Below are 50,990 nucleotides of genomic sequence, written 5' to 3'. Positions count from 1 at the left end.
AGCGCGCTGCGGCCCGCCTCGGCGGGGACGTCCAGCACGTCGTGGGCGATGCCGGTGGCGGTGATGAAGTTGGCCTGCGGATACGCGCGCGCCCAGCCGGCGACCTTCTCCCGGTCGGTGCTGGCGACGGTCTGCCAGCCGAAGGAGACGGGGTGCCGGCCGGGCGTGGGACAGCCGATGCGCTCACAGGAACAGCCGTAGCCGGAGGGGTGGGCGGCCGGGGCCAGTGGGAAACCGGCGTCGGCGACCGCCAGCAGCAGGTCCTCGCGGCTGCGCGCCGCCGATCCCGTGTCCGTATCGCCGCCGTCCGAACCGCTCCTCGGCCGGCGAAGCCACTGGGAGAACCTGCTCTTGCGTTCCATCTATCCCCTCACTTCGAGCGGTGGTCTGGGATCAATGCTGCCACCATCCTCCTCCTCGGGTGACCGGAGTACCGATCCGGGGTGGCCGAAGAACGGGCAAATGCCAGCATTACGTCCGTTATCCACCCCCATTCGTTCTTCTTCCTTTACCTTCCACTCCCCCCGCGATACCCCCGCCGCTCACCCGGGTGTGCCGGACTCCCGCGCGCGGCGTGCGAGGCCGCCGTGTCAGGCGCGGGGCCGCAGCCCGGCGAGGGCCAGGTCGACCAGCGTGTCCACGTACGCGTACGTCAGCTCGCCGGTCCGCATCAGCCAGCGCTGTGTGAAGGGGCCCAGCACCATTTCGGTCGCCACCCGCACGTCCACGTCCGCCCCGATCTCGCCCCTCTCCTGGGCGGCCCGCATCCGCTTCACGTAGACCTGGATTCCGGGCTCCAGCAGCCGTTCGACGAACCGCGCCGACAGCTCCGCGTCGTTCGCGCCGGCCACCGCGAGCGCGCGATAGGGGGCCTGCCACTTCTCGTCGGCGAACTCGTCGACGGAGGCCCGCAGGACGAACTTGAGGTCGGCGGCGAGATCGCCGGTGTCCGGCATCCCGGCCTCGTACCCCTCGACGTCCTGGGTGAAGGCGTCCAGCAGGACGGCGGCCTTCGAGGGCCACCAGCGGTAGATCGTCTGCTTGCCGACGCCGGCGCGGGCGGCGATGCCCTCGATCGTCAGCTTGTTGTAGCCGACCTCGCCGACCAGGGCGAGGGCCGCGTCGTAGATGGCGCGGCGGGAGCGTTCGCTGCGGCGCGTGGAGTCGGGCGGTGTCTTGTTGGCCATGGCTCAACCCTACCGACGGATGAGGCGAGACGTATCGTCTTGACAAGACGCAACGTCTCGTCGCAGACTTGCTCTCGAACGAGACGCTACGTCTCGCCAATCAGTGGACGCACCGGACGAAGGAGACGACCCCATGAGCAAGGGAAACGCGGGCAGCATGCTCGGCGTCGGCGGCACCCGCAGCAAGCTCTCCCGTGGCGCGCTGCGCGGCGGCCGGGGCGGCGGCGGTGCGGTCGGCGGCACCGACCCGATGGCCCAGCGGCGCGCCCTGCTGCGCAAACTCCAGGAGCAGCGCGGCGACGGGCAAACCCGTCAGGGGTGAAAACCACCCGAACGGATCACTGCGGAACGACTCCTCCCGGTGGACGATTTGAGCGCGTACGCGTCTCGTACGCATCCCGCGTCCCGTCCACCGTGAGGAGCCTTCCTTGCGTACACCCCGGCGCAGCGCCCGACCCCGGCGCTACCTGATGTGCCCGCCGACCCACTTCAAGGTCAGCTATTCCATCAACCCCTGGATGGACCCGGACAAACCCGTCGATCTGCCGCTGGCACTCGCCCAGTGGGAGGTGCTGCGCGACCGCTACCGCGCGCTCGGCCACACCGTGGAGGAGCTGCGGCCCCGCCCCGACCTGCCGGACATGGTCTTCGCGGCCAACGGCGCCACCGTCGTGGACGGCCGGGTGCTCGGCGCGCGGTTCGCCTTCGAGGAGCGGCGCGGCGAGGCCGCCGTACACGCCGCGTGGTTCCGGGACCACGGCTTCGCGGAGGTCCGCGAGCCGCAGAACGTCAACGAGGCGGAGGGCGACTTCGCGGTCACCGCCTCCTGGCTGCTGGCCGGGCGCGGCTTCCGCAGCAGCCCGCTCTCGCACGCCGAGGCCCAGGAGTACTTCGGCCGCCCGGTGATCGGCCTGGACCTGGTCGACCCGCGCTACTACCACCTGGACACGGCGCTGTGCGTGCTGGACGACACGACGGACTCGGAGGTCATGTACTACCCGGGCGCCTTCTCGGCGGGCAGCCGGGCGGTGCTGGCCCGGCTGTTCCCGGACGCACTGATCGCCTCGCGCGCCGACGCGGAGGCGTTCGGGCTGAACGCGGTCAGCGACGGCCGGCACGTCCTGCTCCCGCAGGCCGCGGTGGGGCTGTTCGAGCCATTGCGGGAGCGCGGGTACGAGCCGGTCGGCATGGACCTGACCGAGCTGCTCAAGGGCGGCGGCAGCGTCAAGTGCTGCACACAGGAGCTGCGGTCCGCGCCCGCGTAGGAGTCAGACTCGGCCTCAGCCGGCCGGCTCCCAGGCGTCGCCCCACTCGGCGTCGCGGGCGGCCTTGTAGCGCTCGCCGTGGCGCTTGGTGACCGTGTCGCGCCGCAGGCCCTGCTCCGTGCAGAGGTCCAGCAGGACCTGGCCCTTGCGGAGCTGGGGTCTGCGGACGATGCGGGCCGTGGGAGCACCGGCCGGGGACCCGTCGGCCAGCTCCGGCCGCACCGCCGCGACATAGCTGAACTTCTCGTCCTCGTACGGCAGCGAACCGCCCTTGACCTGCCGGTGCAGCGAGGAGCGGGCCACCCGTGCGGACATGTGGCACCAGTCCTCGCCCGGCACGATCGGGCACGCGCCGCTGTGCGGGCACGGCGCGACGATCCGCAGCCCCGCCTCCGTGAGCTGTTCGCGCGCCTCGCGGATGCGCAGATAGCCGTCCGGGGTGCCGGGTTCGATCAGTACGGCGGCCTGTGCGCCGGCCGCCGCGGCGACGACGGCCCGGCGGTCCTCCGGGCGCAGCTCGCCGAGTACGTAGGAGACGGTGACCAGGTCCGTGCCCTCGGGGACGGCCATGCCCGCGCCGATGACGCGGCGCTGCCAGTCGGTCTCCGGCAGCACGCCGGCGGCCAGCTCGCGGCCCAGGTCCAGGGCCGGTTCGGCCCAGTCGTAGACGGTCGTGCGGTGACCGGACCAGGTGGCCGCGACCGCCCAGCTCGCGGCGCCGGTGCCGCCGCCGATGTCCACATGGGTGGCGGGCGACCACTGCGGCAGCCGCGCCGCGAAGGCGTCCAGGGCGTGGCATACGGCCTCGAAGGTCGCGGGCATCCGGTAGGCGGCGTACGCGGCGACGTCGGCGCGGTCCCGGAGCACCGGGGCGTCGGTCGGGGTCCGGCCGCGGTAGTTGGCGATCAGCCGGTCGACGGCCCGCGCGGCCTGCGTGGGCGGCAGGCCGTCGAGCAGGCCGGCCAGTGCGGCGCGCAGTTCGTCGTGCATTCCGGCAATTTTACGGGGCGGGTGTGACAGCCGTGCCGTAGCGTCCGGCCGGTCCCTTATGCGCAGGCTCCCGGCATGCGTCCGCCCGCCCGTACCGCCCGCGCCAGCCGGGTCGCGGCCGCCGCCCGCGGCGCGCTGCCCGCCTCGCGCCGCCGCGGGTGCACCGTGTTGGCCAGCAGCACCAGGAACGTGTCGGTCGCCCGGTCCAGCACCAGGCTCGTCCCGGTGAACCCGGTGTGCCCGGCCGCGCCGCGCCCCGCCAGCTCGCCCATGAACCACGGCTGGTCCACGCCGAAGCCGAGCCCCGGCGGGTCCAGCAGCAGCGCCACCGACTCCGCGCCGAGGATGCGGGCCGTGCCGTACGCGCCCCCGTTCAGCAGCGTCCGGCACAGCACGGCCAGGTCCTGCGCCGTGGAGAACAGCCCCGCGTGCCCGGCGACGCCGCCCAGCGCCCACGCGTTCTCGTCGTGCACCGCGCCGCGCACCATGCCGCGGTCCGCCTTGGCCCACGGCCGCCGCTGGTCCTCGGTCGCGGCGACACCCGCCGGGGCCAGCGGCCCGTACGACGTGCTGGTCATGCCCAGCGGGCCGGTGATGCCCTCGGCCACCAGGGCGTCCAGCGGCTGCCCGGTGAGCCGTTCCAGGATCAGCTGGAGGGCGATGAGGTTGAGGTCGGAGTAGCGGTACGGGCCGCCGGGCGGCGCGGCGGGCGCGGCGGCCTCCTCCCACAGCAGGGCCAGCTGGGCCGCGCGCCCGCGCCGCTCGTAGAAGGGCAGTTCCGGGCGCAGGCCCGAGGTGTGGGTGAGCAGGCTCCGTACGGTGATCCCGGCGGCGAAGCCCGGCAGCCACCGGCGCGCCTCCGCGTCCAGGTCCAGGCGGCCCCGCTCGGCCTGCTGCACGGCCACGATCGCGGTGTACAGCTTGGTCAGCGAGGCCAGGTCGAAGACGGTGCCGACGCGCATCGGCTCCCAGCGGTCGCGGGGCAGCTCCACGCCCCGGTCGCGCTCCGGGTCGTAGCCGGCGTAGCGCAGCGCCCAGCCCGCCGCCTCCTCGGCGGCGACCACCGGGCCGCGCCCGGCGAGCACCACCGCGCCCGCGCACCAGGGCGCGGGCCCCTCGGTCGCCTCCCGTACCCCCTGCACGAGGCGGTGCATCCACGCGGGGTTGAGCCCGGCGCGGGCGGGGGTGCCGGGGCGCAGTCCGGTCGCGTTCAGAGCTTGGTCCTCTCGCCGGTCCCGGTGGCGGTCTCCTCCCTACGCTGCCACGGGCGGCACATTCCCAGGAAGCTCAGCAGCGCCAGTACGCCGCAGGAGAGCTGCACGACGGCCATCGGTACGGCGGTGTGCTCGCCCGCGATGCCGACGAGCGGCGAGGCGACGGAGCCCAGGAGGAAGGTGGAGGTGCCCAGCAGCGCGGAGGCGGAGCCCGCCGCGTGGCCGGAGCGCAGCAGCGCCTTGGTGTTGGCCGACGGCATGACCAGGCCCATCGCGGACATCAGGACGAACAGCCCGGCGGCCATCGGCCACAGCCCGACCTCGCCGAAGACGCCGCCGGCCATCAGCAGCAGCGCCGTGGCGGCGGCCGTGATCAGCCCCAGGCCGATGCCCAGCACCACGTCCAGGCTGACCCGGCCGACCAGCACCTTGCCGTTGATCTGGCCGACCAGGACCAGGCCGACGGAGTTGACGCCGAACAGCAGGCTGAAGGTCTGCGGGGAGGCGCCGTAGATCTCCTGGATCACGAACGGGGAGGCGGAGATGTACGCGAACAGCGCGGCGAAGGCGAACGCGCCGACGATCAGGTAGCCGGAGAAGGACCGGTCGGCGAGGAGGGAGCGCATGGTGTGCAGGGCCTCGCCGAGGCCGCCGGAGTGCCGCTTCGCGGGCGGCAGCGTCTCGTGCAGACGGCGCCAGACCAGCAGCGTGAGCAGCACGCCGACCACGGTCAGGACGACGAAGACGCCGCGCCAGTCGGTGATCCGCAGGATCTGCCCGCCGATCAGCGGCGCCACGACGGGCGCGACGCCGGAGATCAGCATCAGGGTGGAGAAGAAGCGGGCCATCGCCACGCCGTCGTACAGGTCGCGGACCACGGCCCGCGCGATGACGATGCCGGCGGCGCCCGCCAGGCCCTGGAGGAGGCGGAAGGCGATGAGCAGTTCGGCGTTGGTGGCCAGGGCGCACAGCGCGGTGGCGACGATGTAGACGATCATGCCGATGAGCAGCGGGCGGCGGCGCCCCCACTTGTCGCTCATCGGCCCGACCACCATCTGCCCCAGGGCCATGCCCGCGAGGCAGGTGGTCAGGGTGAGCTGGACGGTGGCGGCCGGGCTGTGCAGCGCCTCGGTGACCTCCGGCAGGGCCGGGAGGTACATGTCCATGGAGAGCGGCGGCACCGCGGTCAGGCCGCCGAGGATCAGGGTGACGAGCAGGCTGGTGCGGCGGGACGCGGCGGGCGGCGCCGCCACGTCCCGCTCGGCTATCGGAACGCTGTCCTGGGTGTCCGTCGTTCCGGTACCGGGGTCCGTCATGAGTGTCTCCATGGATGATTGATGGCTTGACCATGGTGTCATGCACGGAACGTCTTCCGGCGCCCTTTCGGCCAGGACCTTGGACGGGGGGCCACGGTCCTACGACCGGACGCGGGCCCCCTGCCGTACGGGAATCAGGCCGGCTTCAGCCCCGGGTCGCCGGCCTCGGACACGAACGACCCCGCCGTGACCACCGGCGCCCCCGGCTTCGTCACCGCCGACACCGTCCGGAAGTCGGCCCGCGCCTTCTCCCGGTCCAGCGTGACGGTCACATAGCCGCGGCGGCCGTTGTAGAACTTCATGTGCGGGTTGGCGGCCATATAGGTGCCCCAGTTGGCGGGCTTGTCCGCGCCGTCCTCGCCGCTCGCGATCGAGGTGGTCACGAACTCCACGCCCACGGTGCGCGACTTCTCGTTCTTGAAGTCCCGCTTCACATCGAACGCGTAGTGCACGTGCACGTCGCCGGTCAGCACGACCAGGTTGTCCACGCCCGCCGCCTCCGCGCCCTTCAGCACCCGCTCGCGGGAGGCCGGGTAGCCGTCCCAGGAGTCCATGCTGAGCTTGTAGCCGGGGCCGGTGGCGTTGCGGCGCTCGGAGAAGGTGACCTGCTGCGACAGCACGTTCCACAGCGCGGAGGACGACCGCCAGCCGTCGATCAGCCAGCGCTCCTGCTTTGCGCCGGTCAGGGTGCGCCTGGGGTCGGTGGACTCGGGGCCCGGGGTGCGCCAGCCGTCGCCGTACGCCTGGTCGGAGCGGTACTGGCGGGTGTCCAGCACGTCGAACTGGGCCAGCTGCCCGAAGTGGACGCGCCGGTAGAGCTGGGCGTCCGGGCCGTGCGGCTGCTGCGGGCGGCGCAGCGGCTGGTTCTCCCAGTACGCGCGGTAGGCGGCGGCCCGGCGCAGCAGGAACTCGCCCTTGGGGTCGTTGTTCTCGCTGATGTCGTCGGCGTAGTTGTTCTCGACCTCGTGGTCGTCCCAGGTGACGATGAACGGGTGCGCGGCGTGCGCGGCCTGGAGGTCGGGGTCGGACTTGTAGAGCGCGTACCGCAGCCGGTAGTCCTCCAACGTCACCGTCTCGCGGTTGAAGCGCGCGGGCAGCTTGCGGTCGGTGTACTTGCGGGCGCCGCCCACGGCGTCCACCGGGTACTCGTACAGGTAGTCGCCGAGGTGGAAGACCACATCCAGGTCCTCCTTGGCCAGGTGCCGGTGGGCCGTGTAGTAGCCGTCGTGGTACGCCTGGCAGGAGACGACGCCCAGCCGCAGCTCGTTGTTCTTCGCGCCGCGCGCGGGGGCGGTGCGGGTGCGGCCGACGGGGCTGATCCAGTTGCCGGCCCGGAAGCGGTAGTAGTAGACGCGGTCCGGCGCCAGTCCGGTGGCCTCGATGTGGACCGCGTGGTTGAACTCCGGGTGTGCGTCGGCCTTCCCGCGCCCGGCCAGGCGCGTGAAGCGCTCGTCGTACGCGACCTCCCAGCGCACCTGGACGCGCGCCTTGGGCATGCCGCTGCCGGGCTCGTACGGCTTCGGGGCGAGCCGGGTCCACAGCACGACGGAACCGGGCAGCGGGTCGCCGGAGGCCACACCGAGCGTGAAGGGGTTCTCGGTGATCTTGCGGGCGTCGGCCTCGGCCGCGGCGTACGCGACGCCGGTGCCCGGCAGATTGGCCGCGAAGGCCAGCGCGGCGGCGGCCCCGGTGCCGGTGAGGAAGCGGCGCCGGGCGAGCTGTGCGGCGGCGTCCCGCATCTCCTGGCCGTGCGGTGCGCCCTGGGGCCCCTGTGCGGGCCGCGCGTCCTGCTCGTACTGACCTTGACGGGCCATCTGCCCCTCCCTGGACCGGTGTTGTCACCAGCGATTGGAGGGGCGGAGGACGGCGTACCGCTGTCGCACGCTCGACGCACACATGACAAACCGGTGATCTCTGCGCCCGGTTCGGACGCCGCCGGACAAAGCGCTGCGGAACCGTACGAGCCCGGCCGTCCGCCGCCCGCCCGGCCGCTCCGTAGGATTCGGGGCATGGCTGAACTGATGGGACGCGACGGCACGTGGTCCTTCGACGGCGAGCAGGTGCGGATCGTGCCGGGCCGGGAGCGCGGCGTGCACCGGCTGCGGCAGGACCTCGGCGAGATCTGCGTACCGCTCACGGCCCTGGCGGGCGTCGCGTACGAACCGGGGCGCAAGGGCGGCCGGTTGCGCCTGCGACTGCGGGACGGCGCCGACCCGCTGCTGTACGTCACGGGCGGCGGCCTGCCGGACGACGCCAGCCCGTACCAGGTCGCCGTGGACCCGGACCGCACCGGCGTCGCGGAGTACTTCGCCGACGAGGTGCGCCAGGCCCTGCTGCTCGACCAGGTGGACACCGGGCCCGCCGACCGCTACCTGCTGCCGGGGCCCGCCGTGCCGCTGTCCGCCGCGGGCGTGGACGGGACGGCGACCTTCGACGGGGAAACGGTGCGCGTCGAATGGCGCTGGAACACCAGCGAGAGCAAGAAGCAGGCGGGCGCCCGCACCTACTCCCTCGCCGATCTGGAGAGCGTGGAGTGGCGGCCCGCCGTCGGCCTGGAATCCGGCTATCTGCGCTTCCGCCCCAAGGGAGAGGCACCGAAGGCCAAGCCGGAGCACGACCCGAACGCCATCGAACTGTGGGGCTTCAAGAAGGAGAGCGGGCAGACGGCGCTGCTCGCGGCGGCGGTGGCGGTGCGGCTGCCGCATCCGTCGGGTGGGAGCGCGGCGCCGGATGTGACTCCTGTTCTGGAAAAGGCGGCCGGTACGGGCGGCGGCAGCGGCAGGGAGGACGCCGATGTCCTCCTGCGGCGCCTGCGGGAACTGGGCGAACTCCACAAGGACGGCATCCTGACCGCCGAGGAGTTCGCGACGGCCAAGGCGGCGGTGCTCAGAGGGTTTCAGGGGATGGGCTGAGCCGTACGGCCGCAGGGGCAGGGTGAGCCGTACGCACCACGCCCTACCCTGCCGCCATGACGACACCCGACACCCCAGGCGCCGCCCCCGCCCCGACCGCCCTGATCACCGGCGCCGGTTCCGGCATCGGCCGCGCCGTCGCGCTGGCCCTCGCCGGGGCCGGCTGGTCCGTGGCGCTCGCCGGACGGCGCGCCGAAGCCCTCCAGGAGACGGCCCGCCAGGCGGCGCCCGGCGCGGCCACCCTGTGCGTACCGGCCGACGTGACCCGCCCCGACCAGGTGGACGCCCTGTTCGCCGCCGTACGCGACCGCTTCGGGCGGCTGGACCTGCTCTTCAACAACGCCGGTACGTTCGGCCCGCCGGTGCCGCTCGACGAACTGTCGTACGCGGACTGGACCACGGTCGTCGACACCAACCTCACCGGCGCGTTCCTCTGCGCCCAGGCCGCCTTCCGCACCATGAAGGAGCAGCGCCCGCGCGGTGGCCGCATCATCAACAACGGTTCGGTGTCCGCGCACGCGCCGCGCCCGCACTCCATCGCGTACACCGCCACGAAGCACGCGATGACCGGCCTGACCAAGTCGCTGTCCCTGGACGGGCGCCCGTACGACATCGCCTGCGGGCAACTCGACATCGGCAACGCGGCCACCGAGATGACGGGCCGGATGCAGACCGGCATCCTCCAGGCCAACGGCACCACGGCGGTCGAACCGGTGATGGACGTGGCGGACGTGGCCCGTACCGTGCTGCACATGGCGCAGCTGCCGCCGGCGGCGAACGTGCAGTTCGCGACGGTGATGGCGACGGCCATGCCGTACATCGGCCGCGGCTGAGGGACACCGGACAACCTGCCGGCCACCGGCCGCCTTCCGGACTTCCCCGCGACGCGCTCCTGACAGACGGCGCGTCCGGTGGGACTCTTCCTGACGCACGTCCATCCGCACCGCTCATCTGCCGGGCCGCGGAACCCGCGGCCTGTAGTCGACGGCCGCGCGGTTCGCCACGCGGCCCCGCAGAAGGAGTCACGCGTGAGACGAATCGTCAGCACCTCCCCCGGCGCCCGTCGGCGCGGCGCGTCCCGTGCCGTCGCCGGTGCCCTGACCGCCGCCGGCGCCCTGCTCGTCTCGGCTCTGCAGACCGGCCCGGCCGGGGCGGTCGGTACGTCCGGCGCGGCCGCCGCGACCGGCTCGCGGCCGGTGTCCTCCCCGTCCGCCGCCGCCGACTTCTGGACGGCCGAGCGGATGCGCGAGGCCACCCCGCTCGACCTGCTGTCCGCCGGGACCAAGGCGTCGGCGCGGCGCTCCGGCAAGGCGGCGGACACCGCGTCCCCGTCCGTACGACGCGGCCCCGAGCGCACCGTACGCCCCACCCTCCCCGGCACCGGCGCGGCCGCGCACGCGCCCAAGTCCTTCCCGCAGGCGGGCGGCCCGTGGACCGGCGGCGGCGCCGTGACGAACACCGCGGGGCGTGTGTTCTTCACCTACCAGGGCCGTACCGCCTCCTGCTCCGGCAACGCCGTCACCAGCGCGAACAAGAGCACGGTGATCACCGCCGGGCACTGTGTGAAGCTGAACGGCGCCTGGCACACCGACTGGGTCTTCGTGCCCGGCTACCACGACGGCCAGGCCCCGTACGGCAAATGGGCCGCGTCCAAGACCCTCTCCACACCGCAGTGGACGGCGAGCGAGGACATCAACTACGACGTGGGCGCCGCGGTCGTCGCCCCGGTCGGCGGACAGCGGCTGACCGACGCCGTCGGCGGCCAGGGACTGGCCTTCAACACCGGCTACAACAAGCCGATGTACGCCTTCGGCTATCCGGCCGCCGCGCCGTACGACGGCAGCAAGCTGATCTACTGCAGCGGCAACACCATCAAGGACCCGCTGTTCTCCAAGGACCACGGCATGTCCTGCAACATGACCGGCGGCTCCAGCGGCGGTCCCTGGTTCACCCAGTTCGACGAGGCCACCGGCGCGGGCCTGCAGTCCTCGGTGAACAGCTTCGGCTACACCTTCCTGCCCAACACGATGTTCGGGCCGTACTTCGGTGACGACGCCGAAAACCTCTACAACGAGGCGCAGTCGAGCTGATCCGCCCACGCCCTCCCGGGCCGCGGCGCGCACACGCCGTCCGGAGGACCGGGCCGTCGCCCCGCCCTCCGGACGGCAGGCACCGCACACGGGGGTTGTTCCCCGGGAACTCTCGTTTCCGGGGACGGCTCGACCATTGACGCACACATTATGCAGAGCGCGATATACCCCGGGCTTTCTTCTCACCCTTTTCATGCTCTTCTCATGGGAAACTCATCAGCGCCGCCCCACCGATCAGCATGGTGCGAACGGGCCTCGCTCCCACCGATCTTGAATTACCTGTCCGGTTCCTTTCCTTGCGGAATGGAAGACGCCCACTCCGTCCTTTCCGGTGCTAGCGTCCAGGGAGCAGAAGTGCACTCGGTGCACACCGGGTGCTTGCGTCCTTCTGATTCCTTGTCCGACCATCCGTCGCCGAGGGGACTTCCATGACAGTGGCTGACAACGGCACGAGCCGCGCCCCCGCGCCGGCTCCCGAAGAAGTCGGCGCCATGTACGACCGGTACGGCGATCTGCTCGCCATGGTGCTCGGCGGCAGCGCCCTGCACGTCGGCATGTTCGTACCGCACGGCGAGCGCACCCCCGTCACCTCCCTCCTCCAGCTGTCCGACCTCGCCCAGGACCGGCAGACCGAATTCCTCGCCGACGTGCTGACCGGCGGCGGCCTCCCGCACGACGCCCGCCTGCTCGACATCGGCTGCGGCACCGGCGGCCCGGCGATCCGGCTGGCGCAGCGCACCGGCGGCCGGGTCACCGGCATCACCGTCAGCAAGACCCAGCTCGCCCGCTGCGAGGAGCGGCTGAGCACCTCGGGACTGGCCGGGCGGGTGGACTTCGCGTACGGCGACGCGATGCGGCTCGGCTTCGCGGACGACTCCTTCGACGCGGCCTGGTCGATCGACTGCTTCCCGCACCTGTCGGACCGGCCCGCCGGCCTGCGCGAGGCCCGGCGCGTCCTGCGCCCCGGCGGCCACCTGCTGCTGACCGAATTCGCCCGGCGCGGCACGCCCGGCAAAGAGGAGGTGGACGCCTTCACCCGGCTGTGGGCCTCCCCGCCGCCCACCACCTTCGCGACGCTGCTCGGCGAGATCGAGGAATCCGGGCTGCGGGTCGTGCGCGTACAGAACATGACGTCGAACGTCGCACTGTGCGGCGAACTGATGGCCGTCCTTTACAAAGAACAGCGGGACGCCATACAGCAGCGTTTCGGAAAAGAGGCCACCGACCACACCGATCCACTGATGGAGCCGTTCCGCACGTTCTGCCAGAAGCACATGGACTATTACCTGCTGCTGCTCGGCAACCCCGAGAACTGACCCGTTCCCGGCGTTCCCTCTTTCGCTCGTCTCCCCCGCACCGATCCGAGAGCTGACTTCCCCCTATGGCCGCCAAACCGCCCTTCAGCCTGCCCATTTTCTCCGCCTCTCGCGTCTCCCCCGCCTCCCCCGCCCCGCCCGGCGCCGGAACGCTCCCGTTCCCCACCCGGCACGCGCCGTTACGTGCCGCCGGGGGCCGACGACCGCGCCGCCGTCACGAGTTCTGGCGCTCGCCCGAGGACCAACCGCCCTGGGCGCGGCCCGCGTTGCTCGGCGTGGCCGCGCTGGCCGGACTGCTGTACGCGTGGAACATCACCAGCAGCGGCCTGGCCCCGTACTACTCGGTCGCCGCCCGCAGCATGACCGAGAGCTGGAAAGCCTTCCTGTTCACGGCGTACGACCCGACGGCGACGATCACCCTCGACAAAATCGGCGGCTTCCTGTGGCCGCAGGCCCTCTCGGCCCGCGTCCTCGGCTTCCACGACTGGGCGCTGACGCTGCCGCAGTGCATCGAGGGCGTCGTATCGGTCCTGGTCATGTACCGCGTCGTACGGCGCTGGCAGGGCGCGGCGGCCGGTCTCCTGGCGGCCGGACTGCTGACCCTCACCCCCGTGACCGCCTCCATGTTCGGCCACGCGATCCCCGACGCAGCCCTGTTCATGTGCCTGCTGCTGGCCGTCGACCGGTACCAGGTCGCGGTCGGCGGCGCGCGGTTGCGCTCGCTGGTGTGGGCGGGCGTATGGGTCGGGCTGGCCTTCCAGGCGAAGATGATGCAGGGCTGGCTCATCGTCCCCGCCCTCGCCATCGGCTACTTCGTCACCGCCCCCGTCACACTGCGCACCCGCATCGGCCATCTGCTGACCTCGGGGGTGGTGCTGTTCGCGGTGTCCTTCTCGTGGGTGCTGCTGATGACGTTCACGCCGAAGGACGTACGCCCGTACGCGGACGGCTCGACGAACAACAGCGCCTGGTCGATGGTCTTCGAGTACAACGGCTTCAGCCGGCCGGCGGAGAGCGGGCCCGGGGGTCCGGGCGGGCCTGCTACTCGTACAGGCCCGGTCCCCAGCACCCCCCACGGCCCCGCCACCAAGAGCACCGCACCCCCATCCACCCCCCACGCCCGCAAAATGGTCAGCCTCGGCAGCGAGAAGAACACCTGGTACAAGCTGCTCACCTCCCGCTTCACCCCTCAGATCGGCTGGCTCTACCCCCTCGCCGTGCTCGGCCTCGTCCACGGCCTGGTGCTGCGCGGCAGGCGCCCCCGTACGGACCGGCTGCGCGGCGGCTATCTGATGTGGGGCACCTGGTTGCTGACCACGGCGGTCGTGCTGAGCGTGGTGGACATCCCGCACACCGCGTACGTGGCCGGGCTGGCCCCCGCCCTGGCGGCCCTCGCCGCTGCGGGAGCGGTGACCCTGTGGCGCGTCCACCGCACCGCCGGCAACCGCCCCGCGCGCCTGCTCCTGCCCCTGACCCTCCTGGCCGAAGCCGCCTGGACGTCCTTGATCGCCTCCGCTCACCCGGATTTCGCCCCCTGGCTGATCCCGCTCATCGCCGTGGCAACGCTCGTCGCCGTTCCGGGCCTCCTGTCGTACGGCCGCGCCACCGGCCGCCGCCTGCGACCGCTCGCCGTGACCAGCCTGACCGCCGCCTGCCTCGCGATGTTCGCCGCCCCTGCGGCCTGGTCACTGTCCGTACTGGACCAGCGGTACGGGGGCTCGTCGTTCGAGGCGCACGCGGGGCCCGGCGGCCAGAGCGCCGGCGGCGGTGCGCCGGGCAGCGCGGTGTACGGCGGGGCGGGCGGCGCCTCGTACGACATGTCGCAGGCACCGCTGACCGCCGGACAGAAGCGCCTGCTCGACTACGTCCGGCGGCACAACGGCGACGCCACGTACACCCTCTCCGCCGACGGCGGCTGGGCGCGCTCCCGGGCGATCACCCACACCGGGCTGCCGATCCTGCCGCTCGGCGGCTTCGCCGGGATGGCCACATCGGTCACGCTCGCCGAGTACCGGCACCTCGTCGCCTCGGGCCAACTGCGCTTCGCTCTGCTCAACCCCTCCGTGGCCACCGGCGGGGCCCCCGCCTCCGAGACCGCGAAGATCAACGCCTGGGTCCGCTCGGCCTGCGTCAAGATCGACCCGAAGGCGTACGCGGCATCCCCCGCCGACCCGTCCCTCCCCGAACCCCTCTACCGCTGCTCCCCCACCGCCGGAACCACCCCCTGACGCCCCTCTCCGCCCCTCATCCATCCCTCCTCCCGTGCCCTCCCCTCCCTCCCCCTCGTTCTCCGTGATGTGTCTCACGAGGCGTGTGGTGATCCGTGAGACGGGTATCCGGCCCCGGGACCACGGAGCAGGACGCCGGGATGAAATGGTAGAAATGGGGAGCAAAGCCCCCTGCGGAGAGGAGACGCCATGTCGTCGAAGCGACGCCGTAAGAAGAAGGCACGCCGTAAGAACGGTGCCAACCACGGCAGCCGTCCGCAGTCCTGAGCGGCCCCGCCCGCCGGACCTGCGAGCGCACGGGAAGGCCCCCGGGACACCGTCCCGGGGGCCTTCGCCCGTCTACGCCACGGACCCGTTACGCGGCCTCCACCACGCCCGAGGACGCCACCTCGATCTTCGCGGAGGTGGCACCGGAACGGGAGCCCAGCCCCTCGATCCGCTTGACCAGCTCGGTCCCCTCGACAACCTCGCCGAAGACGACGTGCGCGCCGTCCAGCCACGGGGTCTCGACCGTCGTGATGAAGAACTGCGAGCCGTTGGTGTTGCGGCCGGCGTTCGCCATCGACAGCAGGAACGGGCGGTCGTGCTTCAGCTCGAAGTTCTCGTCCGGGAAGCGGTCACCGTAGATGCTCTTGCCACCGGTGCCGTTACGGCGGGTGAAGTCACCACCCTGGAGCATGAACTCCGGGATGACCCGGTGGAACGGCGACCCCGCGTAACCGAAGCCGTGCTCGCCGGTGGCCAGCTCACGGAAGTTGCGAGCGGTCTTGGGCACGACGTCGTCGTACAGCTTGAAAACGATGCGCCCCGCGGAGGCGCCGTCGATCGTGATATCGAAAAATACGTTGGAACTCATGGAAGCCATCCTTCCACTTCCCGGCCCCGTCCTGTGCAGCCGGTCAACGTTCCTGATCGACGCCGCCCCTCTCCCCCCGCCCGGCCGGGCCCACGAGACGCCCTCGCCGCACCCATGGCGATCTCCCGCCCACCCGGCAGACAATGCGGCATGACCGAACGGCTCTGGGAGCTCTGGTACCGCCGGCTGGAGACCGAATCCGACGAACCGCTGTCCCCGGTCCGCGAAGCCCGAATCCGGGAACTCGGCGAGGAGAACGCCCAGGAAGGCGCCCGCGCCATCGAGGCGGCACACGCCGCGGCCGGGGATCTCCTCGTGGAGCTCGACCGGCTGGGTCCGCTGGTGGAGCTGATGGACGAGTACGGGCCGCGCCTGGAAGGTCGCGGCGCGAGCGAAGCCCCGCCGCCCCAGTGAGGGAGCGGTGGGGCTCAGGACTGGATGGTGCGATGGCGCCACATCACCTGGCGGAGAACGCGCCGCCCTGGACGCCCGCGATGAACTCCGCGAACGAGCGGGAGGGGACGGAGAGGACGGGACCGTTCGGGTCCTTGGAATCGCGGACGGGAACTATGCCGGTGGCTGCGGCCTGTGTGGGGGCCCACTCGACACAGGAGCCGCCATTGCCGCTGTAGGAGGACTTGAACCAGATGAGGGTGTGGGGGTCGTTCGTCACGAGGTGCCCTTTCGTACCTGCTGGATCATGGCTACTGAGTCTGCCTGCGAAAGCGCTTCGGTCTGTAGCTGATGGTAGGCCCTTACCAGAGGCAGCACGGACGTGAGTTCCCTGTCCAAACGGCCGTGCGTCTCGGACTCGACGTAGGAAACCACGGAGCGGTCGGACAGGGTCAGCAGATTGACCAGGCGGTTGAACGGGCGACGCTCGCCTATGGCGTAGGGGGCTACCTGGAGAGTGGTGTTCGGCTGGTCGGCGAACTCGACCAGCCGGGCCAACTGGGCGTCCATGACGGCGGGCTTGCCGATCGGCCGCCGGATGCAGCTCTCGTCCAGGACCACGATCACCATGGGAGCAACGCGCCGCACCAGGGACGCCTGTCGTTGCACCAGGAACTCGACTCGCTCACGGGCCTGTTCGGGACTGAGCGTGCCACGCCGCACATTGCCGTCCTCGATGACTCTCGCGTACTCCGGCGTCTGGAGCAATCCGGGGATCACCCCTACTTCGAACAGCCGGATCTCCGCCGCGCGGGCTTCCTTCCCCAGGTACTCCGGGAAGCCCTCCAGCAAGCTGCCGTTCCGGATCTCCGCCCAAGCGCGCTCGAACGACTCTGCGGTTCCCGCGAGCCCAAGGCAGGCGTCTAGAGCACGCGAAAACCGCAGAGTTGGCGGTTTGCGGCCCGTTTCGACCGCCGAAATGTGCCTGCCCGAGTAGCCCACCCGCTCGGCCAGCTCATCTTGCTTCCATTCGTGCGCCTCCCGCGCGCTGCGCAAACGCGCACCGAACGCCGCTTCCGGGCTTGCTTCGGGGTTCAGGGCCTTGACGTTTGCCAATGTGCCCTCCGTTTCTGGAACGTTGAAGACAGGGCGACTGTAGGCCAGCCTGGTCTTCTCCGGTGGCGGAACGACCACGGAGAGGTACGAATCTGCCCCGGATGCACACCCGTTCACTCCCACTGCTCCACAGTGACGCTGATCCTGCACGGCTTGATCGCATTCGGACGTTCCCCCCACGAACGGTGATCACAAGTGACCGACTTCAACCCCAGCCCCGGCCGGGAAATCCTCACCCGGCTCATGCGCGCATCCGGACACGACGGTGTTCTCCATTTGCGCACCGGTGGCGGCAATGACGCCGCCCTCCCCATCCCCCGAACCGAAGGCCGGGCCATGACGACTCCCGCCCCTGTGCCCACGCGCAAAGAAATCCAGATCACCGGCATCCGGAAACACGTCGCCGAGTGCGTCACCGAAATCGACGGTACGGAGTGCGGCGCCCGCTCGAACGTCTGGGACACCGCCATGTACCTGGACGTGTGGATTCGCGCCCACGCGGACGAGTACGAGCACAAGAAGTTCGTGAAGCGCACGGAAGAGCCGGTCAACGTCTGCACCAAGCCCCCACAGGTATCGTGAAGGGAAGGCCCATGGTCGCCGTTGCGGAAAACCCCGTCACCGGTCCCGGGAAAGGGCTGGACATGCTGGAGCTGGAGATCACTGGAAAGTGCCAGCTCACCTGTACGCACTGCCTGACCGAATCGAGCCCTGGGGCGGATCACGGCATGATGACGGAGGCCGACTGGCGCTCGGTCATCATCGACGCCGCCTCGCTCGGCATCTCCAAAGTGCAGATCATCGGTGGCGAGCCGACCGTACACCCCCACTGGGCGGAATTCGTCGAACTCGCCCTGTCCCTCGGACGCGAAGTGGAGATCTACAGCAATCTCTACCGTGTGCGCGACCCCTGGTGGCCGCTCTTCCAGCGGGAGGGCGTGACGTTGGGGACGAGCTACTACAGCGACCGCGCCGACGAACACGACCGCGTCACCGGCCGCTCCGGCAGCTACCTGCGCACCCGCGCCAACATCCGCAGGGCCCTTGAGCGGGGCATTGAGCTGCGCGTCGGCATGGTGGAGGTGCTGCCCGGCCAGCGCGTGGCCGAGGGCCGCGCCGAACTGGAGGCCATGGGCGTTCGCCGGATCAAGGTGGACCGGGTGCGCGCCGTCGGCCGGGCCATGCTGCCGGGCCAAGCTCCGTCCCTGGGTGAGCTGTGCGGCCATTGCACGCACGGCCGGGCCGCCGTCCTGCCCAACGGGGACCTCGCCGGCTGTGTACTCTCCCGCGACTTCCCCGTGGGCAACGTCCGCGAACGGCCCCTGGCCGAACTCCTGTGGAGCACGGAGTGGGACCGCTTGGTGGAGCGCATCCCCCTTCCGCGCAGGAAGGGAGCAGTATGCGGCGTATGCGGTGTCTGCCAGCCCAACGACTCCGAGGGCTGCGACCCCTCGAACGAAGCCTGCGATCCCACGGACTGAGGGAGTTGACTCATGGAGTGGCACAGCGCGGCAGCGGGATTGGCGGCCACCGTGACCGATCCGGACTCGCGGTGGCGCACGCCGGTGGCGAGCATCCCCCGTCACGAGCTGATCCCCCGATGGTGGGAGCGCGGGCCCGGCGGGACGTGGGCCCTCAAAGACGGGGCCGCCGACCCCGAAGCGTGGGAACAGGCGGCGTACTCGAATCTCTCGAAGATCACGCGCGTCGGTCCGCTGCACGCCGACCGATCCGAACCGGGTGAGGCCCCGGAAGGGGGGCCCACTTCGTCCGCGACGCTGCCGAGCCTGGTCGTCCGGATGCTCCGGCACGGGCGGCTGCACGAAGGCATGGACATCCTCGACGTGGGCACCGGCTCCGGCTACTCGGCAGCCCTGCTCGCGCACCGCTTCGGCAGCGCCCGGATCACCAGCGTCGATGTGGACCCGTACCTGACCGAGGCCGCCGCCGAGCGTCTGGAAGGAATGGGACTGCACCCGGCCATCGTCACGGCGGACGCCACCGGCCCGCTGCCCGGCCGGTTCGACCGGATCGTCTCCATGGTGTCCGTGAACCCCCTCCCCGCGTCCTGGCTCGCCGCCCTGCGGCCCGGCGGACGGCTGGTGACGGTGATCTCCCGAACCTCCATGATCGTCACTGCCTGGAAAACCGAGGACGGCGGAGCGGCCGGGACCACCGCCCGTGACTGGGCCGGATTCATGAACACCCGCCACGGCCCGGACTACCCGCCGGGCGTCGTGTCACGGTTCGCCGACCGGATCGACCAGGACGGTGAAGAGATCAGCACCGGCCGGTACCCGGTCCTCGACGTGGACGAGGCCTGGGAGGTGCGATCCACGCTGGAGCTGCGGGCTCCCGGCACCGAATGCGCCTACCGCGAAGACGAGAGCGGCCTGCGAACGGCGTGGCTGGTCCATCCGGACGGCTCATGGGCGCGCGCCAGCGGAGGCAAGGGCCGGCCCCCCACCGTCCACCAGAGCGGACCCCGGCGCCTGTGGGATGTCCTGGACCGCATCCGCAACCGCCTCAACACGATGGGCGGTCTGCCGGTCTACGGCGTGCCACTGACCATCACGCCCGAGGGCACCATCCATCTGTCCAGAGGCCGGTGGAAAGCCACCATCCGCTAGCTCCGAAAGGCCCGCACCGACAGACGCCCGGAGCTGCCGAAAAGGCCCCCCGTCCTGGCAAAGCGCCAGGCCGGAGGGCCTTTGCGTCGGTCGACCGACGGACGAGTCGACCTGTACGCCGGGTACAGGTCGGCTACTAAGCCGACCACTCGCCTGAGCTGCACAAAGAACCGCCTCAACTCCTTCGCCCCGGAGCTGAGGCGGTTCTGAGGCGGTTTTTCAATGATCCGCGTCGTCGGGGTCCTCGCCCCTCGCCCAGGCGGCCAGAGCGGCGAGCCCGCGACGCCCGGCCTTCGGCATGAAGTGCACGTACGTCCGCAGCGTGAACGCTGGGTCCGAGTGCCCCAACCACTGTGCCAGCTTCGTGATGGTCTCGCCACCAGCCAGGACGACGCTCGCGAAGGTGTGCCTCGTGACGTGGAACCCCTCCTCACGCGGCATGTTCCAGTGGATGCGGACGAGAGGTCGCTTCCCAGGGCGCTCGATCTTCTCGACTTCGGGAGGCTCAATGATCCCGGCGGCGGCCAGCGCTGGCTTCCACTGCTTGTCATCGAACGACGCCCGGTTGATCGCGTTGCCGCGCGGTGTCGTACAGATCAGCAGAACCGTGCGCAACGGGCGGTCCTCCCACGCCATGTTGGGGCGGTCCGGGTCCACCCAGGGCAGCGTCACCTCGACGGGCGGAAACTCCTTCATATGGGCCTTCACGGCCTCAGCCAACGCGGCCGGGCACGGGCCGACTCGGGTCTTGTTGCCCTTCGGCGGGGCGAAGGCCAGCCCCCGCGAGGTCTTGATGACCTGGCGCTCGATATGCAGCTCCTCGCCGTCGAGATCGCCGGGTGACAGCCCAAACGCCTCCCCTTGCCGCACGCCCGACATGACCGCTTCATCCACCAGCACGCGGTACCGCCGCCCCAGGTTCGCACGCACAGCCTCCACTCTCTTCCGCGGCCACGCCTTCGCCTTGCTCTTCGGGACAGCAGGCGCCTTCAGCTCGGGGTCACGGAACGGGTTCGCGGGTATTCGCTTGGCTGCCTTCGCGGCTTGCATGATCTTGGAGAAGTGGCGCCATGTCACACGGATCGTGCTGACGTCGATGTCCTGCTCCGCCTGCGTCACCCACCATTTGATTTCGTCAGGCCCGATCTTGGCGAGAGGCATCGCGCCCATGTGCGGCAGGATGTGCCCGAAGATGCGTGTGGCCATGGACTCCTTGGTCGTCGGAGGGATCCGTACGGTGGGCCACCAGGTTTGGCGTACGTACTGCTCCAGCGTGATCATGCCGTTGCGGGGGTCGTAGAAGTCCCCGCGGGCCGAGTCCGCACCCGCCGTCTTCAACCAGGACTTGGCCGCATCGGCCGTGTCGAACGACCTGGATCTGACGCCAGGGATGCCAGCCACCCGGTAGCGCTTGGTCTTCGACCCCCACAGCTTCGTGCGCTCCCGCTTCCCGGTCTTGGGGTTCACACGCTTCTTCAGCCAGCGATCTTCGATCCAGCCTGCCATGCCGGCCACCCCTCCCCTTTCAGATCATTTAGCCGGACCTCGACCAGTCGCTCCGTGACGCCGAGCTCAGCCGCGACGGTTGGCAGGTCCGGTGCCCACTGCGCGACCTGGCAGAGATCCGATATGGCGATGAGTTTCCGTGCTGCCTTCAGGTCGGCCCGGCGCTCCTGGCGCAGCGCCGTGAGCTGATCGCGGTCCATACAGCCGGTGTCGCCAGCTAGGACATGTTCGACTTCATGAGCCAGGACGCAACGCTCTTGTACGGGGCTCAGCCCGGTGGCTACGACCACCCGTCCGTGGTCTGCTGACCATGCACCCCAGGTGTCCCGGAGCCAGGTGTAGACCACGGGTATACCGAGCGAGTCGAGTACCGAGGCGGGGTCGTACAGCCGTCCCGCTTGCGTGGTGACGTGGATCCGTGCAACAGGCATACGCCCCCCAAGTGCGGAGTCTGAGCGTGGGAAGCGCGCCAGTTGTGCATCTTGTGTACCGGAGATGTGGAAGCAATGGAAGGAAACGAAAGGAAAGTATTTACTTCCTGGGCAGGTCGGCGGTTTCCAGGGCAACACCGACCAGCCGATGGGTGATCGAGCCATCGGCAGTGGCGCGTTCGTAGACGTCGGGCAGCCGGAGACGGTTGTACGCCTGTCAGGCGTCGCGACCCATCGCCTCAAAGATCCGATCCGCATCGTCCTGCGGAACGCCCTCTCCGGCCGCATGCGGCCGGTAGGCCGCGAGACCGTACGCCGCGGACACATCCCGCTCCGACGGGACAGACTCCACAAGCTGCTGCGCCAGCCGGTCGAAGCGATCACGCATGCCAGGATCCGCGCCGGCCGCGACGGCCGTGCGACTGAACTCGTACACCTTCGGCAGCAGCTCAAGGGCGTGCGCTCGCGGTGACGCCGGAGCCGCCTGACCGAGCACGCTTCGAGGGTCTTCGCCCTGGAGGATCCGGTCGGCGTCGCCTGCAGCCCATCCGAGAGCCGCGACTGCCGCTTCAAGCGTCGGAGGCTTCTCCCCGCGCTTCGGCACGACGCCCCGCTCAATGCTCCCGAGAGTGCGAGTCGTGATCTTGGCGCCGCGCTCCACTACTCGCTGCGCGAGTTCTTCTCGGCTCAGCCCTTGACGCTGCCGGTCGTCTCGGATGGCGCGGCCGAGCGCCTCCCACGCCCGGGGGTCGTGGTTCATCGCAGCGTCCACCCTTCCACGGGCAACAAGAAACAACAGCAGGAAACAACGTACCAATGGGTCCGCCGGTCCGACAGCCGGGTTCAAGCCTCCGACCTGCTTGTTTCCACTTTCTTCCTCCTCCTTCCCGTCACCTCTTGCCTAGCTGCCGTTTCTTTCCTAATCTTTCCACTATGCAGGCGCAGGGATCCACCATCCGGCGCCAGCGCGAGGAGAGCGGCTACGGGCTGACGGCATTCGCCAGGCACATCGGCATCTCCCCCGGCTGGCTCTCCCGAATCGAACGCGGCAAAGCCAAACCCAGCCCTGACGTCCTTCGACGGATCGCCGTCGCTCTCTCAGAGGAGCAGGCGGCCAGGGCCGCGATCACCCAGATCGCGCGACACGAAGCAGAGGCACCCGATGTCCGATAGCTCCCCCCACCTGACCGTGGAGCAGCTCGCTGCCCGGTGGCAGGTGACGAAGCAGGCCATCTACACCATGCGCCACCGCGGCACGGCGCCGCGCGGGTTCAAGACCGGCTTGGTCCTCCGTTTTCCGCTCCAGGAGGTCCTGGCCTGGGAAGCGGATCGCCTGGCCGGAGACACGCTCTCCGCTCGGGCTACCGCCCCGGAGACCCGCGCGCCGGAGCCGCGTCGCTCTCGCCGGCGCTCCGCGCCGCGCGCGGCTCTCCCGCGCACCTGATCTCGCTGCCGTTCCCGATGCGAGTCGGGGCCGCGCCGGCTGGACCCGGTCGCGACCCCTGGGGCTCGCCTCACCAATCCAGAAATGAGGCTCCCGTGATCACACAGACTACGTCCCCGCCGGATGCTGCCGACGCGCAGCGCCGCGGGCACCTGGCCGCCTTGGCGGTGGCCGAGCAGATCCTCACGCTCAGCCCGGCCATCCCCACCACGATCACCACGCATAGCACGAAGCAGGCCGCAGCGCAGTCGAGCGTGGAGGCGTACTTCCACCAGTCGGCCGAGGGCGTGGCGTCGCTGGCGCAGGCGCTCGGCACGGCGGCCAAGACCACGCCGTTCCGGCCCGGCGATCCGCGTCCGTATGTGGAGATGGACGCGGTCGTGGCCGGGGTGCCGGTGAAGGCGTGGGCCCTGCTGGACATCCCGGGCCCGGCCGTCGCGATGCCTGAGCCGTACGCCTGCGCTTGGTGCGGGATTTCACTCCCGCACGGCATTCAGCACGGGGTGGGTGTCGGTGGTCACGGGTGGGTGCGGCCGTCTGATGCGCAGATCCTGGCCCGTATGAAGGCGCGTCGCGCGGCCCGGCGAGGGGGTGCCGACCGTGGCTGAGGCGACGCCCGTTGACGGGCCGTTCCGTATCTCCGTCGAGCGCATCCCGGCCGGGGTCACGCTGGACGTGAGCCCCTTCATCGAGGCGCTGCTCCTCAGCCTGGTCACCGACCACGCCGACGCGCTCGCCGACATCCTCGGCGAGCAGGCCGACGCCCGGCCGTACGACGGTCACCGGGCCGAGTCCCTGCTCGTCGAGCAGCTGCTCGACGAGGTGTCCACTCGCATCCCGGTCTACGGGCAGCAGTGCCTCGCGCTGGCGGAGAGCATCCGGGCTGCGGCCGGTCTGCGGGGTGCGGCGTGAGTGCTCGTACCTACCGCGACGGTGAGCACACCATGTGCGGACACTGCGACTTGATCGCCGAGACGCTGACGGCTGAGACCGCACGTATCTACCCGGAATTGCGGGCGGAGTTCGAGGTCGGTGAGCCGTTGTGCTGCGGTGAGGCGGCGGCGGCTTGGCGGGCCGAGCGTGGCCGGTCGGGTGGTGCGGCATGAGCGCCCGTTCCCCTCTTTCCCCTGAGCAGCGCGCCGCGCTGGCAGCCCACCTCGCCGATGCGAAGCCGGCCCGCGCCGACCTCGTCGTCTCGCTCGGTGGGTCCGCCAACAACGTCCGCGAGCACGAGCACCCGCCGTGGGAGGACCTCTACTGCCTGAACCTCCTCTCGTACATGGGCGAACGGATGGCGCCGGTCCTGCGGCGGCTGCTCGATGCCGAGTCGGAGGCGGAGCGCTACCGCATCGCCTGGCGCATGGCGCGCACTCGCGCGCTCTCCGCTGGCGGGGCGGCCGATCGGTACGCGGCCCGTGCCCGAGAGTTGCAGACGGCCGTGCAGGACATGTTCGGGGCTTCGATCGCCGTGCAGATGGAGCGCAACGAGCTGCGGGACCGTGTCGCCGAGCTGGAGCAGCAGACCGCCACCGATCACGCTGAGATCCTGCGAGAGGAGGCGCGGCGCCTGCGTGGCCTGGCCGACGAGATGCCCGAGGTCGGCCGCGCGCGGCAGGCCGAGGGCCTGTACCGCGCCGCCCTGGTGCTGGAGGAGCGCGCCGACGAGGCCGGGAAGGACACCCGCAAGGGCGAGTCCACCCGCATTCCCACGTCCGGCGGCGCCGAGGTCGTCGTCACACCGTGCCCGAAGGTGTACGAGCCGGGCGCCGCCAAGGCGGAGTGCAGCGGGTGCGGTCAGGGGTGCTACTCCCCGAGGGCCGGTGCGGCTGAGCAGTGGGCGCGGAGCCATGCGGGAGCGTGCGGCGAGTCGGCGGTCGGGAAGGACACCCGCGCGCCGGGCGAGTCCACCCGCGCCGAGGTCGTCGCCGAGCGGGACGCGCAGATCATCGCGTGGCTGGTGAAGAAGGCGCGCGAGTACAGGTCGACCGGTAGCCGCCAGCACGCCTTGCAGGCGGAGGCCATCGAGGGCATGGCGTCCAAGATCCAGCGGGGCGCGGTCCGGCCGGGCAACCTCGGAGGCGCCCGCTCGTACTGGGAGACCATCGCCAACGCCCTCAACGCCGCAAACGACGCAGGCATGCACGTGGGCATCGACCTCGACGGCACCCTCACCGACCGCGACGAGTGGTCCGTGGTGTGGGACCGGGCGGCGGAGCGGTGGCAGGTCGAGCCGTACGACGAGGACGCGCCGACGAGCCCAGCGACCTGCGGCCGGTGCCGCCAACTGTTCGACCCCGAGGACACCCGTTTCGACGGCCGCGCCCGGCACAACGACAGTCCGTTCTGCCGCAGTTGCGTCGACTCCTGCCGCGAGGCCCTCGACGCGTTCCATCGGTGTGCCGTCTGCCGCGCGCCCGAGGGAGGTGACGTCCGATGACCCGCACTGTATTCGCGGAGGCCGCCGAGACGATCGTGAGGAACGGCCACGGCAAGGACGACTACTACGACACCACGGCAGTGGCGGAGACACCGCAGGAAAGCCCCGTGTGCCTGCTGGGTGCCCTGTCCCTCCACCTGTTCGGCACCCCTCTCCCTCCGTGGATGCCAGGAGACGAGCCCAGCGAGCTGGAGACCTACGCCGTCCTTGTCGCAGGCCACCTCGGCCTGCCGGTGGAAGACATGCGGGACGGCGCGCAGGTTGCGGTGTCGAACTGGAACGACGCGGAGGAGCGCACGGCGGACGAGGTCATCGCTGCCCTGCGTGCGCTCGCCGAAAGCGGTGAGCGGTGATGGCGGTCCGTGTGCTGCCGCAGCAGCAGCGGGCGGCCCTGGTGGCCATGGCCAACGGGCTGTCCGTAGGAGAAACGGCGCGGCGCCTGTGCCTGGCCCCCGCCACGATCAAGAGCCACCGCCGCCTGCTGTACCGGCGGCTGGGCGCCCGTTGCAGTGCGCACGCCGTGGCGACGGCGATCCGTGTCGGGCTTCTGGACGTGGCTGACGTGCAGGAGCCGGCGGGGGGTGAGCGTCCGTGAAGCGCTCCGCTGATGCCGCGTTCTCCCTGGCCAGCGTGCGCTGCGCCGCGTCGGAGAACCCGCTGGTGTTCATGTTCGCCTACGACACCGCGCGCGACTTGGTGGCGGCCGGCGGTGACGTCGACCTTATGTGGCGCGATGTCCTGCGTGTCCAGCCCGCGGCGGCAATCGCCGGGGTCATTGAGGGTCTGGCTTCCACCCGCGACGTTCCGCCGCAGTTGGGAGGTGGCTGGTGAGCACGTTCTCCGGCGGCGGCCACTGGCGCCGCCCCAGCGACTGCGGCCAGGCCCGGTCGCTGCGTGAGGCGCAGGACCGCGCCGCTTTCGACCACGACCCGGGGTCGGGCTGTTCCCTGCTGCTCCTGCTGACCGCTGTGGTCGCCGTGGTCTTGGGGGTGTTCGCCGGATGAGCACCGTGTCCGAGACGAAGCGCCGCCAGCTGCTGGCCGCCTCGGTCGTCCGCCAGCCGGGCGAGTGGACCACCCGGCGGGTGCTGCGCCTGTACCGCTCTGCCGGTTGGCCCGCCCCGCTTTCCCGTACGGCGCGCCGTGACCTGGCCCGCCTCCACCGTGACGGCCTCCTCGCCCTGCACGAGACGCCTGGCCGCCGCTACTACACCCGCAAGGACGGTGTCCGATGACGACGACCCAACCCATGACCGTCGCCGACCTCGCGAGCCTCGCGTTCAGCAAGTTGACGGCCGCAGCCGAGTCTCAGGGCGACGAGATGTTCGACAAGCACCGGGACGAGTTCCTCGGCTTTGCCCGCGGTACGGCCCGTATGACCCTGGGTGAGGAGGCCGCCGCCCTGCTGGACTGGCAGTACACCGGCACGGCCGAGCTGCCGGAGGGCGTCGAACAGGCCACGGCCCGCCTCGGCGAGGGACGCAGCGAGTACCTGCGGTACCGCATCACCGACGGCGACGAGTCGACGTTCGTCCTGGTGCAGCCGTGCGGCGCGTGCGGGCGCGAACAGATCGACGAGGTCGGTGGTCTGGCCCACCTCGGCGCGCTGCTCGACACAGCCGCAGAACTGGCCAAGGCCGCTCGGGGCGGTGACGGGCGATGACCGAGTGCTCCGAGATCGCCGAGCGGTTCGCCCGCGACACGGCCCGGCTTGAGATGACCGTCCTGCGCGTCGACGGGCTGTACCGGCACCTGCGGTTTTCCACCCCCGAGCAGGGCCGTATCGGCCCCTTCGAGCTGATCACGTGGCCGTACAACCTCGTCGTCAAGGCGGGCTGGGTCTTCCACTTCGACATCGACGCGACCGAGGACATGTTCGCCCTGTTCCGGCGCACCGCCTTCAGCGGCGAGATCAACCCCGGCTACTGGTCGGAGAAGGTCCGCGCTGGCCGCGACGAGGTCGAGGGCTTCGACCCGGAACTGTTCGAGCGGCAGGTCAAGCAGTACGTCGTCCACTCCATCCGCGAGGGTGAGGCCCCGCGCGGCATCGGCGCCGAAGTCACCCGCGAGATTTTCGAACTGGCCGACATCAGCCACGAGACGGGTGCCCGCGCGGCATTGGCGGACTTCCGTTACGACGGCTGGGACTTCGGTGACCTGTCGGAGTGGGACTTCAGCGACTACACGCCCGGCTTCCTGCACTGCTGCCACGCGATCCGCCGCGGCATCGACCTGTGGGACGCCGCGAAGGCGGTGGCCGCGTGAACGCCGAGCAGTGGAACGCAAAGCACCCCGTCGGTACTCGCGTAGCAGCCTTCCCCGCCACGCGTGACGAGCAGCCTCTGCTCACCCGCACCCGCACTCCGGCTTGGACGCTTGGTCACGGCGTGGCCGTCGTCTCGGTCGAGGGCTGCGCGGGCGGCATCCTCCTCACCCACATCGACGTGACGGGTGAGCAGGAGGCGCGCCGTGGCTGACGACCGCCTCGCACAAATCAAGAACCACATCGAGGCCGGGGTGTTCCTCGCCGATACCCGCTGGCTGATCGCGCAGTTGGAGAGGTACGTCGGCACGGAGCCGACGGTGGCCGAGGAGATGTCCTACCTCAGCAGCTGCCTCGATGCCGTGCGCGCCGTATGCGACCAGGCGCGCCAGGCGGCGCGGCGTGGAGATCAGCCGATGCCCGTGCCGGAGTGGGTGGCGGCAGTCGAGCAGGCCGCCAACGGCGAACGTTCCGCCGACCCGGCCGACCGGCGCCGCCGTATCTACATCGACGGCAAGGGACGTGCCTGGATGAGCCAGGACACCGACCCGGTGAAAGGCGAGCTGATTGCTCCCTTCGACACCAACCCCTTCGACGACGGGGAGCCTACGGAGGCAGTCCGGGCGCGTACCGGCGGCCTCCGCGAGATCGGGAGGATCTGGTGACGACTACCCTGCCGGCCGGGGCTTCGGCCCCGGCCGCCGGGCCCGTCACCGGGCCCGGCCTGTACGACCTGACCGCTGACGAGTACCACGCCGATCCGGTGCCGGGCGGCTCCCTGTCCTCGTCGGGTGCCCGCAAGCTGTTGCCTCCGTCCTGCCCGGCGCTCTTCCGGCACGAGCAGGACAACCCGCCGCCGCCGAAGGCCACGTTCGACTTCGGGCACGCCGCGCACCGCCTGGTCCTCGACGCCGGCCCCGAGCTGGTGCCGCTGGACTTCGACGACTGGCGTACGTCGGCTGCTCGGGACGAGCGCGAAGCGGTCCGCGAGAGCGGTGCCATGCCGCTTCTGCGCAAGGACTACGACGTGGTCCAGGCCATGGCGAATGCCCTGTGGCAGCACCCGGTCGCGCGGAAGCTGTTCGAGCCCGGCAGCGGCACGCCGGAGTCCGCGCTCGTGTGGCGGGACGGCCCGACCGGCGTCATGCGGCGCGCCCTGCTGGACTGGCGTCCCGCGCCGGGCCCTGGCCGCATGGTCATCCCCGACTACAAGACCACTCGGTCCGCCGAACCCGCCGCGCTGCAACGGGCGATGCACGAGTACGGCTACCACCAGCAAGCCGACTGGTACCGCTCCGGATGCCGCGCCCTCGGCCTGGCCGGGGACGACGCCCAGTTCGTGTTCGTGTGCCAGGAGAAGACGCCGCCGTACCTGGTGACCGTCTACCAGCCCAGCGCCATGGCGATGCGCATCGGCGCCGCCCGCAACCGGCGCGCCATCGAGACGTACGCCGAGTGCGTCGAGACCGGCCGTTGGCCCGGCTACAGCGACGACATCGCCTACCTCTCCCTTCCCCCGTACGCGGAGATTCGCGACTCCGAGGAGTACCTGTGAACCAGTACCAGCAGATCGAGCGTATGAGTCCGGCGGGGGCGCCGACTCGCATCGGCCAGGGGACTGCGGTGGAGCAGTCCCGCGCGGTGGCCGAGGTGCAGGCGGCGATCGTCGTGGCGCAGCAGTGCCCTCGCAACATCCAGGCCGCCATCGACGAGATGCGTCAGTCGTGCAAGCAGAAGTACCTGGCTGAGCGCGCGTTCTTCCGCTTCCCCCGCGCAGGCAAGACGGTGTCCGGCCCGTCCGTCCACCTTGCCCGAGAGCTGGCGCGCTGCTGGGGCAACGTGCAGTACGGGTTGGTCGAGATGCGCCGCGACGACGAGTTCGCGCAGTCGGAAATGCAGGCGTTTGCCTGGGATGTCGAGAAGAACTCGCGCAACAGCAGCACCTTCATCGTCCCGCACCTGCGGGACACCAAGGACAACGGTCCCGTGCCCTTGAAGGAGCTGCGGGACATCTACGAGAACAACGCCAACAACGGGGCCCGCCGCATCCGGGAGGCGATCTTCGCGATTCTGCCGCCCTGGTTCGTGGAGGAGGCCAAGAACCTGTGCGAGCAGACCCTGCGCGACGGCGGCGGCAAGTCCTTGAACGTGCGGGTGGCCGACGCTATCCGCGCCTTCGAGGGGATCGGCGTCACCTCGGACCGCATCGAGACCAAGCTCGGCCGGTCCTCGGCGAAGTGGACCGAGCACGACGTGGCCCAGCTGCAGGTCATCTTTCAGTCCATCCAGCGCGGCGAGGTCACCGCCGAGGACGAGTTCCCCGCGCCGCGCGTCACGGCCGACGAAATCACCGGGGGCCAGGCTGTCCCGGGGGCGACGTCATGACCCGCCTGCTGGACGCTCCGCGCGACGCGGTCACCGGGTGGCAGCTGCTCGGGGCTTGCCGGGCGGAGGACCCGGAGCTGTTCTACCCGGTCGGGTATGCCGGCCCTGCGAAGGCGCAGATCGCTGACGCCAAGGCCGTGTGCAGCCGCTGTCCGGTGATGCGCATCTGCCAGGACTGGGCCCTCGCCACCGGCGAGGAGTGGGGGGTGTGGGGCGGCCTCTCGGAGGCCGAGCGCCGCAACATTCGCCGCCACAGGGCCCGGACGGGGGCCGGACGATGACCTGGGCCGCGGTGCTCGCCGCATTCCCCGGCGCGCTGTTCGCCGCCCTCGTCGACCGTGTCCTGCGCCCGGCCCCCGCGGCGCCCGTACGCGGCGCTCACCGCCGCGCCGCGGCCGCGCGCGCCGCCGACACCGCGGTGTTCGAGGAGATCCCGCCCGGCGCTCGGTGGCTCGTCTGCGACACCACCACCTGCGCCCACCTCACCACCCGCCACGTGCTGGACGGCAGCGATTACCGCTGCACCAGCTGCAACACGATCAAGGGGGACCTGTGACCATTCCCAAGCCGGAAACGACCATGGTCGCCATCGACGGAAGCGATGCGCTGGCCTTCGTCATCATCCGCCCCGGCAGCGCCGAGGGCAGCGTCAGCATCGAGTCCGGCGCTCAGGGCATGAGCAAGCAGGCCGCGGCCTACGTCCTGCGCCAGGTGGCCGACCTCTTCGAAGCCGAGGCCGGCCGATGAGCGCCTTCGACTGGATGGACGAGGCGCTGTGCGCCCAGACCGACCCCGCGCTGTTCCACCCCGACAGGGACGGCAGCTACAGCACCGCCGCCAAGGTCTGCGGCTCGTGCCCGGTGCGCGAGCAATGCGCGCAGCACGCCGAGCGGCTGGAGGGCGGTGTGTCCCGTGCGCTGCGGCACGGCCTGTGGGCTGGGCACACGCCGAACGCCCGTGCCAAGCAGGCCGCCGCTGAGCTGGCGGAAGACCAGGAGACCGACGTCCGCGACAGCCTGATCCGCCGGCTGCACCAGCGCGGCGGGATGACCATCGCGCAAATCGGTGCAGAGGTCGGATGCACCGCCCGGACCGTCCACCGCGTCCTGACCCGAAGGGCGGCGGCATGAACGAGCGCCCACACGGCTACGCCCGGTACCGGCTGGACGGCTGCCGCTGCTACGTCTGCGCCTTCGCCCGCAGCCAGTACGACGACAACCGCAACCGCGCCATCGTCTACGGCACGTGGCACCCCTGGGCCGACGCCGAGCCCGTCCGCATCCACATCCGCCACCTGCAGTCCTGCAGCATGGGCCTGCGGGCCATCGCCGCGGCGGCGGACGTGGACCGCAAACGCCTCCAGGCAATCATCACCGGGCGCCCGGAGCGCGGCACCGGGCCACAGGAGAAGGTACGTCCGGCGCTGGCCGCAGCCGTCCTCGCCGTCGAGCCCACCCTCGACAACCTGCCAGCCTGCACCGTCATCGGCGCCACCGGCACCGCCCGCCGGCTGCAGGCCCTCATCGCCGCGGGCTGGCCGCAGCACCACCTGGCCGTCCGGCTCGGCATGAGCGACGCCAACTTCGCCACGACCCTGCACCGACAACGCGTAGTGGTCCGCACCGTACGGGCAGTACGCGGCCTGTACGACGCGCTGTGGCGCGCCGACCCGCGCGAGCACGGCGTCGGCGCCCAGCCGTACAACCGGGCCCGAGCGCAGGCCGCGGCCACCGGTTGGGCTCCGGTGGGCGCGTGGGACGACGACACGATCGACGATCCAGCGGCCTTCCCCGACTGGACCGGCCGGTGCGGCACCCCCTCCGGGCCGGAAGCGCACCGGCGCCTGGCGCAGCCGGTGTGCGATCCGTGCCGCGTCGCCCGCACCGCCGCACGGCGAGAGGCCGGGGCCGCGGCATGACCCCTACACAGCAGCCCCGCCACCCGGTACCCGACCACATCCCCGACCACCTGCACGAGGCATTCGCTACCACCGCAGGCCGCGCCGTCCCCGAGCACAGCCCGTTCCAACTCGGCGACGCCGTCCAGCGGCACGGCTTCCCCGGCAACCTGCCCGGGCACGCCCAGACCGGCTTCCGCGGCTGGGTCGTCGCCACCGTCGGCGCCACCATCCTCACCGGCATCACCACAACCGGCGAGGAGTGGTGGGAGTACTGGGGCAAGCTGAGTCCGGACGGCCAGCCCGTCGACCCCGGGGGCTGGTGCACCTGCTGCCGCGACGCCAGGCGTGCGCTCAACGCCAGGCAACGAGCGACGAGCGGCGAACAGCTCGGCCTGTTCGGCGAGGTCGCGTCATGACCGCCGCTCCCCGGCCGTGCGACGCGCTCGGCGACCACACCGGCCCGGTCCGGCTCTACCCCTGCGGCCGCCGCTGCTCGGCACACGCCCCCTGGGCGGCCGCCGGACACCCCGAGCCGCAGCCCGGCCCCGGCGCCCCCGCCGGCGCCTGGACCACCCCGTCCCCGCAGTCCGCATCCGCGCTCATCGACGCCCGCGCCATCGCCTCCGGCAAACGCCGCTCCAGCCCGCACACCTACCGCGCGGCTCAGGCCGCGGTCGCCAAGACGGCGGCTACGACTTCCTGAAGGCGCCCGACTACAAGACCTCACCCTTCACCCGAGGAGATCACCATGGCCATCAAGACGAAGCCGACCGGCCCGCTGAACTACACCGCCCTCTCCGAGCACCTCGCGGCCGAGACCGGCACCAGCGTTGACACCGCCAAGGCCACGGTCACCGCACTGCTCGACATCGTCGCGCGGACCGTTGCCGACGGACACCCGGTCACCATCAGCAACTTCGGCGCCTGGCTGCCCACCGAACGCCCGGCACGCGCCGCCCGCAACCCGCACACCGGCGAAACGATGCACCTGCCGGCCAGCCGCGCGGTCCGCTTCCGCGTCTCCCCCCGCCTCGCCGACATCATCCGCGCCGGGGACACCGCCGCAACCGTCCGCAAGCGGCCCAAGAACGGCTGACAGCCCCCGCACCACCTGCACGGCCCCGAGGCGGGGTGACCCTCCACCCCTGCCTCGGACGCAACGCACAACCGCACCTGCAGAAAGAAGACGCCGTGAGCACTGAGGCCGTGACCTGGGCCATGGACGACGCGCCGATGCTGCGCACCAAGTCCGGCAAGCCCGACACCACAGCCCGGCACGTGCTGCAGGCGTTGGCCGAGCACGCTAACAAGAACGGCCGCAATGCTCACCCGTCTCTCATCCGCCTTCAGTACCGCACCGGATACGACCGCCGTACCGTCCAGCGTGCGCTGCGGCGGCTGCAGGACGCCGGCCTGATCGTGGACGACGGCCGTGTGCAGGACCGCACCCGCTGGAAGCTGGCGCTGCATGTGACGCGGCCGGCTTCGGACTGGGAGGACTTGGAGCGGGCCGAGGAGGAGGACCGCGAGGCGACGGCGGCCCGGGTCCGCAAGCACCGATCGAAGAAGTCCGCCGTAACGGACGCAGAAGCCGTTACAGAAACGGACGCGGACGACGTTACCGAGGCCGGTGTAACGGATTCTGCGTCCGTACGTAACGCACTTGAAGTGCGTTACGTAACGCACTCTGCGTCCGTATGTAACGCACTCAGTGCCGCCCTAACCACCAATCAACCGTCAGAGGAACCACCAGCAACCCCTATGGCTGGTGTGGGTGCCCAAGGTGCAGGCCCCCTGCCCGGCGCGTACAACGCCCCCATCGACGACGCCGCATTCACCGTCACCGACTCGATGCGCCGCTGGGCCCACGCCACCTACCCCGGGCTCGACATCGAGCACTCCACTGCCCAGTTCGTCAGCCACTACCGCTCCACCGGAGCACGCCGCCACTCCTGGCCCGATGCCTGGCAAAAGTGGATACGCGACGACGCCCGCCGCGTCGCCCAACGCCACACCACCGGAAACGTCATCCCACTGCCCACCGGCCAGGCCCTCACCGGAACCGACGCACGCGTAGCCGGATGGCTCGCACTCCCCACCGAGGACCCGTCATGAACCGAGACGACGCCAAGCGGCTCTTGGCCCACTGCGCGGCCTTCGACAACCGCCAGCCCAGCCTTGCCGCCGCAGAAGCCTGGGCCGCTGCACTCCATGACGTCCCAGCCGACGACGACGCCTTCGCCGCCGTGGCCCGCTACTACGCCACCCCGCCCCACAGGCCCGGCGACCGGCTCTGGATTCAGCCGCACGACATCCGCACCGGCCGACAAAAACTCCGCGCGGAGCGGCTGGAGAACTTCACCTACGAGCCACCGACCAGCGACTGTGATCCGCACTACCTTGCGCGACTGCGCGGCCAACTCGCCGCCACCGCCGACGGCCGGGGCCCGGCCCTGTGCGCGGCACCTGCGCTGGAAGGCGGCCCGCACCCGGAATTCGTGGAGGAGCTGGAGGCCCGCGGGTACGAGGTGGGCTGCCCAGTACCGGACGCCGAGGAAGACGGCAGCACGACGGCCGAGGTCTCCGCAGTTCGCCGGCCTGGCCCGCTGGGCGTGGAGTGTCCTGTCTGCCGCGCGCCGATCGGCCGACCGTGCAAGACCCGGCTGCGTTCGAAGAACTCGCCGAAGCCTCACGGCGCGCGCCGTCGGGTCGCCGCTGGCCAGCCCGCTGCCACCGAGACCCCGGCCGAGATCGAACAGCGCCGCGCCGCTGCCCTCGCCCACCTCGCCCAGACCGTGCACCAGGAGGACCAGCCGTGACCCGTCGCATCCCCGGCGCCCCGATGCCTGACGTCGTACGCCACGCCCTGCGCGCCCGGCAGCACCCGGCCCGCGCCGTCGAGTGCCCGCACTGCGGCGCCCACCCGCACCGGCCGTGCACCACCATCTCCGGCCGCCGTCGGCTTCCGCAGCCGCACCCGAAGCGGATTGCGGCCTGGGCCCGCTCCGTTGCGTGCTGCCCCACCTGCCAGGTCGAGCCCGGCATCCCCTGCCACCTCAACGGCCGCCAACTCCCCGGCGGCAGCGTGCATGCCCGTCGGTACACGGAAGCTGAGACCTCGGTATGAGCGCGCTGGAACGGTTGCTCACCGAGGAGTTGCCCACCGGGACCTTCGGTGACGCCCGGCCTCCGAAGCCGCGGCCCGTCGTACGGCCGGCTCGCCCGTGGCTGCCCGCCGAGCAGGCCGCGCACTACGCCGCCCTGGCCGCCGCAATCGGCGAACCGCACCTGACCCTCCTGCCCGCCCCCGACGACCGGAGCGCCGCCGCGTGAACTGCCTCGCTTGCACCCACCCCCTCGACGGCCTCGGCCGCCTGTGCCCCGCCTGCACCCGCGGCCTCGATGAGCGGCTGGCCGACCTGCCCCGGCAGTACCTGCTGCTGGGCCTGGCCGAGAACCTGCAGCGACGCCGCACCGGCGACCGCGGGCCGGTCGCCGTCGTACGGGACGCCCCGATGCCGCTGTCAGAGGCGGCGCTGACGCTGCGCGCCGAGGGCGGCATTGTCACCGTCCTCGAAGGGTGGCGCCGCCAGATGCAGGGCGCGCGCGGCTGGGGCCCGCCGGCAGAAGGCGGGCCGTACGCCCAGCGGGTGCGCTCCGCGGCCCGCGGGCTGCGCATGAGCCTGGAGTGGATCGCCGCCGAGTGGGACGACGCCGGCGAGCTGGCGCACGAGGTCCGAGAGCTGGCCGCGCGGTGCCGGGCGGTCACCGACCCGGCCGACCCGGCACAGCGCGCGCGGCTGCTGGGGTACTGCGTCGCGCCGTACGGGGACGGGTCGCCGTGCGGCGGCGAAGTGCGGCTGTCTCACGGCGAGAAGGTCGCTGAGTGCCGCTGGTGCGGGTGTACGTACCCGTCGGCGACGTGGCTGGTCCTGCGTACGGGACAGCCCGAGTTCGTTGATGCGGCGGGGGCGGGAGAAGCCGCATGATGCCGCGAGGGGTTCTGTACGCCCCGCTGACGGCCGTACGGGTGATCCTCCGCCTCACCGGACATCAAGCGCGCCGTGAAGCCGCCGTACGGGCGGAGAGAGCCGCACGCCCCCGCCACCCGGCTGAAAGGGCGCCGCTGCTCACCGCGTGCTGCGAACGGTGGTGGCTCACCCGGGGCCGCGCGCACGAACGCACCTGCCGGATCATCACCGAGGGGATCGACCAGTGAGCGCCTGCATCACCCTGCACTGCGATCAGCAGTGGCAGTACGGAACGTGCGCCACCGTCCTCTGGACAGGTGCCCGTGCGGTCGACGATGCGCACGCCGCCGGCGCACGCGTCGGCTGGCGCATCCTCCCCGATGGCCGCACGTACTGCCCTCCCTGCTCCGGCTACAAGCCGACCACTCCGCCCGTCGTCCGCCTCCGTTCGACCAAGGGAGCCGACCGTGTCTGAACTCACCGAGCAGCAGCGCACCAAGCGCCGTGCCCAGGCGCTCGCCGCCATCGAACGCGGCCTCCGCGAGAACCACCACCTGTGGCACCAGACCCCCGCCCGCCTCGACTGGGCCGCCGCCTACGCACTGGACGCGCTCGGTGACCTGGCCGCCGAGATCCTCACCGACGGCACGCTGGTGAAGGGCCTCACCTTCGAAAGCGGCGTTGCCACCCTGGAGCTGGAACCCGCCCGCGAGCTGTTCCTCGCTCTCGTCGCGTCCATGCGGACCATGCTCGACGGGTACGGCGCGCAGAACTACCTCGAAACCGAGATCACCGCGCCGTCCCCGTCCGTCTCCCTCGACCTGCGCGACGGCCAGAACCCGGACGACGCGTACACCATCACCATCCAGCGCCGCACCAGCCCCACCCCGCACGAATTCCGGCAGCAGGCCGAAGCGGCACGCGACGAGATCCTGCGCATCGTCGCCGCCTGGTGCGTCGAGTCCAACGACATAGGCGGCGTCGATGCCGGGGACCTCGCCTGGCGCCTCGAAAAGGCCGGCCATCCCTTGCCCGAAAGCGACGACGCCTGATGTTGCTCACCTTTTTCCTCGGCCTGCTGCTCGGCTCCGTATCCGGCACTGGTACCTACGCCTTCACCGGCCACGGTCAACTGGCCGCAGCTGTCGGTGTGATCGTCTTCCTCGCCTGCTGGCTCGGTATCGCCGCCATCGTGTGGATCGACGACTGATGCACCAGGTGCTCCTGCTCGGCGCGCTGATCTGGATATGGACCAGCGTCCTCGTCACCCCACCCAACCGCCACCGCCTCACCGGCAGGATCAAAAAACGGTTCCTCAATGACTAAGCCCCGTACCGCCCCGCCCCTGCACTGCAGGTGGTGCGGCCACCTGCTCAAGCCCAAGCGCACCGACTGGTGGGACAACCGGCCCCAGTGCCGCAACAAGGTCGCCTGCGGCCAACGCTCTAGGAGGGCGCGGCGATGACCCGCTGCGACGACTGCGGCCGGCTCCTGCGCCGCCCGTCGCCCGACGGCCTCGGGCCCGTCTGCCGCCGCAAGCACGTCCCCGAGCCGGACCGCCGCGGCAGCAAAACGTCCCGCCCGGTAGCCGATCCCGGCCAGCTCACCATCCCCATCCAGACCAGCTTCAGCGATTGCGAACCCAGCTGGGCCCGGCCGCAGCCCAGCCGCCGACGGCGGGGCCCCATCACCACCGTCCCCGGACCCGACACCTGGCCCCTTCCCGGAGGCACCGACCATGACCACTGACCCCACCCGCGAGATCGCCCGCGCCGTCGACCAGCTGATGACGCAGGTCAAACACATCGCTGACCACCTGACGCCGCCCGCCATCAACGTGTCGCCGGGCGCCGCCGTCGTCAGCGGACGTCCCGCCGACGCCCCTACGACGGGGGACCGCTGCGACGTACTCGCGCAGACCGGCGCCCGCTGCACCAAGCAGAGTGGGCACTGGTCATCGATGCGCGACGATCCGCACCTCTTCGGGGCGCCGGACGATACCGCGATCCGTGACGCCCTGTTGGTGCTCCTGTCCCGTGCCGTCCGCGGCGTCCTCACCCCCGATGAGGGGCTGCTCCTTCGTCAGCATGTGGAGCACCTGCTCCGCGACCGCTGCGCCGAGGATGCGCACCGCCGCGCCGAGCAGGCCGAGGCGGAGCGCGACGGGGCGTACCGCGAGCGTGCGCAGCTGCTCGCCTGGCTCGCCACCGCTCACCCCACCGTTCTCGCCCCGGCCCCCGACGTGGACGAGGACGGGTGGCAGATCCTCTACCTCAACGCGCCGTGCGGCCAGCTCTCCTGGCACATCAGCCCACGCGACGCCAGCCTGTTCACGCACGTCGAGCACGTGCCCGCCGACGACCCACGCGCCCAGTGGGACGGACACACCACCGACGAGAAGTACCAGCGCATACGCGGGGCTATCGAAACGCACCTCACCGCCCCGGCCGATGACACCACCCGAAAGAGCGCTGTCAGTGGTACGGGTGACGGCGCGACCAGCCGACAAGGAGGATGAGCGCATGACCCAGCCCTCTGAGAACGGCATCCACAAGACGCTGATCAACATCTGGCAGGAGGAGAGCGGCGGCTGGCTGAAGGCTGCCGTCGAGCGCGACCCAGGCCACGGCCGGGCAGGGGCCGACAGCCGCTACGCGGCCGGCCGCCTCGCAGCTGGCACCGCCGCGGCCGTGCAGTGGGTGGAGCAGCGGTACGGTCCCGAAGCCGCCGACGAGATAGCGACCCACATCAACGAGACGATGATCACCGCGATGAAGGGGCCGCTGGACTGGGCCCGTCTCAACCGGCGCCTGCGCCCGCCTCAGAGCTAGCGGAACGAAACGCTGTGCCGGTGGCCTTCGCACCACGGCCAACTCCGGCCCCATCGACGAGCCCGGCCGGACCTCGGTCCCCGAAGGAGAGACCAGATGGCAAAAGCAACTGAACGCGCGGCGGAGACGGTAGAGGTGGGAGTCGCTCAGCGGCCGGGCACCGAGGCCCCGTGCGCGGACGGGTACGACGTGCACCGGGTCGGCCAGGAGGTGTTCGCCGCCGTGGTGGACGGGGCCGGGCACCGGCCGGAGACGGTCCGGTACGTCGCGCTCGCCCCGGCGGTGCTGACGCACATGGGCGCGGCCATCGGCGGGTTGGCCGGCCTGATGACCGCCGGGCAGATGACGCAGGCGTACGACCGGCCGCCGCACGTCTCCGCCGTGTACGCCACCATGGCGCCGGGCGAGCCCACCAGCGTGCACTGGATCGGGGACTGCCGGGTCTACGGCTGGCACGAGAACCGGCTGACGCAGTGGACGACCGACCAGACGATGGGCGAATGGCTGCGGACGATCAACGGAGGCGCAGCGATGGAGATTGCCGAGGAGCACGACAACTGGAGCAGGCTCGGACTCGCCCAGGCATCCGCAGCGACGTGCCGACAGGTCGAGATCCCCGCGGCGGTCCGGATGGTGCTGCTCGTCTCGGACGGGATCTCGGACCAGGTGGACCAGGAGACCGCGGAGGCGCTGTGCCGCGCGTACGGCGGCGCCCCGCAGTCTCTCGCCGACGCCTTGGTGGCCGCCGCTGAGGAGAACGAGGACGGCTACCGCGACGACGCCACCGTCGTCGCCCTGCTGCGACAGGCTGGTAGCCAGCCCGCGGCCGCGGAGGTCGGCCCCGTCGACAAAGAGCAGGGCTCCACGTCACCGGTCGATCGACTGACCAGGCAGCAGCGGCACTACGTCGCGTGCTTCGCGCAGTGTGCGTCCATGGAAGAGATCGCGGACAGGCGCGGCGTGTCCCGTGGCGCTGTACTGCAGGCGCGGCGGCAGATCATGAAACGCCTCGACCTCACGTCCCCTGAACAATTCGAGGCATTCACACAGCAATATGGTGACGAGGCGTGGGAGAAGATTTGCCACTAGGCGCCTGCCCAGGCGGCCTTCCACCTCACCACTGACCAGGCCCACATTGAAGTACGGCAAAGCCCCGCCCGGCGATCGGGTGGGGCTTTCTGCTGCGCACAAGCCGCTACAACCGAAGGGAACACCCATGCCCGTCATCGGTCCTGGCTACGACGACCCCGAATACGACAACTACGACCCCGCCTGGAAGCACCAGAACACGCCGTTCAGGCAGTGGCTGTTCGAAAAGCTCACTGCAGCCGACTTCCTCTACCCTGACATGGCTCGGATGTGGGCTCCCGACAACCGATACAACGGCCTCGACGACGAGGCGGTGGACGCCATCGCCATGCTCACCGGCGCCAGCTTCGACGAAGTCCGCGCCGCACACAAAGCCGATATCGCCGCATGGATGCGCGAACAGGAATTGCACGACCACCCCGATCTCGCGGTCGCTGACGCCGACCTCAACCGGATCGCCGAACGACACTGAGCAGCAGCAGGCCCCCGCCCGCTCACCGAGCGGGGGCCTCTGATGCGCTCAGGCGGCGAGGGCGGCATAGCGCGCGTTGCTGTGCCGGGCGTCCCGTGCACCGACCTGCCGCTCCCACAGGCGGCACGTCCCCGTAACGAGCGCCTGAACGGCCCGCGGGTCCGCTGCCTCCCAGCTGGGGAACTGCGCCGCCCACTCCAACGCCTCGCCCGCCGGGCAGTCGGCCTCCATCAGCCGCACCGTCGTGTACGCCACATCCACCCACGCCGGGCCGACCGCGGGCATCGCCCAGTCCACCAGCCACGCCCGGCCCCCACCGACAAGAAGGTTGTGCGGGTTCGTGTCCGTGTGCAGCAGCGTGTCGCCGCGCAGCAGCTCCAGCTGTTCGGGCGGCAGCACGTCGGTGAACCGGTCGGCGAACGAGGGGACACCAGCGCCCTCGGGAGCCCGGACATCCTGAGCCGAGTGCAGGACGCTAGCCACCAGCACCAGGTCCGCCGAGCCGGCCGACAGGTCCGCGTGCCGACCCTCGACGTATTCGAAGCCGAGCAGGTCCCACCCCCCGGCTTCGACCTGCCATAGCAACCGCGGGCCCACGCCGCGCACTGCCGCGTTCACCACGGCCTCCATCGCCTGTCCGGCCCGGCCGCGCGCGTCACCGACGGGGACGCCCTTCATGAACACCGGGCCGGCACCGGGCGTGAGCACGGCCGCCGTACTGCAAGTCAGACCGTCCGCGACATCCCGCACACCGGCCACCGGGCCCGTGTGCGCCTCCACTGCCGCCCACGCGTCGGCCGGCAGCTCCCACCACCCGGTACGCGCCATCCTGACCCCCTTCGACGAGAAGAGGGGCCGCAGGCGCGGCCCCTCACCAAACTCAACGAGCAACCTACTGCTGTGTGGCGCCACATTTCCGGCAACGCTGCGCGCCACTCCACTGCACCCACTCGTGCTCGCACCCCTCAGCCATCGTCACCCCTTTCGGTCCCCTTCGACCGTGCTCCCGCAGAGGGCGGATGGCGACGGCGCACGCGGCGCGCACAGGAGCATCACCGCCTGCGGGCTGACGCAGTTCCAGGTCCCCGGCCCAGACATGGGGGTACGGTCTTCGTGTCGCACCGCTCTGCACGGGAGGCCGCCGTGACATCGCCGCAGAAGGCCGAGCACCGGCCCGACTATCCGCCGAAGACTCCGCCACCACCGAAACGGCCGGTCGAGCCGCCGCGCCCCAACGAACCGAAGCACACGCCGACGTCCGCCGCCCGGCGCCGGGTGAGCATGGCCAACCGGCGAGGGGTGAACTGGCCGTTGGAGGCCCAGCCCTGGGCGCCGGCCGGCGCCCACAAGCGGGTCGTGAAGCAGCTCCGGCAATGGGGCTACCGGCCCAATGAGGAAGCCGTGGGGAACGTCGTCACCCTCATGGTCAAAGCCGCTGTCGGCGACGGCGGCCGACGCGTCAGCCTCCACCTCGCCGACCAGAACCAGCAGGCACTCGTCCTCGTGCTCAGCCACCAACCCGGCCCCACACCCGACGCCACCGTCCTGCCCCGCCTCGCCGAACTCGGAGCCTCCAGCTGCGGCACCGACAGCGCCCCCGACGGCCGCCGCCTCTGGGCACTGCTGGACCTGTAGCCACCGCCGTACGCCCCCTCCCCGGCGCCCGCCGTACGCGGTACCGTCCCGCCGTGCGCTACGTCCACTACTGCGCGGCCTGCGACGCCCGGTCCGAAGAGCGCGCTACCGAGTACCAGGCCGTCGCCGACCGCGACCAACACCGCCGCCACGCCCACCACGGCCTACGGCCCGCCGACCGCATCGAGGAGATCCCAGGCCCGCTGGCCATCGTCGCCCGTGCGCTGCTCGGCGCCCTCTGGACCGCAGCGCGCGCCGGTGGCCGGCACATCGCCGCGTCGGACACCACCCGCGAGATCCGACGTAGCACGTACTGGCAGCAGGCCGTACGGCTCTTGGCCATCGGCGTCGGCATCATCGCCCTGCTTGCTCTCACCGTGCGTGGACTGACCTGATACACCGAGACGCGTCCAAGTGGGCTCTTCCCAGCGGTTCAGGTGAAGGTTAGTCTGCGATCACATAAGGGGGGACTTGTGGCGATAACCGCATTCGGCCAGACCAAAAGCATCGGCCAGTGGGCCAAGGACCGACGCTGCAAGGTATCGAGGGACGTTTTGGCCCGGCGCATTCGGGACGGCTGGCCGTCGAAGAAAGCAATCACGACTCCACTCCAAGGGCCAGCCGCTCGCGCCTCCTTTGAGGCGGATCGGTCGAAGCCAGCGCAGCGAACCTTCATCCCCGAACATCCGCCCCCTCGGCGGCAGCGTACGAGTAAGTGGGCGAAGCCAGTGAGCCAGGAGACCCGCCGAGAAGTGCAAGCACGAGCCGAGGAACACGCCGAGTACTGGCGGTCCAAGCCGTTAGACCCGTCAAATTCACCCAGCCAGAGCGTGAGCACCGTATCCGCAGGACTGCCTTCACTCGGCCGTCGACGCTAGCCGTTGGGCCGCCCCGGCTCTACCTCCGAACGACCCACCCAGCGCCCCGTCTCCGATGACTGCGAGACGGGGCGTTCACGCGTCACCGGTACTACTCACCCGCCTGACGACTTATCGCGCAGGTCGGTTCGCTCCCCTTGCCTCGATTTCCGCTTCGCGAAGTATGGGCGAGCCACCCTCCAGTCGACCGCCTTGGAGCGGCCCACCTGAACCACGGGGGGAAAGGCCGGGTCATCGCGGCTCAACTGGCTCACACGCTGATGACTGATCGAGGCGACGACGCCTTCAGCCACGAGTCGCCGCGCCAGCTCGCGGAACGACACCATCTCAGGCCCTCCTCCGACGTCGTCGGCCATGGGCACCTATCTTCCCAACTTCCTAGCCATATGGCTAGGAAGTCGCTACGCTCGGGCAACAACAGGACGGCCCCGGCCGGCACTGCGAATGCCATATGGCCGGGGCCAGACCAACTCCTCAGCGACAAGGAGCGGTCCGCCATGGATCGTATCGCCCGACCTCCCACCCAGATCAGCCCCGCGCAGCACCCCACCCGCCGCCTCCTGGCCGCCGGAATCCTCGGCCGCCGCGCCGGCCGCACCATCGCCACCATCCGCACCGCCGACGGAACCACCGGCCACATCACCCCGCGCCACCAAGCCGCGCCCCTCGCGCTGCTCCTCACTACAGCCGCCGACCGGCTCGCCGCGCACAACCCCGACACGACCCTCACGCCCGAGCGGCTGCTCACTGAGGCTCACGTCACCGTGTGGGACTGGCACGGCACCTACACGGACACCGCGCCCGTACGCGCCGACCTCGACGCCCTCACCCGCGTCCTCGACGAGCTGCCCCTCGACGGCGCCACCCGCGGCGAGTACGCCACCCGCCTGCGCCTGACCGCGAGCGGGGTGACGCTGTGAACGCCGCGACCGCCGAGCAGCAGCTCGCCGCCGCCGTCCGCGAGCTGGAGGACCTGCTCCCCCACGAGAACCTCCTCGCCGGGCAGATGCTCATCGCGCGCATCGTCTCCGTCACAGAGGAGCGCGCCACCGCCCGCCCGGCCGAGCCGGGCCCGCTCGGCGCCCTCGCCTCCATGGCCCGCCACCTCGACGGCGCCCTCGCCCACCCCGAGGTCTGGCCGCCCGCCGGCGCCGGCCTGCGCTGGGTCGCCAGCCAGCACCTGCTCGACGACCACGCACTCGTCACCCTCACCGCCCGCATCACCGACACCGGCGAGGCAGGTGAGCTGCGGTGATCCACGCCGTATTCAACGCGGCAGGCCGCATCCTCCGCGCCTTCGACGACGACGATCACGACACCGACAGTCGCATCCTCGCCGAGCGGGCCCTGGTGAAGAGCTACGGACGCGTACCCGGCGCCTACGTCGACGCCGTCTGCCCCATGCATCGGGAGCCGCGCTCCGACTGCGAGCCGTGCGAAACGCAGATGGCCTGCCCGGATTGTGACTGGCCCGGGTACACCTGCGCACGCCACCGCTGACCACCGATCGGCCGGGCCCGCCAGCCTCCAGCAACGGGCCCGGCCCCGCCTCGGAGACACCCGTGGATCTCACCGATGAGGCGATCCGGTGGGCGTACGCCAACCCGTACCCTGCCGCTCTCGCCAGCACAGCCCTCACCGCCGCCGTCACGATCGCGGCCTGGCGTACCAGCCGCGCGCTCCGCGCCATGGCCCGGCCGCCAGCCGCGGTCCTGATCGCGTCCTTCGCCGCTGCGGCCTGCACCGCCTACAGCGCAGATACGTCGTGGCGCTTCGCCGCGCACCGCCTCGGCATGACCGACCACAGCGAGCGCCTCGCGATGTTCGCCGCGGCCGAGATCGCGCTGCTCGCCTGCGGCCTCCTCGCCCGCGCCAACAAGAAGGCCACTGCCACCGACGACACCGCTGGGACTCCCGGCGTGCCCGGTGCCCTGGTCTGGGTCATCACCGGCGTGCAGATCATCCCCGCGTACGCCGAGTCCGGCGTCGTCGGCGGTACCGTCCGCGCCGTCATCGGCCCCGTGCTCGCCGGCCTGCTCTGGCACCAGGCCATGGGCCTGGAGCTGCGAATCATCCGGCCTGGGGCTCTGTCCACTGGCCTGCCCGCGCAGATCGCCCGCGCGCTGCGCGAGCGGCTGCTGTCCCGGCTCGGTCTCGCCGTGCGCGACCGTACCGCCGAGCAGATCAGCCGCGACCGCGCCTTGGCCCGCGCCGTACGGCTCGGTTCTCGCCGCCGACTGCGCGGCTGGGGCAGCCGCCGCCTCGCCGCCGCCGTCGCCCGCGCGCACGTCGCCACCGACCCGGTCCAGCGCCAGCGGCTCATGCTCGAACTGGCCGCCCGGCGCGGCGCCACGGAACTGACCACCATCTCATTGCCGTCCGCCTGGGCCCCGCCGCAGCCGCCCGCGCAGCCGCGCACCCCGGCGGCCCTGGCCCGCCAGCAGCTCACCGAGATGCATCCGCTCGACGCCGTCCGGCGGGTGCACTCCGCGCATCCGGATGCGCATCCCGCCGCGCTCGCCAGCCTTCTGACCGAGCACGGTGTCGTGGTCTCCGAGCAGCAGGTGCGCGTCGCCATCGGTGCCGGCAATCCGCCCGCCGCACCCCGCCCGGATGCGCCTGCGGCCGCCGCCGAGCTGCCCGGCGCGCTCGTCCTCGACGTCACCACCGAGCCCGAGGTGCACCCCGAGGTACGCGCCCCCGCATTCGCCATCGCCGCAGGCCAGCGCCGAGATGCAGTCCATGCCCGTATCCCCGAATGCGCATCCGACACGGGCCGATCACACGGTGAGGAGACGGAGCAGGACGCCCCCGGCATCGGCCAGCCGGAGCCATCGGCGGGGGAGAACGGCGGCGGCCCGGATGCGCACCCGGATGCACTCCCCGCCGATCTCATCGAGCGCGCCCGCGCACTCGGCCGCCCCGCGTCCCTGCGCACCCTCCAGCGCGAACTGCGCATCGGCCAACCGAAAGCGCAGTTGCTGCAGACCCTCACGAGGGAGAGCTGAGATGCACGCACTCGCCGCGCTCGCATTCGGCACGCTCACGCTGCTCGCCGCACTCGGCCTCGCCGCCGTCGGCCGTCGCGAGCCGCATCCCGTGCTGCTGCCCGTCGTACGCACCACCGCCCTGATCGTCTGCGTGGCCGCCGTCGCCGCCGCCCTCTTCCGCCCTTGAGGACGCCATGACCGACAACCAGAAGCCGAACCGGCCGATAACGCCGACCCGGATCATCCCCTCCGGCCAGCCCTGGCCTCCCGTACAGCAGCCGACCGCCGCTCCCGGGCCCGCTCCGGCTGTCCCGCCGCCCGCGCCACCAGCCCCGCCCGCGCCGCCAGCGCCGCCAGCAGGTCCGCCACCGGGGTGGGCCAGCTGGCCGCAGCAGCCGCCACCGGCGCCGCTGGAGATCCGCCTGACGGTGGACATGGTCCCGGTCTACGACGAGCCGGAGCGGACCTGGCGCGAACGGCTGTGGAGCTGGATCACCGCACGCGTTTCCCCGTACGCGGCCCTGCTCGCCATCGCTGCGGCCGTGGTGCCAATACCTGGCATCGGCTACGGCCTCGGCCCCTGCTGGGGCAGCTTCCTGTACGCGATGCGCGTCACCACCCACCCTGCGATCGCCTACGTCGTTGGCTTGGGCGCCGTCGCCATCTTCGGTCTACGCGTCGCCCGCCGCCTCGACACAGGCCGCCGCGCCCAACTCCTTTCTCTGACAGGGCTTTCGATCACCACCGTCGGCGCTATCTACGGTGTCGTACGGCCCTTCGACATCGTCACCGCGCTCACGGGAGTCCCCGCATGATCGTCCTGTCCCTCTGCGGCGCCGTCCTGTCCGTCGCAGTTCTGATCGTCAACTTCCGCAGCTGGTGGAAGGGCAACAGGGAGCTGAAAGCGCTGATTCCATTCGGCGGCGGTCTGGTTACCGGCACTTCGTGGACGATGTGCGTCGGCGGCATCCTCGGTTGGTTTGCTCAGCGCACGGCCGCCATGGGCAGCACGGCCGGAGACTGGGCCGTCTCCCGCATCACCGGCAAGAGCGGCGGCACCCTGGTCTCCGGATCCGCCGGCACTCTCACGACGGCCGGGGCCGGCGTTGTAGTCGTCGCGCTGATCCTCGGCGTCGTTGTGTTCAAGGCGTTCGGCAAGAACGACAAGAAGAAGGCGCTCGGTGGCCTGCTCGTCGGGATGACGTTGTGCGCCACGGCCGGGGCCGCCCAACTCATGCAGTGGGTGCCCGACCTCTACAACATGGTCGGTCAGGGCATCGTGGACGCGCTGAACGGGGCGGTGCCGCTGTGAACGCCGAGGCGCGCGACGAGATCCGCGAGAAGGCCGAGAGCGCCCGAGAGAAGGCCGCGGAGGCATCCGCGTGGGCGATCCGGCTCGTACGACGCCTGGGGGAGGGAAGCGGCCTGCTGGGCCGCACCCTGTCTGACCGGCTGACCACCTGGTGCCGTAAGGGGCATCGGCACGACCTGTCCGGCGTCGCCGCGCACCTGGGCACCGGCGCGCGACTGGCCGCACTCGGGGGAGTCGCCTACCTCGGCTGGCGCCTCGTGGACGCCCGGCCCTGGGCCATGTGGCTCCTGGCCGGCGGCTGGACGACCGCAGCCCTGTCCGTCACCCGCCCGAAGAAGGCGGACGGGAAGGCGACCGAGGGTTCCGGGGAGTCTTCCTCCGAGGCCCCCGCGGCGGACGCGATCGGGCCCTCTCCGGCTGAGTTCGTCCACCTGCTCCACGACCTCGTGGAGAAGTGCTCCGAGGGGGGCAAGCGGACCCTCGGTCTGCACCACGCTCAAGTGGTCGCGGAGCTGTCCTCCCGCTACCCCGAACGGGCCTGGACACCGGCCGACTCCCGGGCCCTGTGTGAGGCCGCGGGTGTGCCCCTGTCCCGGGCCACCCGGGCCACCGGCCCGGGGGCCGCCCGGGGGGCGTCCACCGGGGTCCGTACCGAGGCCCTGCCAGAGCGCCCGCCAGTTCCCTCCCCACACCCCCTCTCGGCCGACGAGACGGGCCCCGTTGTCGCTGTTGTTTCCGCAGGTCAGAACCAGCAACACGGCCAGCAACAGCAACAGCAACAGGGCCCCAGCAACACGGTCGCGTTCGTCCAGGACGAGACCAACCCCGCGCGCTGGCACGTCGCCTGAGGCTGCCTGTCCGCCCCGAGCCGGTCGGCCGGGGCGGGCGGGGAGCGGTCAGGCGACTGCCCCACAACAGCGCGGAGCGGGCCGCATCTGCTTGGCGGTAGGGCGGCCCGCTCCGCTCCCATCTCGCAGGAGACAGGAGCACCATCATGGCACTGCCCTCCATGCCCACCCGCGACCCGGGCCGCCCCGGTGAGCGCCCCGAGGACATCCGCGAGTACGCGAGCAGTACCGGCGGCTGGACCACCAACCCGAACGAGAAGCCGATTGCCGGCGCCCCGAAGGGGGACCGGCGATGAGCGAGACGCTGTGCCCCGGCTGCGGCGAATCCAACGAAAGCGGCGCCTGCAAGCGCTGTGGCCTGCCGGTGCCCGTGGTCGTCGTGCCCGTACCCGTACTCGCAGGCCAGCGGCCGTGACCTGCAACGAGCAGTCGACGCCTGCCAGGTCAGCAGCACCGGCGAGCAAGCCGGTCCCCGGCTCCCCGAAACAGAACGACTGATCGCCTACCCTGCCGAGAATTCTGAGGGGCGGCCCAGATCGACTGGCGGGCGCGGCTGCCCCAACGGAATCCACCGACATGACATTGAGAGGACGAAAGATCATGAGCGAGCGAGTAGCCGTGAAGGTTCTACTACTGGTCGGCGACCAGGCCGAGGTCGTGGCTGACGCCGACGACGCGACAGAGCCCGTGCGGTATCCGGCGGCGGAGATCGCAACGGCCATTGGCCTGCCGACGGAGCAGTTGCCGGGCACGCGCCTTACCGCCGAGGTTGACCAGAGTGACCGGCTGAGCGGATGGCAGATCGCCTGATCGTTGGAGCCCCGGGTCCAAACGGATCCGGGGTTTCTATTGGCGCGAGGTGTTGCAAAAGGGTGCACGTCGCCTTACGATGGAGACACGAGGTCGGGGCCGCAAACCCCGCGCCTCGCCACCAATCACCTACCAGAAGGGGCCAAACATGTCAGACGAACGCGAGCGCACCACCGAGGAGTTGACGGCCCGCCTGGCCGTCCTCTACATCGGCATCAGCAAGGTGTGCGAACAGCTCCCCGTCCCGATCACCCTGCCGCCCGCCAGCGGCACCGTCGGCGGACTGATGGGCAGCATCGACCGCTGCTACAAGATCGCCCCCGATCAGCCCATCCCTGCCGAACAGGTCGCCGCACTCCAAGTGGCCTGCTTGTTCTGGCTCATGGCCGCCGACATGATCGGCCTGTACGACGCGGAAGCCGCTGGCACCACCATCCGAGATGAGGCAGCCCAAGCCGCCATGTTCCACACGGAGGCATGCATCAGCGACCTGATGCACTGGCTCCGCGACGCCTGACCTGCCAGTCGCCGCCCCCCGGGAGCCACCCGGGGGGCGGTTCGCTTGTCCGTACATCGGAGTGTTGCAATTGGATGCATGTCTGTTGTAAAGTGGTGCACGCAAGGAAGGGGCCGCAAACCCCAACCACCACCAACAGGAAGGGCAAGTAATGTCCGACTACCAGGACGAGCAGATGGGCGACATCGCCCGGATGCTGGGACAGTCGTACGCGGCGCTGGCGACGGTCTGCCTCAACCTCCCCGTCCCCGTCACCCTGCCGACCGGGGCGGTCAGCAGCGAGGACGCCGCCCCCGCCGTCCGCCGGGTCGTGGAGATCGTCAAGGAGATGCCCATGCCGGAGCGGACACAGGCGGACCTGTTCTCCGCGTGCGTCTACTGGCTCGGAGCGCTCGACATCTACTCGATCATGGCGAGCGAGTACCACCCGGTGCGTGGCCACTCGGCGGTCGCCAACATCTTGGCAGCCGAGAGCGCCCTGCAGGATCTCGCCGAGTGGCTGTACGGCCAGCAGCACCCGGACGAGCAGCAGTAACCGCCCGACGCGCCCGCCCGGCAGCCAGCCGGGCGGGCGCCCCACGGGTGTTGCAAATAGGTGCCCACGTGTTGTAAAGTGGTGCACACGAGGGAGGGGCCGCAAACCCCGAACTCACCACCAACAACTCCAGAGAGGACGGACCACATGTCCGACGAATACGACGACGAGGTCTACGAGCTCGGCAGCCACCTCATGAAGGCTTACCAGCGCCTCGTGAAGGTCTGCGCACTGCTCCCCGTACCGATCACCCTCCCCGCAGGGCCGGTATACGACAGCCGCCAGATCATCCCGGCAGTCGGCCGAATCGTCACCATCGTCAGCGACCAGCCGGTAGCTCAGGAAGTGCAATCCGGCATCTGGGGCAGCGCGCTCCACTGGCTCTCAGCGGCGAACCTGTACACCCAGTACATCGCCGCCGAAGGAGACGAAGTCCTGGCCATGCAAATCAAGCTCAACGCGGCCACAGCAGGTGAAATCCTCCACTACGCGGAAGAGCTGCTGACCGACAACGAGTAACACCCACCGTGCCCCCGGCAGCCAGCCGGGGGCATCCCCATACGCAAAAGACCGGCGAGGGCCGGGCCGAAGCCCACAGGCGCCCGAAAACGCCCGTCGCAAAACCCTCGCCGGTCACCACCAATCCCGAAAGGACTGGAACCACCATGATAGACACCCCCGCCAGCGGCGAAACGATGGAAGAGATCGCGGCCCGCCACGGCCGCTCCTACAACACCGTGCGCAACAAATGGTCCCGCCGCCCCGACTGGCCCGCCCCCAAAGGCAAGCGAGGCCAGCACAACGTCTACGACCCCAAAGAGGTAGACGACTGGGTCCGAGACCACCTCAGCCGCTCCACACCGGGCCTCCAGCCGAACCGCCTCTACACCGGCGCGGAGATCGCCAAGGCCGCTGGTATCTCGCCGGCCACCATCCGCGCCGACCGAAACCGGGGCCGCTGGCCCGAGCCGGACGACACCGACGGCGGAGTCAACCGCTGGTACGGCCGCACCGCCACAGCCGCGCTCGCCAAACGACGCGGTTACCGCCGCTCGACCACGGCATGAGCTCCCAGAAGCCGCCCACTGTCAGACCTCAGCCCTACTGTGGGTGCGTCCCTATTCGAGCTGCTGGCGCGCGCTCGGACCCGCGTCGCCCCGCCCCGGTGCTTCATCACCGGTGGCGGGGCGATGCCGCATCATGGGCCACATGCGCCCCGTGATC

At 70.9% G+C, this 50,990-nt stretch carries 82 protein-coding genes (2 of these 82 only partly in view); 68 read left to right on the top strand and 14 right to left on the bottom strand.

Going from position 1 to position 50,990, the window contains the following annotated elements; all coding sequences use genetic code 11:
- Together CP984_RS29355 and CP984_RS29350 are read right to left on the bottom strand one after the other, a co-directional pair.
- Positions 1-362 carry the 5' portion of a bifunctional DNA primase/polymerase gene (locus tag CP984_RS29355; RefSeq protein WP_003981134.1) on the bottom strand. It extends 382 nt beyond the left edge of the window, so only the first 362 of its 744 coding nucleotides appear in the window; it begins with the start codon at positions 360-362; the stop codon falls past the left edge of the window.
- A 228-nt stretch (positions 363-590) separates the two neighbouring features.
- Entirely contained in the window at positions 591-1,187 is a 597-nt protein-coding gene (locus CP984_RS29350; RefSeq protein WP_003981135.1) for a TetR/AcrR family transcriptional regulator, read from the bottom strand.
- 133 nt (positions 1,188-1,320) lie between these two features.
- Here CP984_RS29350 and CP984_RS29345 point away from each other — a divergent pair, with 133 nt between their 5' ends.
- Together CP984_RS29345 and ddaH are read left to right on the top strand one after the other, a co-directional pair.
- Positions 1,321-1,509, top strand: coding sequence for a DUF6243 family protein (locus CP984_RS29345; protein ID WP_003981136.1), 189 nt, complete (start codon positions 1,321-1,323; stop codon positions 1,507-1,509).
- Positions 1,510-1,615: 106 nt separating this feature from the next.
- Positions 1,616-2,452 carry a dimethylargininase gene (gene ddaH, locus CP984_RS29340; protein ID WP_226048715.1) on the top strand — a complete coding sequence of 279 codons (837 nt, stop codon included), beginning with the start codon at positions 1,616-1,618 and terminating at the stop codon, positions 2,450-2,452.
- 15 nt (positions 2,453-2,467) lie between these two features.
- Here ddaH and CP984_RS29335 read toward each other — a convergent pair whose 3' ends face one another.
- From CP984_RS29335 to CP984_RS29320, 4 genes are all read right to left on the bottom strand, one after another.
- Complete coding sequence (locus tag CP984_RS29335) at positions 2,468-3,442, bottom strand: small ribosomal subunit Rsm22 family protein (protein ID WP_003981138.1); 975 nt, start codon at positions 3,440-3,442, stop codon at positions 2,468-2,470.
- Between the two features lie 56 nt (positions 3,443-3,498).
- A complete protein-coding gene (locus CP984_RS29330) occupies positions 3,499-4,596 on the bottom strand; it encodes a serine hydrolase domain-containing protein (RefSeq protein WP_030312100.1) in 1,098 nt (365 codons plus the stop codon).
- A gap of 56 nt (positions 4,597-4,652) precedes the next feature.
- Positions 4,653-5,972, bottom strand: a complete 1,320-nt coding sequence (locus CP984_RS29325; RefSeq protein ID WP_003981140.1) for a multidrug effflux MFS transporter — start codon at positions 5,970-5,972, stop codon at positions 4,653-4,655.
- 134 nt (positions 5,973-6,106) lie between these two features.
- Positions 6,107-7,711, bottom strand: coding sequence for an alkaline phosphatase D family protein (locus CP984_RS29320; RefSeq protein ID WP_030181060.1), 1,605 nt, complete (start codon positions 7,709-7,711; stop codon positions 6,107-6,109).
- A 270-nt stretch (positions 7,712-7,981) separates the two neighbouring features.
- Between CP984_RS29320 and CP984_RS29315 the strand changes: the two genes are divergently transcribed.
- The 6 genes from CP984_RS29315 to CP984_RS43055 all read left to right on the top strand — a co-directional run bounded on the left by CP984_RS29315 (position 7,982) and on the right by CP984_RS43055 (position 14,785).
- Positions 7,982-8,884 carry a DUF4429 domain-containing protein gene (locus CP984_RS29315; RefSeq protein ID WP_003981142.1) on the top strand — a complete coding sequence of 301 codons (903 nt, stop codon included), beginning with the start codon at positions 7,982-7,984 and terminating at the stop codon, positions 8,882-8,884.
- A gap of 56 nt (positions 8,885-8,940) precedes the next feature.
- Positions 8,941-9,717, top strand: coding sequence for an SDR family oxidoreductase (locus CP984_RS29310; protein ID WP_003981143.1), 777 nt, complete (start codon positions 8,941-8,943; stop codon positions 9,715-9,717).
- 195 nt (positions 9,718-9,912) lie between these two features.
- The gene (locus CP984_RS29305) at positions 9,913-10,974 is read left to right on the top strand and encodes a trypsin-like serine peptidase (RefSeq protein WP_003981144.1); all 1,062 of its coding nucleotides are present in this window, start codon (positions 9,913-9,915) and stop codon (positions 10,972-10,974) included.
- A 428-nt stretch (positions 10,975-11,402) separates the two neighbouring features.
- Entirely contained in the window at positions 11,403-12,290 is an 888-nt protein-coding gene (locus CP984_RS29300; protein ID WP_030181059.1) for an SAM-dependent methyltransferase, read from the top strand.
- A gap of 65 nt (positions 12,291-12,355) precedes the next feature.
- Positions 12,356-14,518, top strand: a complete 2,163-nt coding sequence (locus CP984_RS29295; RefSeq protein ID WP_078575469.1) for an ArnT family glycosyltransferase — start codon at positions 12,356-12,358, stop codon at positions 14,516-14,518.
- A 189-nt stretch (positions 14,519-14,707) separates the two neighbouring features.
- Positions 14,708-14,785 carry a 50S ribosomal protein bL37 gene (locus CP984_RS43055; RefSeq protein WP_370443954.1) on the top strand — a complete coding sequence of 26 codons (78 nt, stop codon included), beginning with the start codon at positions 14,708-14,710 and terminating at the stop codon, positions 14,783-14,785.
- A gap of 88 nt (positions 14,786-14,873) precedes the next feature.
- On the opposite strand, the gene CP984_RS29290 is transcribed toward CP984_RS43055, so the two are convergent.
- Entirely contained in the window at positions 14,874-15,374 is a 501-nt protein-coding gene (locus CP984_RS29290) for a peptidylprolyl isomerase (RefSeq protein WP_003981150.1), read from the bottom strand.
- A 150-nt stretch (positions 15,375-15,524) separates the two neighbouring features.
- Here CP984_RS29290 and CP984_RS29285 point away from each other — a divergent pair, with 150 nt between their 5' ends.
- A complete protein-coding gene (locus CP984_RS29285; protein WP_003981151.1) occupies positions 15,525-15,788 on the top strand; it encodes a hypothetical protein in 264 nt (87 codons plus the stop codon).
- A gap of 43 nt (positions 15,789-15,831) precedes the next feature.
- Here CP984_RS29285 and CP984_RS29280 read toward each other — a convergent pair whose 3' ends face one another.
- Complete coding sequence (locus tag CP984_RS29280) at positions 15,832-16,047, bottom strand: DUF397 domain-containing protein (protein WP_003981152.1); 216 nt, start codon at positions 16,045-16,047, stop codon at positions 15,832-15,834.
- Complete coding sequence (locus tag CP984_RS29275) at positions 16,044-16,883, bottom strand: helix-turn-helix domain-containing protein (protein ID WP_030181055.1); 840 nt, start codon at positions 16,881-16,883, stop codon at positions 16,044-16,046. The genes CP984_RS29280 and CP984_RS29275 overlap by 4 nt, the downstream gene beginning before the upstream one ends.
- A gap of 195 nt (positions 16,884-17,078) precedes the next feature.
- Between CP984_RS29275 and CP984_RS42260 the strand changes: the two genes are divergently transcribed.
- The 3 genes from CP984_RS42260 to CP984_RS29260 are packed head-to-tail and all read left to right on the top strand — an operon-like array spanning position 17,079 to position 19,513.
- A complete protein-coding gene (locus CP984_RS42260; protein WP_003981154.1) occupies positions 17,079-17,465 on the top strand; it encodes a hypothetical protein in 387 nt (128 codons plus the stop codon).
- Positions 17,466-17,476: 11 nt separating this feature from the next.
- Complete coding sequence (locus tag CP984_RS29265; RefSeq protein WP_003981155.1) at positions 17,477-18,364, top strand: radical SAM protein; 888 nt, start codon at positions 17,477-17,479, stop codon at positions 18,362-18,364.
- A gap of 12 nt (positions 18,365-18,376) precedes the next feature.
- The gene (locus CP984_RS29260; RefSeq protein WP_003981156.1) at positions 18,377-19,513 is read left to right on the top strand and encodes a methyltransferase domain-containing protein; all 1,137 of its coding nucleotides are present in this window, start codon (positions 18,377-18,379) and stop codon (positions 19,511-19,513) included.
- Between the two features lie 219 nt (positions 19,514-19,732).
- On the opposite strand, the gene CP984_RS29255 is transcribed toward CP984_RS29260, so the two are convergent.
- From CP984_RS29255 to CP984_RS41525, 3 genes are all read right to left on the bottom strand, one after another.
- Complete coding sequence (locus CP984_RS29255) at positions 19,733-21,019, bottom strand: tyrosine-type recombinase/integrase (protein WP_003981157.1); 1,287 nt, start codon at positions 21,017-21,019, stop codon at positions 19,733-19,735.
- Positions 20,989-21,450 (bottom strand): ImmA/IrrE family metallo-endopeptidase, encoded by a 462-nt coding sequence (locus CP984_RS41530; protein WP_158182451.1) that lies wholly within the window; start codon positions 21,448-21,450, stop codon positions 20,989-20,991. The genes CP984_RS29255 and CP984_RS41530 overlap by 31 nt, the downstream gene beginning before the upstream one ends.
- Positions 21,451-21,667: 217 nt before the next feature.
- The gene (locus tag CP984_RS41525) at positions 21,668-22,210 is read right to left on the bottom strand and encodes a helix-turn-helix domain-containing protein (protein ID WP_003981159.1); all 543 of its coding nucleotides are present in this window, start codon (positions 22,208-22,210) and stop codon (positions 21,668-21,670) included.
- A 173-nt stretch (positions 22,211-22,383) separates the two neighbouring features.
- Here CP984_RS41525 and CP984_RS29245 point away from each other — a divergent pair, with 173 nt between their 5' ends.
- The 38 genes from CP984_RS29245 to CP984_RS29070 all read left to right on the top strand — a co-directional run bounded on the left by CP984_RS29245 (position 22,384) and on the right by CP984_RS29070 (position 40,241).
- Entirely contained in the window at positions 22,384-22,623 is a 240-nt protein-coding gene (locus CP984_RS29245; protein WP_100246527.1) for a helix-turn-helix domain-containing protein, read from the top strand.
- Positions 22,613-22,894: a helix-turn-helix transcriptional regulator gene (locus CP984_RS29240; RefSeq protein ID WP_003981160.1), complete on the top strand. Its 282-nt coding sequence runs from the start codon at positions 22,613-22,615 to the stop codon at positions 22,892-22,894. Before CP984_RS29245 ends, CP984_RS29240 begins: the two co-directional genes overlap by 11 nt.
- Positions 22,895-22,989: 95 nt before the next feature.
- On the top strand, positions 22,990-23,502 hold the full coding sequence (locus tag CP984_RS29235; RefSeq protein WP_003981161.1) for a hypothetical protein: 513 nt from the start codon (positions 22,990-22,992) through the stop codon (positions 23,500-23,502).
- A complete protein-coding gene (locus CP984_RS29230; RefSeq protein ID WP_003981162.1) occupies positions 23,495-23,806 on the top strand; it encodes a hypothetical protein in 312 nt (103 codons plus the stop codon). Before CP984_RS29235 ends, CP984_RS29230 begins: the two co-directional genes overlap by 8 nt.
- On the top strand, positions 23,803-24,000 hold the full coding sequence (locus CP984_RS29225) for a hypothetical protein (RefSeq protein ID WP_032920616.1): 198 nt from the start codon (positions 23,803-23,805) through the stop codon (positions 23,998-24,000). The genes CP984_RS29230 and CP984_RS29225 overlap by 4 nt, the downstream gene beginning before the upstream one ends.
- On the top strand, positions 23,997-25,331 hold the full coding sequence (locus CP984_RS29220) for a hypothetical protein (protein WP_003981163.1): 1,335 nt from the start codon (positions 23,997-23,999) through the stop codon (positions 25,329-25,331). Before CP984_RS29225 ends, CP984_RS29220 begins: the two co-directional genes overlap by 4 nt.
- Positions 25,328-25,684: a DUF6197 family protein gene (locus CP984_RS29215; protein ID WP_003981164.1), complete on the top strand. Its 357-nt coding sequence runs from the start codon at positions 25,328-25,330 to the stop codon at positions 25,682-25,684. Before CP984_RS29220 ends, CP984_RS29215 begins: the two co-directional genes overlap by 4 nt.
- On the top strand, positions 25,684-25,926 hold the full coding sequence (locus CP984_RS29210; RefSeq protein ID WP_003981165.1) for a response regulator transcription factor: 243 nt from the start codon (positions 25,684-25,686) through the stop codon (positions 25,924-25,926). The genes CP984_RS29215 and CP984_RS29210 overlap by 1 nt, the downstream gene beginning before the upstream one ends.
- On the top strand, positions 25,923-26,162 hold the full coding sequence (locus CP984_RS29205) for a hypothetical protein (RefSeq protein ID WP_003981166.1): 240 nt from the start codon (positions 25,923-25,925) through the stop codon (positions 26,160-26,162). The genes CP984_RS29210 and CP984_RS29205 overlap by 4 nt, the downstream gene beginning before the upstream one ends.
- Complete coding sequence (locus CP984_RS41520) at positions 26,159-26,335, top strand: hypothetical protein (RefSeq protein WP_156100250.1); 177 nt, start codon at positions 26,159-26,161, stop codon at positions 26,333-26,335. Before CP984_RS29205 ends, CP984_RS41520 begins: the two co-directional genes overlap by 4 nt.
- Positions 26,332-26,565: a hypothetical protein gene (locus CP984_RS29200; protein WP_003981167.1), complete on the top strand. Its 234-nt coding sequence runs from the start codon at positions 26,332-26,334 to the stop codon at positions 26,563-26,565. Before CP984_RS41520 ends, CP984_RS29200 begins: the two co-directional genes overlap by 4 nt.
- Positions 26,562-26,993, top strand: a complete 432-nt coding sequence (locus CP984_RS29195; RefSeq protein WP_003981168.1) for a DUF6195 family protein — start codon at positions 26,562-26,564, stop codon at positions 26,991-26,993. Before CP984_RS29200 ends, CP984_RS29195 begins: the two co-directional genes overlap by 4 nt.
- Positions 26,990-27,595 (top strand): hypothetical protein, encoded by a 606-nt coding sequence (locus CP984_RS29190; RefSeq protein ID WP_003981169.1) that lies wholly within the window; start codon positions 26,990-26,992, stop codon positions 27,593-27,595. The genes CP984_RS29195 and CP984_RS29190 overlap by 4 nt, the downstream gene beginning before the upstream one ends.
- Positions 27,592-27,807 (top strand): hypothetical protein, encoded by a 216-nt coding sequence (locus tag CP984_RS29185; RefSeq protein WP_003981170.1) that lies wholly within the window; start codon positions 27,592-27,594, stop codon positions 27,805-27,807. The genes CP984_RS29190 and CP984_RS29185 overlap by 4 nt, the downstream gene beginning before the upstream one ends.
- Entirely contained in the window at positions 27,800-28,258 is a 459-nt protein-coding gene (locus CP984_RS29180) for a hypothetical protein (RefSeq protein ID WP_003981171.1), read from the top strand. Before CP984_RS29185 ends, CP984_RS29180 begins: the two co-directional genes overlap by 8 nt.
- Positions 28,255-29,148, top strand: a complete 894-nt coding sequence (locus tag CP984_RS29175; protein WP_003981173.1) for a PD-(D/E)XK nuclease-like domain-containing protein — start codon at positions 28,255-28,257, stop codon at positions 29,146-29,148. Before CP984_RS29180 ends, CP984_RS29175 begins: the two co-directional genes overlap by 4 nt.
- Positions 29,145-29,978: a hypothetical protein gene (locus CP984_RS29170; RefSeq protein WP_003981174.1), complete on the top strand. Its 834-nt coding sequence runs from the start codon at positions 29,145-29,147 to the stop codon at positions 29,976-29,978. Before CP984_RS29175 ends, CP984_RS29170 begins: the two co-directional genes overlap by 4 nt.
- Complete coding sequence (locus tag CP984_RS29165) at positions 29,975-30,259, top strand: WhiB family transcriptional regulator (RefSeq protein ID WP_003981175.1); 285 nt, start codon at positions 29,975-29,977, stop codon at positions 30,257-30,259. Before CP984_RS29170 ends, CP984_RS29165 begins: the two co-directional genes overlap by 4 nt.
- On the top strand, positions 30,256-30,534 hold the full coding sequence (locus CP984_RS29160; protein WP_003981176.1) for a hypothetical protein: 279 nt from the start codon (positions 30,256-30,258) through the stop codon (positions 30,532-30,534). The genes CP984_RS29165 and CP984_RS29160 overlap by 4 nt, the downstream gene beginning before the upstream one ends.
- Positions 30,531-30,725 (top strand): hypothetical protein, encoded by a 195-nt coding sequence (locus CP984_RS29155; RefSeq protein ID WP_003981177.1) that lies wholly within the window; start codon positions 30,531-30,533, stop codon positions 30,723-30,725. The genes CP984_RS29160 and CP984_RS29155 overlap by 4 nt, the downstream gene beginning before the upstream one ends.
- Entirely contained in the window at positions 30,722-31,108 is a 387-nt protein-coding gene (locus tag CP984_RS29150) for a WhiB family transcriptional regulator (RefSeq protein ID WP_003981178.1), read from the top strand. The genes CP984_RS29155 and CP984_RS29150 overlap by 4 nt, the downstream gene beginning before the upstream one ends.
- Positions 31,105-31,896, top strand: coding sequence for a hypothetical protein (locus CP984_RS29145; protein ID WP_003981179.1), 792 nt, complete (start codon positions 31,105-31,107; stop codon positions 31,894-31,896). Before CP984_RS29150 ends, CP984_RS29145 begins: the two co-directional genes overlap by 4 nt.
- Positions 31,893-32,294 (top strand): hypothetical protein, encoded by a 402-nt coding sequence (locus CP984_RS29140; protein WP_003981180.1) that lies wholly within the window; start codon positions 31,893-31,895, stop codon positions 32,292-32,294. Before CP984_RS29145 ends, CP984_RS29140 begins: the two co-directional genes overlap by 4 nt.
- Positions 32,291-32,581, top strand: a complete 291-nt coding sequence (locus CP984_RS29135) for a hypothetical protein (protein ID WP_003981181.1) — start codon at positions 32,291-32,293, stop codon at positions 32,579-32,581. The genes CP984_RS29140 and CP984_RS29135 overlap by 4 nt, the downstream gene beginning before the upstream one ends.
- A 45-nt stretch (positions 32,582-32,626) precedes the next feature.
- Positions 32,627-32,974, top strand: a complete 348-nt coding sequence (locus CP984_RS29130) for an HU family DNA-binding protein (RefSeq protein ID WP_003981182.1) — start codon at positions 32,627-32,629, stop codon at positions 32,972-32,974.
- 110 nt (positions 32,975-33,084) lie between these two features.
- Positions 33,085-33,993: a helix-turn-helix domain-containing protein gene (locus CP984_RS29125; RefSeq protein ID WP_139679703.1), complete on the top strand. Its 909-nt coding sequence runs from the start codon at positions 33,085-33,087 to the stop codon at positions 33,991-33,993.
- On the top strand, positions 33,990-34,697 hold the full coding sequence (locus tag CP984_RS29120; RefSeq protein ID WP_003981184.1) for a zinc finger domain-containing protein: 708 nt from the start codon (positions 33,990-33,992) through the stop codon (positions 34,695-34,697). The genes CP984_RS29125 and CP984_RS29120 overlap by 4 nt, the downstream gene beginning before the upstream one ends.
- On the top strand, positions 34,694-35,005 hold the full coding sequence (locus CP984_RS29115) for a zinc finger domain-containing protein (RefSeq protein ID WP_003981185.1): 312 nt from the start codon (positions 34,694-34,696) through the stop codon (positions 35,003-35,005). Before CP984_RS29120 ends, CP984_RS29115 begins: the two co-directional genes overlap by 4 nt.
- Positions 35,002-35,211 (top strand): hypothetical protein, encoded by a 210-nt coding sequence (locus tag CP984_RS29110; RefSeq protein ID WP_003981186.1) that lies wholly within the window; start codon positions 35,002-35,004, stop codon positions 35,209-35,211. Before CP984_RS29115 ends, CP984_RS29110 begins: the two co-directional genes overlap by 4 nt.
- Complete coding sequence (locus CP984_RS29105; protein ID WP_003981187.1) at positions 35,208-35,867, top strand: hypothetical protein; 660 nt, start codon at positions 35,208-35,210, stop codon at positions 35,865-35,867. The genes CP984_RS29110 and CP984_RS29105 overlap by 4 nt, the downstream gene beginning before the upstream one ends.
- Positions 35,864-36,097, top strand: a complete 234-nt coding sequence (locus tag CP984_RS29100; RefSeq protein WP_003981188.1) for a hypothetical protein — start codon at positions 35,864-35,866, stop codon at positions 36,095-36,097. The genes CP984_RS29105 and CP984_RS29100 overlap by 4 nt, the downstream gene beginning before the upstream one ends.
- A gap of 219 nt (positions 36,098-36,316) precedes the next feature.
- A complete protein-coding gene (locus tag CP984_RS29095; protein WP_003981192.1) occupies positions 36,317-36,901 on the top strand; it encodes a hypothetical protein in 585 nt (194 codons plus the stop codon).
- Positions 36,901-37,059 (top strand): hypothetical protein, encoded by a 159-nt coding sequence (locus CP984_RS41515; RefSeq protein ID WP_156100249.1) that lies wholly within the window; start codon positions 36,901-36,903, stop codon positions 37,057-37,059. Before CP984_RS29095 ends, CP984_RS41515 begins: the two co-directional genes overlap by 1 nt.
- Positions 37,060-37,310: 251 nt before the next feature.
- Positions 37,311-37,598 carry a hypothetical protein gene (locus CP984_RS29090; RefSeq protein WP_003981193.1) on the top strand — a complete coding sequence of 96 codons (288 nt, stop codon included), beginning with the start codon at positions 37,311-37,313 and terminating at the stop codon, positions 37,596-37,598.
- Positions 37,588-38,367, top strand: a complete 780-nt coding sequence (locus CP984_RS41510; RefSeq protein ID WP_050498775.1) for a hypothetical protein — start codon at positions 37,588-37,590, stop codon at positions 38,365-38,367. Before CP984_RS29090 ends, CP984_RS41510 begins: the two co-directional genes overlap by 11 nt.
- Before the next feature lie 4 nt (positions 38,368-38,371).
- Positions 38,372-38,680: a hypothetical protein gene (locus CP984_RS29080; RefSeq protein ID WP_003981194.1), complete on the top strand. Its 309-nt coding sequence runs from the start codon at positions 38,372-38,374 to the stop codon at positions 38,678-38,680.
- A gap of 96 nt (positions 38,681-38,776) precedes the next feature.
- Positions 38,777-39,769, top strand: coding sequence for a SpoIIE family protein phosphatase (locus CP984_RS29075; protein WP_003981195.1), 993 nt, complete (start codon positions 38,777-38,779; stop codon positions 39,767-39,769).
- A 127-nt stretch (positions 39,770-39,896) separates the two neighbouring features.
- Positions 39,897-40,241, top strand: a complete 345-nt coding sequence (locus CP984_RS29070; RefSeq protein ID WP_003981196.1) for a hypothetical protein — start codon at positions 39,897-39,899, stop codon at positions 40,239-40,241.
- A 48-nt stretch (positions 40,242-40,289) separates the two neighbouring features.
- Here the strand turns inward: CP984_RS29070 and CP984_RS29065 are convergent, their stop codons facing one another.
- The gene (locus CP984_RS29065; RefSeq protein WP_030181011.1) at positions 40,290-41,069 is read right to left on the bottom strand and encodes a phosphotransferase; all 780 of its coding nucleotides are present in this window, start codon (positions 41,067-41,069) and stop codon (positions 40,290-40,292) included.
- Positions 41,070-41,384: 315 nt separating this feature from the next.
- Between CP984_RS29065 and CP984_RS42255 the strand changes: the two genes are divergently transcribed.
- Positions 41,385-41,876: a hypothetical protein gene (locus CP984_RS42255; RefSeq protein WP_003981198.1), complete on the top strand. Its 492-nt coding sequence runs from the start codon at positions 41,385-41,387 to the stop codon at positions 41,874-41,876.
- 53 nt (positions 41,877-41,929) lie between these two features.
- Positions 41,930-42,271, top strand: a complete 342-nt coding sequence (locus CP984_RS29055) for a hypothetical protein (protein WP_003981199.1) — start codon at positions 41,930-41,932, stop codon at positions 42,269-42,271.
- 578 nt (positions 42,272-42,849) lie between these two features.
- Here the strand turns inward: CP984_RS29055 and CP984_RS29050 are convergent.
- Entirely contained in the window at positions 42,850-43,110 is a 261-nt protein-coding gene (locus tag CP984_RS29050) for a hypothetical protein (protein ID WP_226048714.1), read from the bottom strand.
- A 141-nt stretch (positions 43,111-43,251) separates the two neighbouring features.
- Here CP984_RS29050 and CP984_RS41505 point away from each other — a divergent pair, with 141 nt between their 5' ends.
- The 16 genes from CP984_RS41505 to CP984_RS28985 form a co-directional block, all read left to right on the top strand.
- The gene (locus CP984_RS41505) at positions 43,252-43,674 is read left to right on the top strand and encodes a hypothetical protein (protein WP_003981201.1); all 423 of its coding nucleotides are present in this window, start codon (positions 43,252-43,254) and stop codon (positions 43,672-43,674) included.
- Positions 43,671-44,009: a hypothetical protein gene (locus tag CP984_RS29045; protein ID WP_003981202.1), complete on the top strand. Its 339-nt coding sequence runs from the start codon at positions 43,671-43,673 to the stop codon at positions 44,007-44,009. Before CP984_RS41505 ends, CP984_RS29045 begins: the two co-directional genes overlap by 4 nt.
- A complete protein-coding gene (locus tag CP984_RS29040; protein ID WP_003981203.1) occupies positions 44,006-44,254 on the top strand; it encodes a hypothetical protein in 249 nt (82 codons plus the stop codon). Before CP984_RS29045 ends, CP984_RS29040 begins: the two co-directional genes overlap by 4 nt.
- 62 nt (positions 44,255-44,316) lie before the next feature.
- Positions 44,317-45,762 (top strand): hypothetical protein, encoded by a 1,446-nt coding sequence (locus CP984_RS29035; protein WP_003981204.1) that lies wholly within the window; start codon positions 44,317-44,319, stop codon positions 45,760-45,762.
- Between the two features lies 1 nt (position 45,763).
- On the top strand, positions 45,764-45,931 hold the full coding sequence (locus CP984_RS41500; RefSeq protein WP_161276745.1) for a hypothetical protein: 168 nt from the start codon (positions 45,764-45,766) through the stop codon (positions 45,929-45,931).
- A gap of 7 nt (positions 45,932-45,938) precedes the next feature.
- Positions 45,939-46,559: a hypothetical protein gene (locus CP984_RS41495; RefSeq protein ID WP_078575474.1), complete on the top strand. Its 621-nt coding sequence runs from the start codon at positions 45,939-45,941 to the stop codon at positions 46,557-46,559.
- Complete coding sequence (locus CP984_RS29020) at positions 46,556-47,056, top strand: hypothetical protein (protein ID WP_003981206.1); 501 nt, start codon at positions 46,556-46,558, stop codon at positions 47,054-47,056. Before CP984_RS41495 ends, CP984_RS29020 begins: the two co-directional genes overlap by 4 nt.
- Entirely contained in the window at positions 47,053-47,904 is an 852-nt protein-coding gene (locus CP984_RS29015; protein WP_003981207.1) for a hypothetical protein, read from the top strand. The genes CP984_RS29020 and CP984_RS29015 overlap by 4 nt, the downstream gene beginning before the upstream one ends.
- Positions 47,905-48,050: 146 nt before the next feature.
- Positions 48,051-48,200, top strand: a complete 150-nt coding sequence (locus tag CP984_RS41490) for a hypothetical protein (protein ID WP_156100248.1) — start codon at positions 48,051-48,053, stop codon at positions 48,198-48,200.
- On the top strand, positions 48,197-48,319 hold the full coding sequence (locus CP984_RS42665; RefSeq protein ID WP_255304239.1) for a hypothetical protein: 123 nt from the start codon (positions 48,197-48,199) through the stop codon (positions 48,317-48,319). The genes CP984_RS41490 and CP984_RS42665 overlap by 4 nt, the downstream gene beginning before the upstream one ends.
- 185 nt (positions 48,320-48,504) lie before the next feature.
- Complete coding sequence (locus CP984_RS29010) at positions 48,505-48,714, top strand: hypothetical protein (RefSeq protein ID WP_003981208.1); 210 nt, start codon at positions 48,505-48,507, stop codon at positions 48,712-48,714.
- Between the two features lie 148 nt (positions 48,715-48,862).
- Complete coding sequence (locus CP984_RS29005) at positions 48,863-49,231, top strand: hypothetical protein (RefSeq protein WP_003981209.1); 369 nt, start codon at positions 48,863-48,865, stop codon at positions 49,229-49,231.
- A gap of 151 nt (positions 49,232-49,382) precedes the next feature.
- Positions 49,383-49,766 (top strand): hypothetical protein, encoded by a 384-nt coding sequence (locus CP984_RS29000; RefSeq protein ID WP_003981210.1) that lies wholly within the window; start codon positions 49,383-49,385, stop codon positions 49,764-49,766.
- A gap of 147 nt (positions 49,767-49,913) precedes the next feature.
- The gene (locus tag CP984_RS28995; protein WP_003981211.1) at positions 49,914-50,285 is read left to right on the top strand and encodes a hypothetical protein; all 372 of its coding nucleotides are present in this window, start codon (positions 49,914-49,916) and stop codon (positions 50,283-50,285) included.
- 146 nt (positions 50,286-50,431) lie between these two features.
- Positions 50,432-50,833: a hypothetical protein gene (locus tag CP984_RS28990; RefSeq protein WP_003981212.1), complete on the top strand. Its 402-nt coding sequence runs from the start codon at positions 50,432-50,434 to the stop codon at positions 50,831-50,833.
- A gap of 142 nt (positions 50,834-50,975) precedes the next feature.
- Positions 50,976-50,990: the beginning of a hypothetical protein gene (locus CP984_RS28985; RefSeq protein ID WP_100246533.1), read on the top strand. 174 nt of this gene lie beyond the right edge of the window; 15 of the gene's 189 nt are visible here — the first part of the coding sequence; the start codon lies at positions 50,976-50,978; its stop codon lies beyond the right edge, outside the window.

Source organism: Streptomyces rimosus (assembly GCF_008704655.1).
Lineage (GTDB): Bacteria > Actinomycetota > Actinomycetes > Streptomycetales > Streptomycetaceae > Streptomyces > Streptomyces rimosus.
The sequence above is the reverse complement of the archived record's forward strand: the minus strand, read 5'-3'. Positions and strand labels throughout refer to the sequence as shown.

Coding starts and splice junctions, on each gene's coding strand:
- CP984_RS29350 (WP_003981135.1), bottom strand. CDS start 1,187: ATGGCCAACAAGACACCGCCCGACTCCACGCGCCGCAGCGAACGCTCC.
- CP984_RS29345 (WP_003981136.1), top strand. CDS start 1,321: ATGAGCAAGGGAAACGCGGGCAGCATGCTCGGCGTCGGCGGCACCCGC.
- CP984_RS29335 (WP_003981138.1), bottom strand. CDS start 3,442: ATGCACGACGAACTGCGCGCCGCACTGGCCGGCCTGCTCGACGGCCTG.
- CP984_RS29330 (WP_030312100.1), bottom strand. CDS start 4,596: ATGCACCGCCTCGTGCAGGGGGTACGGGAGGCGACCGAGGGGCCCGCG.
- CP984_RS29325 (WP_003981140.1), bottom strand. CDS start 5,972: ATGACGGACCCCGGTACCGGAACGACGGACACCCAGGACAGCGTTCCG.
- CP984_RS29320 (WP_030181060.1), bottom strand. CDS start 7,711: ATGCGGGACGCCGCCGCACAGCTCGCCCGGCGCCGCTTCCTCACCGGC.
- CP984_RS29315 (WP_003981142.1), top strand. CDS start 7,982: ATGGCTGAACTGATGGGACGCGACGGCACGTGGTCCTTCGACGGCGAG.
- CP984_RS29310 (WP_003981143.1), top strand. CDS start 8,941: ATGACGACACCCGACACCCCAGGCGCCGCCCCCGCCCCGACCGCCCTG.
- CP984_RS29300 (WP_030181059.1), top strand. CDS start 11,403: ATGACAGTGGCTGACAACGGCACGAGCCGCGCCCCCGCGCCGGCTCCC.
- CP984_RS29295 (WP_078575469.1), top strand. CDS start 12,356: ATGGCCGCCAAACCGCCCTTCAGCCTGCCCATTTTCTCCGCCTCTCGC.
- CP984_RS43055 (WP_370443954.1), top strand. CDS start 14,708: ATGTCGTCGAAGCGACGCCGTAAGAAGAAGGCACGCCGTAAGAACGGT.
- CP984_RS29290 (WP_003981150.1), bottom strand. CDS start 15,374: ATGAGTTCCAACGTATTTTTCGATATCACGATCGACGGCGCCTCCGCG.
- CP984_RS29285 (WP_003981151.1), top strand. CDS start 15,525: ATGACCGAACGGCTCTGGGAGCTCTGGTACCGCCGGCTGGAGACCGAA.
- CP984_RS29265 (WP_003981155.1), top strand. CDS start 17,477: ATGGTCGCCGTTGCGGAAAACCCCGTCACCGGTCCCGGGAAAGGGCTG.
- CP984_RS29260 (WP_003981156.1), top strand. CDS start 18,377: ATGGAGTGGCACAGCGCGGCAGCGGGATTGGCGGCCACCGTGACCGAT.
- CP984_RS29255 (WP_003981157.1), bottom strand. CDS start 21,019: ATGGCAGGCTGGATCGAAGATCGCTGGCTGAAGAAGCGTGTGAACCCC.
- CP984_RS41530 (WP_158182451.1), bottom strand. CDS start 21,450: ATGCCTGTTGCACGGATCCACGTCACCACGCAAGCGGGACGGCTGTAC.
- CP984_RS41525 (WP_003981159.1), bottom strand. CDS start 22,210: ATGAACCACGACCCCCGGGCGTGGGAGGCGCTCGGCCGCGCCATCCGA.
- CP984_RS29245 (WP_100246527.1), top strand. CDS start 22,384: ATGCAGGCGCAGGGATCCACCATCCGGCGCCAGCGCGAGGAGAGCGGC.
- CP984_RS29240 (WP_003981160.1), top strand. CDS start 22,613: ATGTCCGATAGCTCCCCCCACCTGACCGTGGAGCAGCTCGCTGCCCGG.
- CP984_RS29220 (WP_003981163.1), top strand. CDS start 23,997: ATGAGCGCCCGTTCCCCTCTTTCCCCTGAGCAGCGCGCCGCGCTGGCA.
- CP984_RS29215 (WP_003981164.1), top strand. CDS start 25,328: ATGACCCGCACTGTATTCGCGGAGGCCGCCGAGACGATCGTGAGGAAC.
- CP984_RS29210 (WP_003981165.1), top strand. CDS start 25,684: ATGGCGGTCCGTGTGCTGCCGCAGCAGCAGCGGGCGGCCCTGGTGGCC.
- CP984_RS29200 (WP_003981167.1), top strand. CDS start 26,332: ATGAGCACCGTGTCCGAGACGAAGCGCCGCCAGCTGCTGGCCGCCTCG.
- CP984_RS29195 (WP_003981168.1), top strand. CDS start 26,562: ATGACGACGACCCAACCCATGACCGTCGCCGACCTCGCGAGCCTCGCG.
- CP984_RS29190 (WP_003981169.1), top strand. CDS start 26,990: ATGACCGAGTGCTCCGAGATCGCCGAGCGGTTCGCCCGCGACACGGCC.
- CP984_RS29165 (WP_003981175.1), top strand. CDS start 29,975: ATGACCCGCCTGCTGGACGCTCCGCGCGACGCGGTCACCGGGTGGCAG.
- CP984_RS29160 (WP_003981176.1), top strand. CDS start 30,256: ATGACCTGGGCCGCGGTGCTCGCCGCATTCCCCGGCGCGCTGTTCGCC.
- CP984_RS29150 (WP_003981178.1), top strand. CDS start 30,722: ATGAGCGCCTTCGACTGGATGGACGAGGCGCTGTGCGCCCAGACCGAC.
- CP984_RS29145 (WP_003981179.1), top strand. CDS start 31,105: ATGAACGAGCGCCCACACGGCTACGCCCGGTACCGGCTGGACGGCTGC.
- CP984_RS29140 (WP_003981180.1), top strand. CDS start 31,893: ATGACCCCTACACAGCAGCCCCGCCACCCGGTACCCGACCACATCCCC.
- CP984_RS29135 (WP_003981181.1), top strand. CDS start 32,291: ATGACCGCCGCTCCCCGGCCGTGCGACGCGCTCGGCGACCACACCGGC.
- CP984_RS29130 (WP_003981182.1), top strand. CDS start 32,627: ATGGCCATCAAGACGAAGCCGACCGGCCCGCTGAACTACACCGCCCTC.
- CP984_RS29120 (WP_003981184.1), top strand. CDS start 33,990: ATGAACCGAGACGACGCCAAGCGGCTCTTGGCCCACTGCGCGGCCTTC.
- CP984_RS29110 (WP_003981186.1), top strand. CDS start 35,002: ATGAGCGCGCTGGAACGGTTGCTCACCGAGGAGTTGCCCACCGGGACC.
- CP984_RS29100 (WP_003981188.1), top strand. CDS start 35,864: ATGATGCCGCGAGGGGTTCTGTACGCCCCGCTGACGGCCGTACGGGTG.
- CP984_RS41515 (WP_156100249.1), top strand. CDS start 36,901: ATGTTGCTCACCTTTTTCCTCGGCCTGCTGCTCGGCTCCGTATCCGGC.
- CP984_RS29090 (WP_003981193.1), top strand. CDS start 37,311: ATGACCCGCTGCGACGACTGCGGCCGGCTCCTGCGCCGCCCGTCGCCC.
- CP984_RS41510 (WP_050498775.1), top strand. CDS start 37,588: ATGACCACTGACCCCACCCGCGAGATCGCCCGCGCCGTCGACCAGCTG.
- CP984_RS29080 (WP_003981194.1), top strand. CDS start 38,372: ATGACCCAGCCCTCTGAGAACGGCATCCACAAGACGCTGATCAACATC.
- CP984_RS29075 (WP_003981195.1), top strand. CDS start 38,777: ATGGCAAAAGCAACTGAACGCGCGGCGGAGACGGTAGAGGTGGGAGTC.
- CP984_RS29070 (WP_003981196.1), top strand. CDS start 39,897: ATGCCCGTCATCGGTCCTGGCTACGACGACCCCGAATACGACAACTAC.
- CP984_RS29065 (WP_030181011.1), bottom strand. CDS start 41,069: ATGGCGCGTACCGGGTGGTGGGAGCTGCCGGCCGACGCGTGGGCGGCA.
- CP984_RS29050 (WP_226048714.1), bottom strand. CDS start 43,110: ATGGCCGACGACGTCGGAGGAGGGCCTGAGATGGTGTCGTTCCGCGAG.
- CP984_RS41505 (WP_003981201.1), top strand. CDS start 43,252: ATGGATCGTATCGCCCGACCTCCCACCCAGATCAGCCCCGCGCAGCAC.
- CP984_RS41500 (WP_161276745.1), top strand. CDS start 45,764: ATGCACGCACTCGCCGCGCTCGCATTCGGCACGCTCACGCTGCTCGCC.
- CP984_RS41495 (WP_078575474.1), top strand. CDS start 45,939: ATGACCGACAACCAGAAGCCGAACCGGCCGATAACGCCGACCCGGATC.
- CP984_RS29020 (WP_003981206.1), top strand. CDS start 46,556: ATGATCGTCCTGTCCCTCTGCGGCGCCGTCCTGTCCGTCGCAGTTCTG.
- CP984_RS41490 (WP_156100248.1), top strand. CDS start 48,051: ATGGCACTGCCCTCCATGCCCACCCGCGACCCGGGCCGCCCCGGTGAG.
- CP984_RS42665 (WP_255304239.1), top strand. CDS start 48,197: ATGAGCGAGACGCTGTGCCCCGGCTGCGGCGAATCCAACGAAAGCGGC.
- CP984_RS29010 (WP_003981208.1), top strand. CDS start 48,505: ATGAGCGAGCGAGTAGCCGTGAAGGTTCTACTACTGGTCGGCGACCAG.
- CP984_RS29005 (WP_003981209.1), top strand. CDS start 48,863: ATGTCAGACGAACGCGAGCGCACCACCGAGGAGTTGACGGCCCGCCTG.
- CP984_RS29000 (WP_003981210.1), top strand. CDS start 49,383: ATGTCCGACTACCAGGACGAGCAGATGGGCGACATCGCCCGGATGCTG.
- CP984_RS28995 (WP_003981211.1), top strand. CDS start 49,914: ATGTCCGACGAATACGACGACGAGGTCTACGAGCTCGGCAGCCACCTC.
- CP984_RS28990 (WP_003981212.1), top strand. CDS start 50,432: ATGATAGACACCCCCGCCAGCGGCGAAACGATGGAAGAGATCGCGGCC.